Here is a 46,105-nt window from a genome sequence, read left to right as displayed (position 1 = left end):
GAATGCGGCGAAGGTGCGCGGCATCCCGGTCAAAGCCCTGGCCAGTCCCAGCAGTCGGGAGCCACGGTTCGGAGACTCCCGCCGCGCCAACGCGATCTGCGCTGCGACGCCGGCTCCCTGCTCCTCCACAGGCACCCCGGCCGCGGCCTGCTCCCGCCGCTGCGACAGATCGAAAGCCACGCTCGCCTCAGCCTGCCGGGCGGCGGCCAACGATTTCAGGTCCTCCAACCCCCGGATCTGATCGATCCTCCCGGCATCATCGCCGGCCATAGGAACACGAGCCAACAGCTCAACGACATCACCAACGGAAGGTACAGCGGCCGGCGGGAATGGAGCGCCATCAACCGCGGAGGGCCCGGCACACCGCACCGCCCCCAGCCCTGCAGCCCTCCCCAAAACCGCTTCCATAACCAAAGTCTTCCACCAGGCACCGACAACCCCAGCCACCCAAAACCCCTATGTGGAAAACGTGAAACGCCAACCACCGTCACCCCTTCCCTGTCCTGCCGCTGCAGCCCTCCGGCGAAACGGAAATCGGCTGGCACTTCCACCCCGCCGACCGGGGAAACGGCTACGCGACCGAGGCAGCCCAAACCGTCCTCGACTACGCATTTGAACGTCGCCTGCCCAGGGTGGTGGCGGTGACCACCCCGGCCAACACGGCCTCGCAGCGGGTCTGCAGCAGGATCGGACTGGCGCTCTTCGATGCGGCGGATCCTTCCACCTAGCCCGTCCCCTTCCACAACCGCTTCCACCAGGACCGCTCCGGCTCCGGTTCGGGTGGAGCCTCGTCAACCCGGGCGGCGCGTCGCATGCGCCAGCGTTCCACCTCGTCCTCCACATCGCGGGTCTTGGTGATCACCGGTGGACCACCCTGGAGCTGGCGGCGGGCGTCGATCACCCGCCGGTTGAAATCCTGCAGGATGTCCCGGACCTGCTGCTCGGTGTACTGGGTGTCCAGCCTGGCGTCGAGTTCGGCGTCCTCAGTGCGGAGCAGGATAGCCGCCGGGCCCAGGCCGCTGATGTTCTCCCGCTGGATCAGCCCCTTCACCCACCAGTCGGGATCGTACGATTCGCCCAGGCCCGGGATTGGCTTGCCCGCGTACTTCAGGTTGTCGAACTTGCCTTGCGCCATGGCGTCGCGGACCAGGTATTCCGCGCGGGCGGCATCGCTGACTTTCTTGCGCTTCTCCCGTTCCTGGGCATCGAGGGCGTCGAGCGCCGCTTCCTCCTCGGCGCTGATGCCGGCACCGCGGTATGAACGGACCTCGGCCGCCCGCTCCAGGCGTTTCCGGAAGTCCCCTGCCCCGCCGCTCACCACTGCCACCGCCTTCCCTTGGCATCGTCCACCTTCCAGTATTCAGCGGCGGCTCCGGAGGTTCAACGCCAGGAAAGCTGACGACGGCGGGACATCCCGCCGTCGACAGCCCACTCTGGCGAGGTAAAAGGTCGCTGGCGTCAGCGTCCAGTCAGGCGTTGGCGTGCTCGGCGAGGATGCCGTCGATCTGCCCGACTGCCTGCTTCAGGCCCTCCTCCATGCCCATGGCCATGACCTGCTCCATCTGCTCTTCCGAATCGAAAGTGGAAAGGATGGTCATGCGTGTCCGCTCCCCCGCGGGTTCCAGGGTGACGGTGGCGTGCGCCGTGCCCAGGTCACCCGTGGGGTTGCCGTCGCTGTCGGCAAACCCATCATCGAACTGCAGCCGGCGCGGGGGCTCGATTGCCGTGAACTCCCACCAGCCGTGGGCCTTCTCCCCGCCAGGGCCGGTCATGTAGTAACTCGCCCGTCCGCCCGGAACAAAGTCGACCTTGTGGAACGTTGCGGGCCAGCCGGGAGGGCCCCACCAGCGCTCCAGCTGCCGCGGGTCCTCCCACAGCTGCCAGACACGTTCGACGCCGGCGTTGAACTCGGCGACCAGGGTAAGGGTCAGTGCCTCCGGATTCTTGTCCGTACTGATGACTGCCATGGCGGTGCCTTCCTAACCTTCATCGAGGATTTCTGCCATCCTGGCGGCACGCTGCCGCCAGATGTGCTCATAGTCGTCGAGCAGCCGCCGGGCCTTTTGCAGTCCATCGTGATTGCCCCGCACGATCTGCTCCCTTCCGCGCCTTTCCTTGGTGACCAATGACGCGCGCTCCAACACCGCCACATGCTTTTGGACGGCGGCGAAGCTCATGGCGTAGAGGGCGGCCAGGCCTGAAACGGAGTACTCACCAACGGTTACCCGGCGGACGATGTCCCGCCTGGTGGTATCGGCGAACGCCTGGAAGAGGCGGTCCAATTCGGCCTCGCTCAGTTTTTCTACAACCATTTGGTTGTACGTTAGTCCTGCCGTGGGCAGGGGTCAAGGTATTTTTTGTCGTTCGCCCATACCCGGCTACGGGCCGGTATCTTGAAGCGCATGAGCATGTTCCTTGCCGGGTCAGGCCCGGATCCGGCAGCCTTCCCGCACGTCTTTGACCGGTTCGCCGAGGAAGTCCGTAAGCATTCTGGAGCGGACCGAATGGCCCGCATCGCCGTTGCCGTCCACCAGCGCGACGGCGACCCGCGGGACCTCGTTCCCGCGTACGCGGAACCGCTGCATGCCAGGATCGAGTGCGGCATTGTCGTTGTCCCGTTGCTCGACGGCAGGCCCGCGGACCCCGCCGCGTTCGACGGCGTGGATGCCGTGGTGGTGGGCGGCGGCCTTACGCCTGCCTACTGGGAAGGGCTCCGGCCGGCAGCGTCCGCGATTTCCGGGCTGGTTGGCGGTGGAGCGCCCTATCTGGGGTTCTCCGCGGGAGCCATGCTGGCCCCGCACAGCGCGCTGGTCGGCGGATACCGGATTGACGGTGTGGATGTGTGCGGCGAGGAGTGTTCCGAGGGCCTGGACAGCGTGGATGTCCGCGACGGGTTGGGATTGGTGCCGTTCGCGGTGGATGTGCACGCCGCCCAGGCAGGAACGCTCAGCCGGGCCGTGGGAGCCGTAACGGCAGGTTTGGTGGAGTGGGCCGTAGCCATCGACGAAGACACCGCGGTGGTGTTCGGTCAGCCCGGCGATAAGGACTACGGGGTGATCGGGACCGGCAACTGCTGGGACATCCGCCGTACCAGTGGCGGCGCCGTGTGTCGGTGCGGCCGCCGGACTGAAACAGCCCCGGCTGGCTAAGAGTCGAAATGGGTGCTGACCGGGCTGCCTGACAACTGCTCGATCAGTTCCCTGGCGACGTCCCGGAGTTTGCGGTTGCGGTTGCTGGAAACCCGGGTCAGGATCTCCATCGCTTCCTCCTGGGAGCACCGGTTCTGGGCCATGATCACGCCGCAGGCGAGGTTGATGGCTGTCCGGCTTTCAAGGGCGGCTTCGAGGTCTTCGGCACGGTTCTGGGCTGTGTCGATCCGCACGGACAGGTGCAGGGTGTTATGCGCGGCGGCAGCGAAACCCACCGCCTTGTCATAGACATCCGGGGTGAAGGCGCGGGGCTTGGTGGCAAAGAAGTTCAGGGCGGCGCTTGCCTCTGGGGCGATTTCCAGCGGCACGCCCAGGGTGCTGTGCACGTTGTGCTCGGCGAGCTTCTGGTTGTACGTCTTCCACCGCGGATCCGTTGAGACGTCGTCGATCACCACCGGGGTCATCTCGCGGAGGGCACGGATGCAGGGACCGTCACCCAGGGCCTGCTCCACCTGGTCGAGCGTGACCGCGCGGGCACTGCTGCCGGCCGCCGTGGCGGGACGCCGGCGCAGCTTCAGGGTGACGGCGCATTCGATGTCGTCACCGGCCGCCTCTGATACCGAGGCGGCTGCGAGGCCGGAAAGGCCGGACAGGAATTCCACCACGTTTTCGGCCCCTACGAGGATCTCCTGCAGGTGCTGAACGGACTCGTTATCGGCAGAGCTGGGCATGGGTTTATCTTACTGGCGGGGTGCAGCTCCTGGCGTGCCGTTGCCTTTGGCGCCTCCGCTCGCTGGCTCCCGGCGCAGTCATTGCCATTATTTCGGGAGAAACTACGATCTGCACGTACTTCGACGAATAGGACCGCCGGCAGGACGTGATGAGTCTCACGCGCAAATCGCTGCTATCCGGTTGAGCCTCCATCGCCGGTATGGGCACCATGGAAAGGATGAATGTGGAGCGCCGCGTGCGGTTGCTCACATTCCGCTGCAAAAGGTTGCCATTGAGCCGGCAGCCATGCACGATTGAAATATGGGAACGCGCTTTCCCACCCTTTTGCCCTCAGAGCCGAGGGCGCGGTCCGGCCGGGTCCGGACCGTTCAACGCAAGAAATGGAAGTTGAATAATGACGTTCGATGCCACCAATTCCGTCAGCTTGAAGATCTGGGACCGGGCCTCCCTCCACGAGACCCTTGATTCCGCCATCACCGATCTTTCCGCCCGCCACAACACCACCACCTGCCGTGTTGCCGTCACCTGCAGCGGACCCAACACCTTCACCCTGAGCGTGCGCGGGGAAGAGCCGGCACTGGCCCTCTAAGGAACCAGGCACCAAAGGCGCGTACGACGGCGGGTCCCACCCGCCGTCGTACGCGCCTTTTTGCTGCCCGGAAACAGGAGTGACGGCAATCACATTAATTCCTGCGTGAGGTTCTCCCCCGTATTTGCGTCTTTATCTGTGAGGGCGCACGAAGCGCCCCCCACCCTAAGCCCACAGAAAGAGGAGCGACGGAATGACCACGCAGACGCAAACCCCCGCAACGGTTCAGCAGAAGAAGGCCGCTGCCGCCCCCGCCCACGAACTCTCCGGCAGGGACGGCCAGGACGGCCGCGGGCGCACCACTGTCGCCGACGGAGTCGTGGCCAAGATCGCCGGCATCGCCATCCAGGAGATCGAAGGCGTCCACGCCCTGGGCGGCGGCGCAGCCCGTGCCCTGGGCACCCTCCGCGAAAAAGTAGGCCAGAAGGACCTCACCCAGGGCGTGAGCGTTGAGGTGGGGCAGACCCAGGTGGCCGTGGACGTAACCCTGGTGGTGGAGTACCCGCACCCGCTCCAGCAAGTGGCGGACAACGCCCGCGACGCCGTTTACACGGCCGTGGAGGACCTGGTGGGCATGGAGGTCACCGAGGTGAACATCACCATCACGGACATCCATGTCCCCTCCGACGGCGAGGACGCTGATGATGCCGCCCACGAACCGAGGGTTGCATGAGCCCCGTGACAGCGGGCACCGCCGCCGGGGCCGTCCTGGCGCTCGCAGCCCTGGGGTTCGGCTTTTGGGGCTTCCTGCTGACGGCGCTGTTCATGGGAACCGGCGCCGTCCTCGGCAGGGCAGCCGAAGGCCGCCTGGATCTGGCCGCGGTCCTGGACGCCCTGCGCGGCCGCCGCTCGTCAGCATGACCCGGTTAGGGCCGGCCAGGCAGGGCCACACCCGGATGGCACCCGCCGCCCTGCGGCACGCCGTGGAAGCGGTGGCCGCAGACGCGTTCGGCGTCCGCCGCAACGACGTGTCCGCCGCCCTCCAGGACGACGCGGGAAAGCTGGGGGTCAACCTCCTGGTGCGGTTGCCCGCTCCCCCGCTCCTGGTGCGGGCCGCAGTGCCCACGGACTCAGTGGACAGGGCCGCACCGGACATGGCCGCACCGGACAGGGAACGGCCCGCGCTGTTCGAGCCGGTGTTCGAGCGGGCACGCACAGCCCGCCGGCAGATCGCATTGCTGGGTGGCCGCATCACCGGAATGGAATGCGGCCGTATCAGCATCCGCCTCGCCGGGGCAGGGCATTCCCCCAGTGAACCCCGCGTCGACGGCGAACAGGACAGGAGGAAGGCGTGAACCAGGCAAGGATCAACAACCGGATCATCCGCCGGGAAACGCACTCATCCCGTGCGGGCCTGTCGGTCGTGACCGCGGTGACAGTGCTGGCCGCCTGCCTGTGGCTGGGCACCGAAAGTATCCTGCGGCTGCTGGGGCACGACGCCCTGCTGGCATCCCCCGGAACGCTGGCGGCACGCGCAGCAGGGGCGCCGGAGACAGTCATGCCGGCAGCCATGGCGGCCGGCGGGTGCGTCCTTGCCCTCGCAGGCGCCGGGCTGCTGCTCGCGGCGGTCACCGGCGGCCGGCGTAACCGCCGGCCCATGGTCAGCGACCGCAGCGCCCTGGTGGTCGACGACGAGGCCATAGCGGCCGCCGTTTCACGCCAGGTTCGCCTGGCCGCCGGCCTGGCCCCGGAGCAGGTGAGCACCACCATCACCCGGAGCCGCGCGCTGGTCCGCGTCCGGCCGACGTCGGGCATCACCCTGGACCGCGACGTCCTCAGCGGGGCGGCCGCGGGAGAAGTTGCCTCCCTCCGCCTCCGCAAAAACGTGGCAGTCCAGGTCCTGGTTGACGCGGAAGGGGCAGTGGGCCGACGAACAACACCAACAGGGCGATGAACCGCATCCTGCTGGCCCTCTCCGGGCTGGCACTGCTGGCCACCGGAACCCTTGCTGCGGCGGCCGGACTGGTGCCGGACATCCGCGCGGTATGGAGCAGCGCCGCCAATGCACTGCTGGAGAAGTGGCGGTCCCTGGCCGCAACGGCACCGGCCCCCGAACCCGTGGGCACCTGGTGGGCGCTGGCCGTGCCGGTGCTGATGCTTTTGGGGGCGGCAGCAAGCATCTTTTGGCTGGCACGCCAGGGCGGCGGCCGCACCGGCGTGGCCGCACAGGAGGACGACGGCGGGCAAGGCACCACGGCCGTGGACGTCTCGTTCCTGGCCGCGGCAGTCCAGGAAGCGGTGAAAGGCAACCGGGCCGTCGCCGGAAGTTCCCTGACCGCCTGGCGCCGATCGAAAGGATCCACCACCGGGGCGCTCCGGCTCACGCTGCAGGCCCGAAAAGGTGCCTCCCCGCGCGAGCTCGCAGACCTGGCAGAGGAACTGGTGGCCGGCATTGATGCGTTGCTGGGCCATCGCACCACCGTCCTGGTCCGAATAGCGGATGGAACCAGGACAAGGCTGGCCGGCGCACACCGCGCCGGTTAGGCACGAAACACCAACGGATGGAAAGGAAACATCATGGGACTCGACGACAAGCTCAACAACGCAGCCACCAACCACCTCGGTGCTGCTAAGGAGGGCGCCGGCAAGCTTACCGGCAACCGGGAACTGGAGCGCGAGGGCCAGCGGGACCAGGCCCAGGCAAAGCTGCAGGAAGCCGGCGGAAAGGTCCTGGACGCGGCCAAGGGCGTCGGCAGCAACCTCAAGGACGCGGCCGCAAAGGTCACAGAGGGATTCCGCAAGGAGTAGGCAGTTTCCCCAGCGGCAGGCCCGCACCGCCTCCCCGGCGGTCCGCGGGCCCGCCCGCCGTCCGCCAGGCGCTCGCGCCGATAGTGAAAGCAGAATCCGGTGACAGGTTCACCCTTGGTGCGGGACCAGTTGGACCTGGTCCCTGATGCCATCCTGGTTGGCAGGGCGTCCGACGGCGACACGGCCGCGTTCGAGGCCCTCGCCCGCCGCTACGGCCCGCACATGCGGGCAGCCGCCCGGCGCTTGACCGGCTCCTACGCGGACGCCGACGACGTGGTCCAGGAAGTGTTGGTCCAGGCATGGCAACAGCTGGACACCGTGCGCGAACCCGCGGCCGTCAAGGGCTGGCTGCTCAGGCTGACCGGCAGCCGCAGCATCGACCTGCTGCGCCGGCGCCGCAACCACACCAGCCTGGCCGGTCCGGACGATGGGGCGGCCGACAGGGTGTCGCCGGGCGCGGGACCGGAAACGGCAGTGGTGGCAGGCGCGGGCATTGAATCCCTGAAGAATGCACTGGCCGCGCTGCCCGAAGAGCAGCGGCGGTGCTGGATCCTGAAGGAGATCAATGGCCAAAGCTATGACGACATTGCCCAGACCCTCAACATCAGCCCGGCAAGTGTCCGGGGCCGGCTGGCCCGGGCCCGGATTACACTGGTCCGCGAAATGGAAGATTGGCGATGAGCATGCCCCACGACACGTTTGAGTGCGGCCACACGCTCGAGGAGCTGAGCCTCTACCTGGACACCGGCGAATTCGCCGATCCACCCCACCTTGAGTCCTGCCCGGAGTGCCGTGCCGGCCTCGATTCGCTCCGGCGGCTCACGGCTGCCGGCAACGAGCTGTATGCCAGTGACGTGGCAGAGGCCGGCAGCGGCCCGGACGACTGGATGAAGGACATCCTGGCGAGCCTGGCGCTGGAGCTGCGGCCCGGACGGACCATCCCGCTGCAGTCGGACCATCCAGCAGACACGCTCACCGAAACAGAAGGCTCGGTCGTCGCCCTGGTCCGCTCCGTAACGGACAGCCTGCCCGGCACCGTGGCCGGCAAAGTGCGGCTGGAGGGAGATGTCACCGTCCCGGCTGCCCCGGTGGCTGTCCGTCTGGACCTGGCGGTCCTGTTCGGCCATCCCCTGATGGCCGGCGCGGCTGCCCTGCGGCAGGAGCTGGCCGAGGCACTGGCCCGCCATACCGAGTTGAACATCACCACGATCGACATCACCATTACCGATGTCATCGACGCTCCCCGGGAGGACCAGTGACCGAAGACCTGAAGAACGCCATCCTGGCAGTCGACGGCGTCACGGATGTCTTCCCTGCCCGGCACCTGCTGCAGCGCCTGCCCGGGAAGGCGGCGGCCCTGCTGCACGGCAACAGTGCCGGAACGGTGGACGAACCGGGGGTCGACCTCCGGACGGACGGCGGCCGCCTCGAAGCCGTGGTCCGCATCGGCGTCAGCTCCGATGCCCGGACCCCGGACGTTGTGCGGGCGGTGGCAGCCGCGGTGCGAAACCACCTGGGCAGGGCGGATATGGCGGTCAAGGTCACCGCAGTCCGCATCGCCCCCGCGTCCTGACCTGGTCCCGGTCCTGACCTGCTCCCGGTCCTGACCTGGTCGCGCGCCCGCATGCCTCCGCGGCCAGCCCGCCGCCGACCGGCGTAGCATTCGTCAGGTAGGTGCAGGTGCGGACCACCGGGAAGGGCACATGGGAACCGAACGTCAAACAACCCGTTTTCACTTGGACGACCTAAAAATACCGGTCATCCAGGCCCCGATGGCCGGCGGGCCCTCCACCCCGGAGCTCGCGGCCGCGGTCTGCGCCGCCGGGGGCCTGGGGTTCCTCGCCGCCGGCTACAAGACGGCGACGGCGATGCGGACCGACATGCAGAAGCTCACGTCGCTCACGGACCAGCCCTTCGGCGTCAACCTCTTCGTTCCCCAGCCCTCTGTTCTCAAGCCCGACGCCCTGCAGCGGTATGCCGGGTCGCTGGCCGCCGACGCGGAGCGGTTCGGCGTCAGCCTGGGCGAGCCGCGGCATGACGATGACGACTGGGATACCAAGCTCGAGGTCCTGCTGGAACTGGCGCCGGCGGTGGTGTCGTTCACTTTCGATTTCCCCCCGTCGAGCGTGGTGGAGGCCTTGCAGCACCGCGGGGTATACGTCATTGCCACGGTGACGTCGCGTGACGAAGCACTGCGGGCCCTTGCCGCAGGTGCCGACGCCCTGTGTGTCCAGGGCCCGGAAGCCGGGGGCCACCGGGGAACGTTCGCCGCTGCTGCGCCGCCGCCCGAGGTTCCCCTGCATGGGATCCTTGAAAGCCTCTCAGACCTGGAGGTTCCGCTCATCGCAGCGGGCGGAATTGCCACAGCAGAGCACACCCGGGCGGCGCTGGCCGTCGGTGCCGCGGCCGTGCAGGCCGGAACGGCCTTCCTCCGCGCGGACGAGGCAGGGACCAAGCCTGCGCACCGGGCCGCCTTATCGTCGCCGGAACGTTTCCCCACCACCGGCGTGACCCGCGCCTTCTCGGGCCGCAACGCCCGCGGCCTCAACAACGAATTCATGCGCCGCCACGACGGGGAGGCACCTTACGGCTACCCGGAAATCCACCACCTCACCACTCCCCTGCGTGCCGCGGCAGCGGCGGCAGGGGACCCGGACTGGCTGAACCTGTGGGCCGGCATCAACTACCGGAACGCTGCGGAAGGCCCGGCCGCGGCAATTGTGGCAAGCCTCCGGCCGTAAGGCCCGGCCCGTCGGCGTCCGCTTCTGATAGGTCACCCTGCGTCTTAAAGCCCGACGGCGGCCCGGCCCCCTTGAGGGAGCCGGGCCGCCGTCGCGTGGGTGGTGCTTTAGAGGGTGGCGGTGTCGATCACGAAGCGGTACCGGACGTCCGATGCGAGGACGCGCTCGTAGGCCTCGTTGATCTTCTCTGCCGGGATGACCTCGATCTCGGCGCCCAGGTGGTGCTCGGCGCAGAAGTCCAGCATCTCCTGGGTTTCACGGATGCCGCCGATCATGGAACCGGCGAAGGAACGGCGTCCGCCGATCAGTGCGAAGGCGTTGACGGGAAGCGGCTCCGCGGGGGCACCAACGTTAACCAGGGCGCCGTCGAGCTTCAGCAGGCCAAGGTAGGAGCTGATGTCGATGGACGCGCTGACCGTGTTGATGATCAGGTCGAAGGTGCCTGCCAGTTCGGCGAAGGTGTTCTCGTCGCTCGTGGCGAAGTAGTGGTCGGCGCCCAGCTTCAGCCCGTCTTCCTGCTTCTTCAGCGACTGCGACAGGACCGTGACCTCGGCGCCCATGGCGTGCGCCAGCTTGACGGCCATGTGGCCCAGTCCGCCCAGGCCCACCACGGCAACCTTCTTGCCGGGGCCCGCGCCCCAGTGGCGCAGCGGGGAGTAGGTGGTGATGCCGGCGCACAGCAGCGGCGCGGCGACATCGAGCTCGATGCCTTCGGGAATGGTCACCACGAAGTCTTCGGTGACCACCACATGGGTGGAGTAGCCGCCCTGGGTGATGGTGCCATCGCGGTCAACGGCGCCGTAGGTTCCCACATTGCCCTTGAGGCAGTACTGCTCCTCGCCCTTCCGGCAGTTGTCGCACTCCTTGCAGGAGTTGACCATGCAGCCAACGCCGACGCGGTCGCCTACTTTGTGCTTGGTCACCCCGGCGCCAACCTCGGTGACGATGCCGGCGATTTCGTGGCCGGGGACCAGCGGGTACTGCTGGGGGCCCCAGTCGCCGCGGACCGTGTGGATGTCCGAGTGGCAGATGCCGGCGAACTTGATCTCGATCATGACATCGTGCGGACCCACCTCGCGGCGCTCAATGGTGGTTGACACCAGGTCCTCCGTGGCGGACGGGGATGCATAAGCCTTGACGGTAGTCATGGTTCTCCTCTGATCTGTTGGGGGATAACAAAAATGCTACCGGGGTTGTTCGGAGCAAACCCCGGAAAAGGCTGGTCCAGCGTGGCCCTGCTGTACCTGGTCTTGGCAGTCCTACCCTTGCCGCGCTGCTGTGGCCACGCCGGCGGCGGGCGTTACGGGCGGAGCAGCACCTTGATGGCGCGCCGCTCATCCATGGCCTTGTATGCCTCAGGGGCCTGCTCCAGGGGAAGCTCGAGGTCGAAGACCTTTCCGGGATTGATCTCTCCGCGCAGGATCAGGTCAATCAACTCGGGGAGGTACTGGCGGACCGGAGCGGGACCGCCATGCAGGTGGACGTGCGAGTAGAACAGGTCGCGGCCGGGCAGCGCCACATCGTGGGACACGCCCACAAATCCGACGTGGCCTCCGGCTCGGGTGGCGTGGATGGCCTGCAGCATGGATTCCTGCGTGCCGACGGCTTCGATGACGGAGTGTGCGCCGAGGCCGCCCGTGAGCTCCTTGATTTTCTTCACACCCGCGTCGCCGCGCTCTTCAACAATGTCGGTGGCACCGAATTCACGGGCCAGGGCCTGCCGGTCGGCGTGCCGGGACATGGCAATGATCCAATCGGCGCCCATCTGCTGTGCTGCCAGGACCCCCAACAGCCCCACGGCGCCGTCGCCCACCACCGCCACGGTCTTGCCCGGTCCCACCTCGGCCGCCTTGGCGGCGAACCATCCGGTGCCCAGGACGTCGGAGGCTGCCAGCAGCGACGGAACCATACCGTCGTCGGGCATCTCCGGGGTGGCAACCAGGGTGCCATCGGCCAGCGGGACGCGCATGTACTCGGCCTGGGCGCCGCCCACGCCCTGCCGGTGCACGCAGCCACTCTGGTAGCCCGAGCGGCAGATCTCGCAGGTGTTGTCCGAGGCGAAGAAGGACCCCACCACGAACTGGCCCGGTTGGACCGTCTTGACGTCGGCACCCACTTCTTCCACGATCCCCACGTACTCGTGGCCCATCGGCGAAGGCCTGGAGACTTTGTCCGCGCCGCGGTAGGGCCACAGGTCCGAACCGCAAACGCAGGCGGCAACGAGCTTGATGACCGCATCCGTGGACTGCCGGATGGCCGGCTTGTCACGGTCCTCGACGCGGACGTCTCCGGGGGCGTGCAGGATGGTGGCGCGCATGATGGGTCCTCCCTGGGGTGAAATGCGGAAAGCGGACATCCCTATCAAACCCGTCCCTGCCGTCCTTAGCGAGGGCCCTGGCGTAACTGGTTCCGGCAGAACCTCCTTAGGGCAAGGCCAATGGCCGTAACGTGTTCCGTATGGATAACCGAGCCGAGGTCCGGCAGTTCCTGTCCTCACGCCGTGGGCGCATCACCCCGGAGCAGGCAGGCATCGAACCGTACGGTGGGCGGCGCCGCGTGCCCGGCCTCCGGCGCGAGGAAGTTGCCCGCCTGGCCGGCGTCAGCGTGGACTACTACACCAGGCTGGAACGGGGAAACCTCAGTGGCGTCTCGGACAGTGTCCTGGACGCGATCGCGGGGGCGCTGGACCTGGACCGCGCCGAGCACGACCACCTCTACGACCTGGCCCGTGCCGCCAACACCTCGGGCCGCAAGCGGGCTGCCGCCGCGGCCGCCCCCGCGGGCGTGCGGCCGGAGCTGCAGTACCTCCTGGACGCCATCACCGAAGCGCCGGCATTCATCGGCAACAACCGGATGGACATCGTGGCCGCCAATACCCTGGGCTACGCCCTGTACTCGGACCTGTACCGCAACCCGTCGCGGCCGGCCAACCACTCCCGGTTCATCTTCCTTGACCCGCGTGCCCACAACTTCTACACGGACTGGGACCGGGCCGCCAACACCAACGTCGCCATCCTCCGCCGCGAAGCGGGCCGGAACCCGCACGACAAGGGCATCGCCGAACTCATCGGTGAACTGTCCATGCGCAGCGACGAATTCCGAACCCTGTGGGCCGCACACAACGTCCGCCGCCACTACGCCGGGACCAAGTTCTTCCAGCACCCCGTGGTGGGCCTGCTCGAACTGAACTACCAGGTCCTGGGCCTGGAGGAGGACCCCGGGCACACCCTCACCGTCTACCCCGCCACACCCGGGAGCCCCTCGGAGGAGGGCCTTAAGCTGCTGGCCTCCTGGGCGGCCACCGAAAAGATCGCGGACATGGCGCAGGGCCAGGTCCGCGCCTAGGATCCCGCCGGCAGGACGGGCGTCCCGTCACATTAACGCCCGTTGCGGTCCCCTGAACCCAGGTTGCGGTTCATGGCGCCGGGTTGCCTGTTTTGACCCGTCCGTGGCGCCAGATGTAGCGCCGTTTCCCCGCGTTGAGCGTGCATTGCGCGGTGCTGGCCAACGCCCCTGAAGGCGTGTTTAGGTGTTTCCACGGCACCGGCCAGGCCGTACGCACCAGCCGAAACAGCTCCGCATCCCGCCGCCCATGGCGGACCCAACCATCTTCCCCAACGCCACCCGGCGCACTCCCCCGGGTGCCGTCGTCGTCCCCGGATTCTTCCTGAAAGGAACACCATGTCCTTCCCGGCACCACCGCCCACCCCCAGCCGCGGGCTCCCCGCGTTCACCCGCCGCCGCGCGCTGGCCGCCCTCCTCGCACTCCCGGCCGCCGGTTTACTCTCGGCCTGCGGCGGCACCGCCACGGCAGGCGGCGGACGCATCAGCCAGGGCGCCCTTGAACCCCTCGCCACCGCCGTCCCCGCCGGAACCACCATCACCGTGGGGGATCCGAGCATCAAGGTGGCCTTAGAACTGTCCGGCCTGGCCAGGGAACTGGAGGGCTTCACCGTGGAGTTCGCCAATATCTCCGGCGGCCCGCAAACCACCGAGGCCTTCCGCGCCAACGCCCTTGACGTCGGGTCCGTGGCAGACATTCCGCCCATCCACGCCACGTGGACCGGACTCGACGTCCGCATCATTGCCGCCGGCTACCGGCAGGACGCGGTGAACCACCCCATCTACGAGCTCGGCATCGCCCCCGGAACGGGCATCAACACGCTCGGTGGCCTGCGCGGCCGGAAGGTGGCCTACAGCCCGGGCCAGGCGCAGGGCGCACTGGTTCTGCGGATCCTGGAAAAGGCCGGGCTCACGCAGGACGACGTTAAGCTCGTGGAACTGCCCAGCACCGGGGACGCCTACGCCACGGCACTGGCCGGCAAGCAGGTGGACGCGGCTCCGCTGGGTGGCGTCCAGATCAAGCGCTACCTGGCCAAGTACAAAGCCGACGGCGCCACCACCCTCCGCCACGGGCTGCGCGATGACCCCAGCCTCCTCTACTCGCCCGCCAAAGTCCTGGCCGATCCCGCGAAGGCCTCCGCCCTGGCCGCCTACGCCAAAATCTGGGGCAGGGCGCAGCGCTGGATCGAGGACCACCCCGCCGAATGGCTGGAGGGCTACTACGTCAAGGACCAGGGCCTGTCCCGTGAGGACGGCCAATACCTGATCGACGCCACCGGGAAACGCGACCTCCCCATCTCCTGGACAGAGGCCATCGCCCGGCACCAGGAAACCATCGACCTGCTGGCCCGTGAACAAAAGAAGCCGCAGCTGAAGGCCGCGGACCTGTACGACACCAGGTTCGAGGCCATCGCCGGCACCGCGTTCGCTTCCGCAGGACAGGCAGGTGCAGCATGAGCGCCGTACTGGACCGGACAGCACCGGCCCCGCACCAGGACCAGGCAGCCCCTCCGCGGCGGGACGTGCGGCAGGACGTGCGCCCCACAGCGAAAAGGCTGGGGCCCGGACGACGGCGGCGGCTCGCCTGGGTGGGCCCGTCGGCCCTGCTGCTGCTCTGGTCAGCCTCTTCCGCAACAGGGCTCCTGGACCCGCGGATCCTGTCCGAGCCGTGGACCGTAGTGGCCACCGCCGGTGAGCTGGTCGCGGACGGCCGGCTCCAGGAGAACCTGGCCATCTCCGCCCAGCGGGCCGGCCTGGGCCTGTTCTTCGGAACGCTGGTGGGCGCCGTGCTGGCCCTCCTGTCCGGGCTGAGCCGGGTGGGCGAGGCACTGATCGACGGACCCGTGCAGATCAAGCGGGCCATCCCCGGACTGGCCCTGATCCCGCTGCTGATCCTCTGGTTCGGCATCGATGAAACCATAAAGGTCCTCACCATCACCCTGGGCGTCTTTGTCCCCGTCTACCTGCAAACCCACGCGGGCCTGCGCGGCATCGACCTGCGCTTCGTGGAACTGGCCCAGACCGTGGGACTGGGCCGGGCGGCCTTTATCCGCAAGGTGGTGCTCCCCGGAGCGCTGCCCGGGTTCTTCCTGGGCCTGCGCTTCGCGGTTACCGGCGCCTGGGTGTCCCTGGTGGTGGTGGAGCAGATCAACGCCACCAGCGGCATCGGCTACATGATGGAGCTCGCCCGCACCTACGGCCAGACCAACATCATCGTCCTGGGCCTCGCCGTCTACGGCATCCTCGGCCTGCTCTCCGACGCAATCGTCCGCTTCATCGAACGAAAGGCCCTCTCATGGCAGCGCACCCTGGCGGGCTGACCGCCGTCGAACCCGCACCAACCGCCCCTTCCGCCGTGTCCGTCCGGCAGCTGGTGCGCAGCTTCGGCACCAAGACCGTCCTGGACGGCGTGGACCTGGACATGGCTGCCGGCGAGTTCGTGGCGCTGCTGGGCCCCAGCGGCTGCGGCAAAAGCACGCTGCTGCGCGCCCTCGCCGGGCTGGACCACGAGGTCCGCGGCAGCGGTGTGGTCAGTGTCCCGGAGCGCGTGTCCGTGGTGTTCCAGGACTCGCGGCTGCTGCCGTGGGACACCGTGCTGGGCAACGTCACCCTGGGCCTGAGGGAGCACGACGCCGCAAGCAAGGCACGCAGCGCACTCGCCGAGGTGGGCCTCGCCGGGCGTGAAAAGGCGTGGCCGCACCAGCTCTCCGGCGGCGAACAGCAGCGCGTGGCCCTGGCCCGTTCCCTGGTCCGCGAACCGCAGCTGCTGCTGGCCGACGAGCCCTTCGGAGCCCTGGACGCGCTGACCCGGATTAGGATGCACGGGCTGCTCCAGGACCTGGTGGCCGCCCACCGGCCAGCCGTCCTGCTTGTCACGCACGACGTGGACGAGGCCATCGCCCTGGCGGACCGGATCGTGGTCCTGGACCGCGGCCGTATCGCCACCATCCGCCGGGTGGCACCGGAGATTCGCACGTCCACCGATGCCGCCGGCCACGAATCCCTGCGCCGTGACCTCCTCGCTGCGCTGGGCGTCGAGGCCGCCCACACTACCGAACCGGCCGCCGTCGGCCTTTAACCCAACCTGCAAGGAGCACGTCATGACATCGAAGCACCCGTCCCGCCGCCAACTCCACCTCAACGCCTTCCTCATGAGCACAGGCCACCATGAAGCGTCCTGGCGGCTGCCGGAAAGCGACCCGCACGCCGGCAGCAAGGTGGAGCACTACCAGCAGCTGGCCCGCACCGCCGAACGCGGCAAGCTGGACTCGATCTTCTTCGCCGACTCACCCGTCCTGTTCGGCGAAGTGGGCCGCCGGCCCGCCGGCAAGCTGGAGCCCACCGTGCTGCTCACGGCCATCGCAGGTGCCACCGAACGCATCGGCCTGATCGCCACCGCCTCCACCACCTACAACGAACCCTTCAACCTGGCCCGCCGCTTCGCGTCCGTGGACTGGGCCAGCGGCGGGCGTGCGGGCTGGAACGTGGTGACCACGGCCGGCCCGGATGCTGCCCGCAACTTCGGGGTGGACGACCAGCCCGCCCACGCCGTCCGGTACGAGCGTGCCGCCGAGTTCATCGAGGTGGCGCAGAAGCTGTGGGACAGCTGGCAGGACGACGCCGTACTGGCGGACAAGGCAGCGGGCGTGTGGGGCGATGAGGACAGGATCCGCACCATCGACCACGAGGGCAGGCACTTCAAGGTACGCGGGCCGCTCAATGTGCCCCGGTCCCCGCAGGGCCACCCGCTGATCGTCCAGGCGGGTTCATCCGAGGACGGCAAGGAGCTGGCGGCGCGCTACGCCGACGCCGTCTTCACCGCCCACCAGACCCTGGCCGATGCGCAGGACTTCTACCGCGACCTCAAGGCGCGCACCGCTGCGGCCGGACGGGACCCCGAGGCCATCAAGATCCTGCCGGGCATCGTTCCGGTCATCGGCTCCACAGAGGATGAGGCGCTGGAGCTGGAGCGCGAACTGGACCGGCTCATCAAGCCCGAGTACGCGCGGATCCAGCTGGCCAAAACCCTTCGGGTGGACCCCGATGACCTGCCGCTGGACCGGCAGCTGCCGGAGAACCTGCCGAGCGAGGACGAGATTGAGGGCGCCAAGAGCCGTTACACGCTGATCGTGCAACTGGCCCGCCGGGAGCAGCTGACAGTGCGGCAGCTCATCGGGCGGCTGGGCGGCGGGCGCGGGCACCGGACCTTCACCGGCACACCGGTGCAGGTGGCGGACGCCATCCAGGAATGGTTCGACGGCGGCGCCGCGGACGGCTTCAACATCATGCCGCCGGTGCTCCCCTCCGGGCTGGAGGCGTTCGTGGACCAGGTGGTGCCCATCCTGCAGTCACGCGGCCTGTTCCGCACTGAGTACACGGGCCGGACGCTGCGGGAGCACTACGGGCTGGCGCGGCCGGCCAACCGGTACGCGGCGGAGGCAGGACGGGTTCCGGCGGCAGCTGTGTGATACCGGGGCTCCGGGCGGGTACTCCCTAGACTGGCAGATGGACATTGTTGCCAGGACGACATGAAGGAGCGACAGGATGAGTGGAGTAGTAGTTGTAGGTGTGGACGCCAGCCCGTCGGCACGGAAGGCTGCGGAAGTTGCCTTGGGCCTGGCGGAGTCGCTGGGAGCCTCGCTCCATGTGGTGACCGCTTTCGAAACCGAAACGGCTGAAACCTTCGGCGTGGGTTCGGACAAGGTCAGGATCTCCAATGCGGACAGCTCTGAGATCGTGGCGAAGGACCTGGCCAGGTCCCGGCCGGGCGTGCAGGTCACGCATTTCGCTGCCCGCGGCAAGCCCGCCGACTCCCTGATCAAGGAAGCCATCCGCCTGGATGCCCGGCTGATCGTGGTGGGCAACCGCAGGATGCGCGGGATCGGCCGGCTGTTGGGAAGCGTCGCCAACAGCGTGGCGCACAACGCGCCGTGCGATGTCTACATCGCGAACACCTACGACGACTGACCTGGCTGCCCGCAAAAGCAAGGAGCGGACGGCGGCGGGACTCCCGCCGTCGTCCGCTCTTCCTGTTCGGGCCAGGTCAGGCCCGGTACTCTTCGTCGGTGACGTGATCCAGCCAGGTGACCACCTGGCCGTCCGCGTCGGCCTCCTGCATGGCCACGTGCGCCATGAAGCGGTCCGGGGTGGCACCGTGCCAGTGCTCCTCACCGGGCTCAATGTAGACAACGTCGCCGGGGCGGATCTCCTGGACCGCCCCGCCGCGCCGGGCCACCAGCCCGATTCCGTCGGTGACGTAGAGGGTCTGGCCCTTGGGATGGTGGTGCCAGGCGGTGCGGGCGCCGGGGGCGAACCGGACGTGCGCGCAGCCGATGGCTGACTGCCCGTCCGGGTTGCGGATGCCGTCAATCTGCACCGCTCCGGTGAACCATTCCTGCGGTCCGGCTGCTGTCTGGCCGCCGCTCTCGGTGTACTTCATCATGTCCTCCTGGTGTGGGTTGGTGTAGGGGTCTGGGTGGTGCGGATCCAAGTGGCGGGGCTAAGGGGCCGGGCTCTAGGTGCCGGCGCGGGGCGTTGCCCGGGAGGTCAGGACTGACAGGACAGCGGCGATGCAGAGGATGCCTGCGGCGGCCAGGAACGTGGCCTGGTAGCCCGAAGAGTCGAACAGAACCCCACCGAGCGTTGACCCGAGGGCGATGGACGTCTGGACCACCGCCACCATCAGCCCGCCGCCGGCTTCGGCGTCGTGGGGCATTGCCTCCGCCAGCCAGCTCCACCAGCCAACGGGTGCGGCCGTGGACATCAGGCCCCACAGGCCGAGCAAAACCACGACGGCGGCAAGCCAGCCGCCGGCGGGAACGAGGGCCGCGGCGATGACCGCCATCAGCACCGGAATCGCGGCCAGCGTCCGGTAAAGGCCCTTTCCGAGGAACCGGCCAATCAGCAGCGTTCCCATAAATCCCGCCGCGCCGATCACCAGCAGGACAAGGGAGACCGTGGCGACGTCCACGCGGGTCACCGTCTCCAGGAACGGGCGGATGTAGGTGAACAGGACAAACTGGCCCATGAAGAAGGAGCCGCAGGCGGCCATGCCCAACGCGACCGGCCGGCTCCTGAGCCAGACGAAAATCCCGAGGACGTTGGCGGACGTGCGCTTCTCCACCGTCATCGACGGGAGGTTGATCCACTGCCAGGCCAAGGCAAGCACCGCGATGGGCACCAGGCAAAAGAATGCGCCCCGCCAGCCGATGACGGAGCCAAGGTAGCTTCCCAGCGGTGCAGCCAGGACTGTGGCGAGGGCATTGCCGCCGTTGAAGACCGCCAGGGCGCGCGGCACCTGGTGCGCGGGCACCAGCCGCATGGCGGTGGCTGCCGACATGGACCAGAACCCGCCGATGACCACGCCGATTAGGGCACGGCCCACCATGAACAGCAGGTATCCGGGGGCGGTTGCCACCAATGCCCCCGAGACCGCCATCAGTGCCGTCAGGCCCAACAGGAGTGTCCTGCGGTTCATGCTGCCGGCCAGGGTGGAGACGGACAGGCTGGTCAGCACGGCGAAGACGCCGGAGACCGCGATGCCCTGCCCGATCATTCCCCCGGAGACCTGGAGTTCGGTGGCCATCGGCGTGAGCAGGCTGACCGGCATGAACTCCGAGGCAATCAGCGCGAAGACACACAGGGACATCGCGAATACGCCGCCCCAGTGGGCCGGATGCCGTTCGGGGGAGGCTGTATGTTGCCGGCTGGTTTTGATGACGGGGGTTTCGGGGGCCATGGCTTCCATTCAACCGGCCGCCCCCAACCCTAGCGAGGGCCCTGATGTAACGGGTTTTGCCAGACCCCCCTTTATGCCGTCCCCTGCTTTAGAGCTGCGGGCGGCTGGTCCTGGCGAAGGTGCCGGACCTCGGTCCCGCCTGCTTCCGGCGGCTGTGGCTTGTAGACCCACGCCACCAGCACCACGGAAATGATCATGAGCAGGAACCACGCCACCAGTTTCTCCAGGCCCACCGGGTGCCAGCCGGCCATCTGGCTGGGGTAGAGCCAGGCACCGGACCAGGTGGCAATGTTCTCGGCGAGCCAGATGAACAGCGCCACCAGCAGGAAAGAGGCCACCAGCGGCATCCGGAAGCGGCGGCGGAACACGCGGAAGTGCATCACACAGCGGCCGTAGACAATCACGACGGCGGCCAGCAGCACCCAGCGCAGGTCCCAGATGTAGTGGTGGGTAAAGAAGTTGGCGTAGATCGCCGCGGCAAGGACAGCGGTGATCCAGCGGCGCGGGTAGGCGGCGAACTTCAGGTCGAACAGCCGGTAGACCCGCACCATGTACGAGCCCACTGCGGCGTACATGAACCCGCTGAAGAGCGGCACGGCACCGATCCGCAGCACGCCTTCCGCTTCGTAGGACCAGGAGCCCATGTCCGTCTTGAACAGCTCCATCACGGTTCCCACCGCGTGGAACAGGACAATGACGCGCAGTTCCCGCAGGGTTTCCAGCTTGAACGCCACCATCAGGATTTGGATGGCAACGGCGGCAACCGTCAGGAAGTCGTTGCGCGCCAGGCCGGAGTTGTCCGGGTACCACAGCCTCGCCGCCATCAGCACGGCCAGCAGGGCTGCCCCGAAAATGCAGGCCCATCCCTGCTTGAGGCCGAACACGACGAACTCGGTGAGCCTTGCCTTGGCCCCGTTGACAGGCGCCGTGGCCAGGAAGCGGTGGGCGCGTTCATCGATCCGTTGCTCCACTGGTGTCGAATTACGCACTGATCCCCTGACGCTTGCTTGGCTGGCCGTTCCGCTTCAGGTCCCTGTCGAGTTCCCGCAGGCAGTAATCCTTGAACCAGTACCTGATGCCCTGCGGCAGCCTGGGATAGGTGGCGGCAAGGATGCGGAACGTGCGGTTGAAGCGGCGCTCGTGCCGGTCGCTCCACGGGAGGCCGAAGTCCTGGCGCAAGGGCTCCGGAAGCAGCCCGGCCGTCAGGAACCTCGCCGGCGGGATGATGGCGCGGTACCACAGCGCCGTGTGCTTGGGAAACAGCAGGCCCCGGGCCACGCGAACTCCGGCATACTCCGCGCGGAGCCCCTGGAGGTGCTCTGCCCAGTAGCCTTCAAAAGCCGCCCGGTCCTTCGGCCACATGCCCGCGGGAAGCTGCAGTGAGGTGCCGATCCGCGCGTAGTCCTGGTACATGGCGTCCGCAGCGGCGTCGTCAAGCGGGCCGTAGATTTTTTCGATGATCGTAAGCGCGGTGTCGTAAAGGGTGGCCACCACCCAGAGCTGCAGTGCCGGGTCGAAGGCGCTGTAACCGGCAGAGGCCTTGTCTGCCGCGCGGTGCACCGGCACGTGCGCCCGGTTGACCCTGCGGCGGACCTCATTGACCTGAGCCTCGTTTCCGTAGACGACCGCGTAGACATAGGTCAGGGTGCCCTTGAGCCTGTTGACGGGCCGCTCAGTGAATGTGCTGTGGTCGGCAACGCCCCGGCCAATGGCGGGATTGGCAAGCTGCAGCAAAATGGCACGCCCTGCCCCCGCAAGCAGGATGCCTTCCGCCCGGTAATCGGAAATGTCCTGCACCATGGAAACAGGGTACCGTCACCACCGGACCGAGGGGACCGGACCTTTGGCCCGTTGACATGGGGCTGGCCCGTTGATGTGGGGCTGGTCCGTTGACGTGGGGCGCAACGGACCCGCTGCCCTGCTAGCGGTTTGCCGGCCGCAGCGAGGTGATCATCCTTCGGATGTCCGCATACTCCGCCGTGTCCCGGTACTTCTTCGCCAGGTCAAGGTAGGGCAGCGAGGGGTCGCCGGGCGTCGCATTGTTTCCCGGATCGTAGGAGGCGCCGAACATCGCCGCGTTCGGCGGCCACCGGAAGAACTGGAAGATGGGGCAGGCATCGGGACCGCTTGCGGCGGGGCCGGACGTGATCCCGTACCCGGCCGCCGGGGTGCGGTAGGTGCCCGGCGCAGCGGCGTTTTTGCGGGTTTCGAAGACGAACTGCGGCACCACGCCGTCCTGGACCAGCACCGGAATGTCCGCGGCGTCCAGGATGTCGTATGGGTACCTCTCGGTGCACGTGGAGCCGGTGGCCATGTTGGTCCGCAGCGTGGCCATCACCTTCCCGGCCTGGTTCCTGACCTCTGCGAATGCCCCGCCGCCTTCGGCCAGTTCCCCCGCCGGGTCTTTGACGCGCCAGGCGGACGGAAGATCGAACGCCATGGTGCCGTCCGCCGTCGTAAAGGTTGTCCATGCCGCCGCGGGATTGCCGGCTTCCGTCGCCGGCGCCGGCGACGGCGACGGAACCTGCGACGGCGGCGGGGTGGGTGTGGGGGTCATTGGTGCCGTGGCGGTCCCGGAGGACGACGGCGCCGGCTGCCCGGTTCCCTGCTGCGGTGTGCACCCGGCCAGGAAGGCCGCGGACAGCAGCACTACTGCAACAGACCATGCAGGACGTGCCTTGAAGAAGCTGCGCACCACACACTCCCCGGGTCCGACGATGACCCTTCAAGTGTGGCCCGCCCGGCCCGGGCGGAGGAGGGCCAATGGACCTGTTCCCTCCCCCGCCGGGACTGCAGGGTCAGCGCTCCAGGAGGGACACGTCCCGGACGGCACCCTTGTCCGCGGACGTGGCCATGGCGGCGTAGGCACGCAGCGCGGCGGACACCTGGCGGTCCCGGTCCTTCGGCTTGTACCCGCCGTTGACCAGCAGCTTCTCCCGGCGTTCGGCCAGGATCTCGTCGGAAACCTCCAACTGCATGGAGCGCTGGCTGATGTTGATGCTGATGACGTCGCCGTCCTCCACCAGGGCGATGGCACCGCCGGAGGCAGCCTCCGGGGAGATGTGCCCGATGGACAGGCCGGAGGTGCCGCCGGAGAAGCGGCCGTCAGTGATGAGGGCGCACTTCTTGCCCAGGCCGCGGCCCTTGAGGAACGACGTCGGGTAGAGCATCTCCTGCATGCCCGGACCGCCCTTGGGGCCCTCGTAGCGGATGACCACCACGTCGCCCTCCTTGACCTGCTTGTTCAGGATCTTTTCCACGGCTTCGTCCTGGGACTCGCACACCACGGCGGGGCCCGAGAAGGTCCAGATGGACTCGTCCACGCCCGCGGTCTTCACCACGGCGCCGTCGACGGCAATGTTGCCGCGGAGCACGGCCAGGCCGCCGTCCTTGGAGTAGGCATGCTCCACGGACCGGATGCACCCTTCCGCGGCATCGGTGTCCAGGGAGGTCCACTCGTTCGACTGGGAGAACGCGGTGGAGGAGCGGACGCCGCCGGGGGCAGCGTGCCACAGGGCCTGTGCTTCCTCAGTGGCCTTGCCGCCGCGGATGTCCCAGTCGTCCAGCCAGCCGTCAAGGTCGGCGGAGTGCACCGAGTGGACATCCTTGTGCAGGAGGCCGCCGCGGTTCAGCTCGCCCAGCAAGGCGGGGATGCCGCCGGCACGGTGCACATCCTCCATGTAGTAGGTCTTGTCCTTGGCCACGTTCGGGGCCACTTTGGCCAGGCAGGGCACCTGGCGGGACTTGGCGTCCATCTCGGCCAGGCCATAGTCCACGCCGGCCTCCTGGGCTGCGGCCAGCAGGTGCAGGATGGTGTTGGTGGAGCCGCCCATGGAGATGTCCAGCGCCATGGCATTGTCGAAAGCCTTCGCCGTGGCGATGGAGCGCGGCAGCACCGACTCGTCGTCGCCGTCGTAATAGCGCTTCACCAGCTCGACGACGGTGGCGCCGGCCTTTTCGTACAGCGCCTTGCGGGCGGTGTGGGTGGCGAGCACGGAGCCGTTGCCCGGCAGGGACAGGCCGATGGCCTCGGTGAGGCAGTTCATGGAGTTGGCGGTGAACATGCCGGAGCAGGAACCGCAGGTGGGGCAGGCGTTCTCTTCGATGAGGTTGATGTCCGCATCGGAGATGGACTCGTCCACGGCGTCGGCGATCGCGTTGACCAGGTCCAGGGAGCGGACGGAGCCGTCGGTCAGGGTCACGCGGCCGGCTTCCATGGGGCCGCCGGAGACGAAGACTACGGGGATGTTCAGGCGCAGGGCTGCCATGAGCATGCCGGGGGTGATCTTGTCGCAGTTGGAGATGCAGACCAGGGCGTCGGCGCAGTGGGCGTTGACCATGTACTCAACGGAGTCGGCGATCAGGTCGCGGGACGGCAGCGAGTAGAGCATGCCGCTGTGGCCCATGGCGATGCCGTCATCCACGGCGATGGTGTTGAACTCGCGCGGCACCGCGCCCGCGGCAAGGATCGCGTCGGAGACAATGCGGCCCACCGGGGCAAGGTGGGTGTGGCCCGGGACGAATTCGGTGAAGGAGTTGGCGACGGCGATGATCGGCTTGCCGATGTCCGAGTTGGCGACGCCGGAAGCGCGCAGCAGTGCGCGGGCGCCGGCCATGTTGCGGCCATGGGTGACTGTTTTAGAGCGGAGTGCAGGCATGCTTACCATCCTCTTGCCTGGGCGACGCGGACGGAAGACAGCGCTGCTACTAGTAGTGGGAGTACCAGAGTAATAGTATTTTCCGGTGAGTGATCCCGGGCGGCGCAAAGAACTTGGCCTCTTCCTAAGGGCCCGGCGCGACCAGGCGCTGCGGGCCGACTACGGCCTGCCGCCCGTCGGCCGCAGCCGTGAGCGTGGGCTCCGCCGCGAGGAGGTGGCATTCCTTTCCGGCGTCAGCGTCACTTGGTACACCTGGCTGGAGCAGGGCCGGGACATCAGCCCGTCCCGGCAGGTCCTGGAGGCCATCAGCCGTGCGTTGCATTTGTCGAGCACCGGCCTGGGCTATGTCCTGTCGCTGGGCGGCTATGCCTCCGCCGCTCCCGCCGGGCCGGCAGCCGATACCGCCCCGCCCCACATCCAGCGCCTGCTGGATGCCCTGGACCCCAACCCGTCCTTCGCCCTGTTTCCGGACTGGGGCGTGGCCGGGTGGAACAGGGCCTACGCTGCGTTGTACCCCAACATCGCCACGGTGCCGGCGGCGGACCGGAACCTGCTGTGGCTCGTGTTCACCGACCCCTACGTCCGGAACCTGCTGCCGGACTGGGAGACCACCAGCAAGCGGTTCCTTGCAGAGTTCCGGGCCGAGACCGGGCAGCGGCTGGGCGATCCGGACATCCAGTACCAGGTGGAACGGCTCAAGGAAGCAAGCCCGGAGTTCCGGCAGGGCTGGGACCTGTACGACATCCTGGGTTTCGAGTCCCGCGAGCGCCTCTTCCACCACCCGGCCGTGGGGGTGCTCCAGCTGGAACACCACCAGGTGTCCCCGTCGGACCGGCCTGACCTGCACATCGTGGTGTACACCCCGGCCCCGGGCAGCGACGCCGCGGCGCAGATGGAGTCCCTGCTGTCCGTGGCCGGCTAGGCTTCGTCCACACCGAGGTAGGCAAGCGCGGCGGCTGCCTGGGCCCGGGTGGCCACGCGGAGGGTGGGGTCGACGGCGGGCAGGAACGACGGCGAGTGGTTGGCAGGGATGTCGGCGTCCACGGTGCCGTTCGCCACGGCCCGCCGGTAGGTTTCCGGGGGCACGGAGCCAACCACCCAGTACACGTACGGGATGCCGAACGCGTCAGGGATGCGGCTGAAGTCCTCTGACGCCGTCTGCGGGGCGGTGCGGTAGACAGCGTCCGCGCCGAAGGTCCTGGTAAAGGCTGCAGTGACCCGGGCGTTGGCCTCCGCATCGTTGCTGGTCAGCGGGTACTGGTCGTAATACTCGAACTCCGGTTCATGCGGCGAGCCGGCTGCTGCGCACTCGCCCCGCACGATCCGCTCGATGGCGGCCACCATGGCCGCCCGTACGGCGAGGTCGTACGTGCGGAGGTTGAGCAGCAGCTCCGCCCGGTCCGGGATGATGTTGGCCGTGGCTCCGGCGCTCACCGAGCCAACAGTCAGCACTGCGAACTCCCCTGGAACCGTTTCGCGGGACACCACAGTCTGCAGGCGGAGGACGATGGATGCGGCGAGCACCACCGGATCCACGGACTTGTGCGGCATGGAGCCGTGGGCGCCGCGGCCGTGGACGGTAATCCGTACAGAGTCGCCGGCCGAGAGCACCGGGCCCGGCGTGGTGCCGACGGTTCCCGCCTCGGTGGGCATGACGTGCTGGGCCAGTGCGACGTCCGGTCGCGGGATTCCGCCGGCCAGGCCGTCGTCGAGCATTGCCTGCGAGCCTGCCGCGGTCTCCTCTGCCGGCTGGAACAGGGCGGTGTAGGTTCCTAGCCAGGCATCCCGGTGGTCTGCCAGGTACTTTGCCGCGCCGAGCAGGGCCACCACGTGCATGTCGTGGGCACACGCGTGCATCACCCCGGGGACGGCGGAGGAGTAACTTGCCCCGGTTGCCTCGGTGACAGGGAGGGCGTCCATGTCGGCCCGGGCCAGGACACCCGGGCCGGGTCCGTTGGCCAGGACGCCCACCACGCCGGTGCCGCCAAAGTGCCGGACGTCGAAACCCCAGGCCGCCAGCTTCGCCGCAACAGCCGCGGAGGTCTGGTGTTCGGCCAGGCCCAGCTCCGGATTCCGGTGGAGCTGTTCGTAGAGCGGGACCTGCCAGGCCAGCTCCTGCTCGATCCCGTCCGCAGCGCTGTTCGCAAAATCCATCGAAGGCTCCTCCCGGCCAGTGGCGCCGGCCCTTGGGGTCACTTTAGGCCAGCACCCCCTGCCGCACCACGGCTGGCTTGAACCGGGCACCCGCGCCCGGGAATACCGGCACCTCGATCCGCGCGTGGGTGTGGACCTCGGTGACCGTGGCCTTGGTGCGCCGGGCAATCTGTTCCATGGTGGTGACCCACATGCCATCCATCGCCTTCACCCGCTCGATGAGCTGTTCCAGCGCCACGGCCTTGGATGGCCGGCCGGAGATGAAGGGGTGGTTGGTCAGCACGAAGCAGCTGCCCTGGGAGTGGTGGGCCTGGGCCTCCAGCGTCCACATCTCGAGGACCTTGGCCGGGCTTTCGATCACGCCGCTGCCGGTCACACCGGGGTAGAACGCGTACTGCTCCCAGTCGTCAAGGGTCCAGTCCACGGGAATCTCCACGATGTCCCGGGGATCATCCGCGGCGACGGCGAAGCGGTAGGGGGCATCGCCGTCGAGCAGGCTGGAATCGTAGAGGAAGCCGCGGTCCGCCAGCAGGGCCGGCGAGTGCCAGTTCAGCTCCCACCAGGGCGCCCGGTACCCCACCGGCCGGACGCCGGCCACCGTGGCCAGGGCCTCCAGTCCGCGGTCGATGTAGCTGGCCTCGGTGGCGGCGTCGATGCCCTGCATGGGTTCGTGGAGGTAGCCGTGGTGTGCCACCTCGTGGCCGCCGTCAACGATCTGCCGCACGACGTCCGGGTAGGACTCGGCGGTGAAGCCGGGGATGAAGAAGGTGGCCTGGATGTCCTGGCGGGCCAGGATCCCGAGGAGCCTTGGGACGGCGATTTTGGGGCCGTAGGACTGGTGGGTCATCAGCGACATGCGCCGGGTGCTGGTGGGATCATGGGCGATGGTGCAGGACTCGGCGTCCACGTCGAAGGTGAAGGAGGCGGCTGCTTTGGCGCCGTCGGGCCAGGCGATGGGGTGCAGCGGGTCCGCGATGGCGGGCTGGTTCACGGGAAGTCCTTTCGGCGGGCGCAGTGCGCCCGCCTGGTCTCGGGAAGAGGGGTTGCGCCGCTTAGCGGGCGGGAAGGGCCGGCGTGCTGTCCGTTGTGGCCCCGTCACCGGGAGCGGTGCCCGCCTGGAGCCCGGCAGCGGGCTTCTGCGCGAGGTAGCGGATGTGCTGCCGCGGGCCAAGGATGGCGTAGACGGCGGCGCTGGTGAGGCCTCCGGCCAGCCAGGACAGGTCCCAGCCGCCCAGGGCCACGGCGATGGGGCCCTGCATGATCGGGATCAGCCCGTACATGAACAGCCAGGTGGCGAAGATGCCGGCCACGAGGGAGATGACGCCGGCCCAGTTGACGCCTGGCAGCCGCTTGGTGCCTACGGCGTCGAACAGGCGCCCTGGCTCTCCCGGCCAGCGCTTGTCCAGCCAGAAGTAGTGCACCAGCATGATTCCGCCCCAGGCAGCCACCCAGGCCACCAGGCCGATCAGCCAGGCGTCGAGGACCGCGGCGAAGTCCTCCTGGAAGATGAAGAAGACGACGGCGGCCAGCGAGAAGACGCCGACGAACAGGTTGAGCTTGCGGCGGCTGATGGAGATGTCCAGTGCCTGGGTGGCCACGGAGAAGGTGTAGATGTTCAGGATGTTGGTGGCGATGGGGCCGTGGAGCACCATGAGCAGCACCGGCAGGGCCATGGCGCCGAAGTTGAGGACGATCAGCTTGCCGGGATCGATCTCGCCGGAGTTGGTGGCCAGGCTGGCACCGAGGACACCGAGCCACACTACGGGGATGAACTGGCCCAGCACGGAGGCAAGGTAGACCTTCTTCTTGGGAACGCTGGTGCTGACAAAGCGGGAGTAGTCCGCGGCATACGTGAACCAGGTGATGCCCCAGCCGATGCCGATGGCGGTCATCACGGCGCTCATGGCGGCGATCCGCTCCGAGCCCTCCAGGATGGCGCCGGCGGGTCCGGCGTAGCCCCAGTCGATGTCCATGCCGAACCAGGCGACGGCGGACATGACGGCCAGGATGAGGATGGTGGGCGGTACCGTCCATTTCTCGAAGGCCGCGATGGCCTTGTAGCCGAACCAGGCGATGGCAACCTGGAGGGCCATGATGAAGGTGGCGACGCCGATCTTCCAGGCGTAGTTGGGGGCTTCCGGGTCCACCCAGCCAAGGGTTCCGAAGAGTGCCATGACCAGGTCCAGGATGATCCACGTGTTTACCGCGCACCAGCCGATGACCAGGAGGGCCTGGATGGCGGCCGGCAGGTAGTTGCCGCGGCGGCCGAACGCTGCCCGGGCCAGCACCATGCCGGTGGCACCGGTCTTTTGGCCCAAGAGGACAAAGCAGCCAAAGAGCAGCATGCCGATCAGGTTGCCCAGCACCAGGACGGTGATGGTGTCCGCCAGTCCGAGTCCCAACTGGATACCGAGTGCGCCCAGCACCCAGTTGATGGGCGCCAGGTTGGCGCCCGCCCAGATCCAGAACTGGCCGGATACCTTGCGTGTTCGTGCTGATTCGGGAATGGGCTGCAGCCAGGCTTCATGGTCCACAACGCTGTGGTCCTGCGCGGCCTGGCCGGGTTGGCCGTGCGTGGCTGTTGAAAGCTTTTCTTGCATGGGGGCCTCCGTGAGGTGAATAAGTACCAAAAGGCTATGTGGCCCCCATCACAAGCAACAAGATACAATCTGTCGAACAGATTCCCCTACAACGTTACGGAACGTCGTGTCAGTGTTTCTCGGCGAAATACTCGCCCATCCCGCCCTCGCAGCCGCCGACCCCCTGGCCCACCCACAAGGTGTGGTGGCGGATGCACAGCCGGTCCGCTGGGTGCACTCCAGCGAGGTCCTGGACATCGCCCCCCTGCTTCGCGGCGGCGAACTGCTGCTCTGCGGCGGCATCACCCTTGCCACTGCCACGCCCGCCCGACGGGAAGACTACGTCCGCGAACTCGCCCAAAAGGGCATTGCCGCGCTGGCCGTTGAAACCGGCGGGGCCCTGCCAGCGATCCCTGAAGACATGCTTCGCACCGCTGGGGAATTCGGTCTTCCAATCGTGGAACTGCGCAAGGTGGTTCCATTTGTGGGCGTCATGCAGGCCATCAACTCCATGCTGGTCAGCGAGTCCGTGGGCCACCTGCAGCAGGCGGACGCGGCCACCCGCGCCATGGCAGCGGAGCTGGCCCACGGGGCCTCGCTGGACAAGATCCTGGGAGTGCTGGCCGGCATCACCAGGTCCGCCGTAAAGCTCACCTCCCCGTGGGGCGTGACCATGGGCAGCGCGGCGCCGGAGGGCTGGAGCAACGGGATGGACGCGGAGGCCGGAGACGGAACAGCGGACGACGACGACACCGGGCCAGGTGGGCACGGCGGCTTTTACCCCGTGCCAGGCGGAACGGTGCTCACCGTGGACATCCCGGTACGCGGGGTCCTCATGGGCCGGCTCGAGGTGCGGGTGCCGCAGGCGGCGGACGTCGCGCTGGCACAGGTGGCAGGAGAACGCGCTGAGGACATCCTGGGCCTGGCGCTGCTGCAGCACACCCCGCCCGGCCTGCATGCCCTGGCCGGCGCGGAACTGATGCGCGCGGTGCTGAACTCGTCCCCGGAGTGGCGCCTTGAGCAACTGGCACCGGGGGCCGGCTTTCCCACTGATTCCCCCGCAGTGGTGGCGGCAATCCATGCAGCTTCCCCGCAGGAGCTGCGGGGCGCCGTCGAAACCTTCCTGGGCACACGGCGCATACCCTGCGCGGCGTACCTGGACGATGCCGAGCTGGTGGTCATGATCGGACTGTCCTGCAACGACACCCTGGGCGAACGGCGCCAGCTGGTGGAATCGCTCCGGAGCCTGGAAGGTGACCACGATGCCGTGATCGCCGTGGGCCCCCTTGCCGGCGGTGTGGCCGAGGCTGCCTGGTCGCTGGCGGAGGCACGGCGTGCACTGGAGGTGCGCCAGATCCGGCGCCGGAACGCGTCGGCGCGAAGGAGGTTCCCGGCGCGCGGCCTGGTGGTGGTGGATGCGGAGGACGCGGCCGTCGAAAGCCTCTCCCTGACCTGCCTTGATGCCACGGCGCGTGAGGCGTTCGTCAACCGGCAGCTCAGGGCAGTCCTGGAGCATGATGCCCAGCGACAGTCCCAGCTGCTGGAGACCCTTCAGGTGTGGCTGGACTCCGGTTGCAACACAGCGCAGTCGGCCCGGGAACTGCACTTGGAGCGGCAGTCCATGCACCACCGGCTGCAGCGGATTTTCGAGCTCTGCGGGGGTGATCCGCGCGGCACGGGACGGCTGGCGGCACTGCACCTTGCGGCCCGGATGGCCGGCCTGCCCTGACCTGTGGCCGGCTGCGCCACACGGCCGTGCCGGCATTCGGTGAATTCGCGTGGATTTATGCCGAGGCATAGGGGCAACAATTAGGGGCAGCCCGGGATTGTTTTAGATGCCTCGAGCAACAACACTGATCGAACTGGGATTTAGCGGTGGCATTTAACTTCCGGGAGCCAAATTGATCAATATTCCGTTTTTCCACCGGCGCAGGCGTACTAATAGCGCCGGATTTTCCCTGCCTTTACCCTCACAGCGCACCGAAGGCCTGCCCGGCACCCGTCCGCGCCCATGGCCTGACCTGCGGATTCCCGGAATCCTGACGGCACTGCTGGTTGTCCTGGCTGCACTCGTGGCGCCTATTCCGGCATCGGCTGCCACCGGCGATGTTGGCGTTGCAGGTCCTTTCCATACGGGCACGGAGACTCCCACAGGTACCAAGCGGGCCACAAGTTCCCTGTGGTTTAACGACGGGTCCTGGTGGGGAAATCTGTGGAATTCCGCAACATCCAATTTCCATATTTTTAAATTCAATGCGGGAACGAGTTCCTGGGCGGACACGGGGGTCACAACAGATCCGCGTCCCAACACCCATCATGATGTTTTGTGGGACGGGAAGACGCTGTATGTCGCAAGCTACAAGTTCGTTGACGACGGACTGCCTGCCGAGCCCGGCTTCCCCACCACAATGCGCCGCTACAGCTATGACTCCAGTGCGAAGAAGTACACGCTGCTGGGTTCCAGCCAAATCAATAACTCCAAGATCGAAGTCCTGACCATCGACAAGGACTCCACGGGCAGGGTCTGGTCCAGCTGGCAGCAGGACAACAGGATCTACGTGAACGTGACCGCCACCGACGGCAAGACCTGGGGCACCCCGTTCCAGCTTTCGGGATCGATGACCAATGTGTCCGTGGACGATACGTCGGCCGTGATTGCCTTCGACGGCAAGATCGGTGTGATGTGGAGCCGGCAGGTGGGTGACTCCACCGACGGCATGTACTGGAGCTACCACGTCGATGGTGCATCTGCCGCCACGTGGAGCACCCCCGTGGCGGCAGTGTCCGGACAGCGAAGCAGCGATGACCACATGAACCTGAAGTGGCTGGATTCCTCGGGCGGCCGGGTGTTTGCAGCCATCAAGACCTCATACACCTCCTCATCCCAGCCGCTGATCCAGCTGCTGGCCCTGAGCGGCACCAGCTGGTCCGCGCACACGATAGCGACTGTTGCCGAGTGCCCCAACCGCGTGATCGTCATGATTGACGAGAGCACCCAAAGGCTGCGGACCTTCGCTACGTATCCGAAGCCATCCGGCACGACGGACGCCGGTGTCTGCACCACCTCCGGCGGCGCAATCTACGAGAAGTCCACGCCGCTGGACAACATCAACTTCACCACCACCAAGACGGCGCGCATCGTGGATGCCGACCAGTTTGTGCACAATGTGACCTCCACGAAGCAGAACGTCAACAGTTCCGCGGGCGGCACGGCGAACAGCGGCCTGCTGGTGCTTGCGGACGTCAACGCCACCAAGCAGTACTGGCACTATTTCGATCCCACCGGCGGCGGTGGAGGCTCTGACACCACTGCCCCGACGGTGACCGCCACCTCGCCGGCTTCGGGTGCCACCGGAGTTGCCGTGACGGCCAATGTGACGGGAACCTTCTCGGAGGCCATGGACCCCTCCACGATCACGTCGGGCACGTTTACGCTCACCGGCGGACCGGCGGCCGTGACGGGGACTGTGACGTATGGCGCCACGGGCAAGGTTGCAACTCTGGACCCTGCTGCAGACCTGGTGGCGGGGACGAAGTACACGGCGACCCTCAAGGGCGGCAGCAGCGGCGTGAAGGATGTTGCCGGTAACGCCCTGGCCGCGGACAAGACCTGGACCTTCACCACTGCCGGTACCGCGCCCGCGCAGACTCCGATTGCCGTGAAGGCGGCGTCGCTGAACGGCGCGCTGGGAGCGGCAACCACTCCGGAGGTCTACGGCCTCAGGGACAACGGCGGGTACCAGTGTTTTGAACGCGGATGCATCCTCTACTCGCCGGCTTCCGGCGCGCACGTGTCAATGGGCGCGATCCGGAGCCTGTGGGCGGCCACCGGTTTCGAAAACGGCGGCCTCGGCTACCCGGTCACCGACGAAGTGGGCGGCCTCAAGGACGGGGGCGTCTACCAGAACTACCAGGGCGGCGCCATCATCTGGTCACCGGCCACAGGGGCCCACATTTCCGTAGGCGCAATCCGGGGAGCTTGGGCAGCCACGGGATTCGAGAACGGTAAGCTCGGCTACCCGGTCACCAACGAAGTGGGCGGCCTCAAGGACGGGGGCGTCTACCAGAACTACCAGGGCGGCGCCATCATCTGGTCACCAGCCACAGGGGCCCACGTTTCCCTGGGCGCGATCCGATCCATCTGGGCCTCCACGGGCTATGAATCGGGCCGCCTCGGCTACCCCACCAGTGACGAGTACGCAACGGGCGGTGATGGGGGCGTGGCCCAGAACTACCAGGGCGGCGTGATCCATGTGAGCCGCACCGGCTCCTACATCACCTGGTTCTAGGGTCCCCTGCGCCGGGGACGGCGTTCCGCGGCGGAAAAGGGCGGCCGGTACGGCAACATCAGGTTGCAGGCCGGCCGCCCAGCCGCGTGGTGACCTTGGCGGCTGCTGCCACACAGGCATCCCCGAGGCTTTCGAACTGCTCCTTCGACACCCTGAAGCGGGGCGCCGGGATCAGGACGGCCGCCACCACGTCTCCGCGGTGGTCACGGACAGGCGCCGCAACACCCACCTCGTCCATGGATGATTCCCCGTAGTTTCCGGCCCATCCCCGCTGCGCAACGTCGTGGAGCCTGGCCTCGTAAGCCGCCAGCCCGGCGTCGTCCAATCCCGGAAAACTGATGGTTCCGCTCCGGAGCAGTTCCCGCACCCGCTCAGCGGGCAGCGTAGACAGGAACACCTGGACGGAGGCGCTCATGGCGTCGCGGTAGCGGGCGCCCAGCGGCGTGGTGTGCTTGATCTGGTGGTGGCTGGCGATTTGCTCGACGCAAATGGCCTCATCCCCATTCCACAGCATGAGGGCGCTGGTTTCGCCGGTCTGCTCGGTCAACTGGCGCAGGACCGGATAGGCCACGCGCCGTTCCTCCATCTCCGCCAGGAGCGGCCCGGCGACGGCGATCAGGCCCAGGCCCAGCCGGAACCGCTTGGTTTCCGGGTCCCGCTCCACCAGGTTTTCCTGCTCGAAGGTGGCCAGGATCCGGGAAACGCTGCTTTTGTGCATGCCGACACGGTTGGCGATTTCCGTAACCCCCAACAGCGGTTCGTCCGCGGTGAAGGTGCGCAGGACGGCGATGGCATTGACGACGACGGACGCGCCCTTGGCGTCCGTCCCGCCGCTGGCGCCGGTTCCATTGCCGTTGGTGTCGGAGGTTTGTGCAGGAGTCATGGTGGACACTATCTTTCCCTATCGCTGGCAGGGGACGCCGAAAGCGGCGCCGTGCTGCACGGCGCCGCTTCCAGGGGCGGGGCTTATGCCCCGACGATGTTGTGTTCCGGACCGAACGGGAACTTGGTGATGTTTTCCACCGAGTTGTCCTCACCGATGACCAGGATGTCGTGCTCGCGGTAGCCGCCGGCGCCCGGCAGGCCGTCCGCCACCGTGATCATGGGCTCCATGGAGACCACCATGCCGGGCTCGAGGACGGTGTCGATGTCCTCGCGCAGCTCCAGTCCGGCTTCGCGGCCGTAGTAGTGGCTGAGGACGCCGAAGGAGTGGCCGTAGCCGAAGGTGCGGTTGGCCAGCAGGCCGTGGCTGATGTAGATCTCGTTAAGTTCGGCGGCGATGTCCTTGCAGACGGCACCGGGCTTGATGAGTTCCAGTCCGCGGCGGTGCACCTCCACGTTGATGTTCCACAGTTCCAGCGAACGCTCGTCCGGCTGGCCCAGGAAGAGGGTGCGCTCCAGGGCCGTGTAGTAGCCGGAGGTCATGGGGAAGCAGTTCAGCGAGAGGATGTCGCCCTGCTGCAGCTTGCGGGTGGTGGCCCAGTTGTGGGCGCCGTCGGTGTTGATGCCGGACTGGAACCAGACCCAGGTGTCGCGGACTTCGCGGTGGGGGAAAGTCTTGGCGATCTCATGCACCATCGCTTCGGTGCCGATCAGGGCGACCTCGTACTCGCTGATGCCTTCGCGGATGGCGGCGCGGATGGCCTCGCCGCCCAGGTCGCCGATGCGGGCGCCGTGCTTGATGACCTCGATTTCCTCGGCGGACTTGATCATGCGCTGGCGCATGGCGTCCTGGGAAACGTCCAGCAGCTGGGCGCCGGGGAAGGCTGCGGCGATCTTTTCGCGGGTCAGGCCGGGGAGGAAGTCGTCCTCGACGCCGATCCGGTTGGCCTTCACGCCGCGCTGGCGCAGGGCCTCCTGCAGGCCGAAGTAGAAGTTGTCGCGGCGCCAGTCGGTGTAGACGATGTTCTCGCCGTAAGAGGTGCGCCACGGCATGCCGGCGTCGATGTTGGCGGTGACGGTGACCGAGTCGTCCGCGGTGACGACGAGGGCGTAGTTGCGGCCGAATGTGGTGTACAGGAAGTCGGAGTAGTACTTGATGCCGTGGTAGCTGGTGAGGATGACGGCGTCCAGGTCCTTGGCGGCCATGATCCGGCGCAGGCCGCCCAGGCGGCGTTCGAACTCTGCGTCCGAGAACGTGAGCTTGCCCTTGGAACCGTTGTGCAGGACCTTGAGGCGCTCGAGTTCGGCGATGGAGGACGCGTTGTCAGCGGTGATAGTCACGAAGATGTGCCTTTCTAATGGGTGCCGGCCGCTGATGTGCAGCCGGTGTTGGTTTGCGTAATGAGGATGGTTTATGGAGACCTCTTGGTCAGAGGTGCTTGAGGGGCTTCCGCGACGTCTCGGCGGCGAACAGCACCGCCGTGAGGGACACCGCAGCGGCGGCCACGAGGTACCAGCCGGGCGCCAGCTTGCTCTGCGTCATGCCGATCAGCAGGGTGGCCATGAACGGGGCGGTGCCGCCGAACAGGGCGTTGGAGAGGTTGAAGCTGACGGCGAAGCCGCTGTACCGGACCTTGGTGGGGAACAGTTCCGCCAGGAAACTGGGCAGCGTTCCGTCGTTCAGGGTGAGCATGCCGCCCAGCAGGATCTGGACCAGCACGATCACCAGGAAGTTGCCGGTATCCAGCAGCATGAAGGCGGGAACGGTCAGCAGCATGAACAGCACCGAGGCGGTGATCAGCATGCGCTTGCGGCCGAAGCGGTCCGACGCGATGCCGGTCAGGAAGATGAAGCCGATGTAGCTGGCCAGGGCGATGATGGTGGCAAGGAAGGACTCGGTGGGCCCAAAGCCCAGTTCCTCGGACAGGTACGTGGGCATGTAGCTGAGGATGACGTAGAAGCCGACGGCGTTGAGCAGCACCGCACCGCAGGCGATGACAAGCTGCTTCCGGTACGTCCGGAACATGTCCAGCGCCGGCGCTTTGGGAGTGGATTCCTCCTGGTCGGCCAGGGCACGGAAGGCCGGGGTGTCCTCCAGCTTGGTGCGGATATAGCGGCCGATCAGGCCCATCGGGGCAGCCAGCAGGAACGGCAGCCGCCAGCCCCAGTCATGCAGCTGGTCGGTGCTCAGCACCGAGCTGAGGAGTGCCGCGATCAGTGAGCCCAGGAGCAGGCCGGCCGCGGTGCTGGCAGGGACGACGGCGGCGTAGAGGCCGCGCCGGTTCGCCGGAGCGTACTCCACCAGGAAGGCTGATGCCCCGGCATATTCACCGGCTGCCGAAAAGCCCTGGACAACGCGGACCACGAGGAGCAGGACCGGGGCCAGCATGCCGATGGTTCCGTAGCCCGGGATGAGGGCGATGCAGAACGTGGAGACGGACATAATGACGATGGACAGGGACAGGGCTTTGCGCCGGCCGAGCTTGTCGCCGATGTGGCCCCAGAAGAAGCCGCCCAGGGGACGGACGAAGAACGAGATGGCAAAGACGGCGAAGGTGGCCAGCAGCGCGGTCTGCCGGTCGGCTTCGGGGAAGAACACTGAGGAAATAACTGCGGCCAGATAGCCGTACACCGCGTAATCGAACCATTCGACGAAGTTGCCGATGAAGCTGGCGGTGACCACCCGGCGTCGTACGTCCTTGCCGGCCACAGCACTGCCCGCGCCCTGGCCTGCCGGGACAGGGCCGTTGGCGACGGCGGCAACGGCTCCTGCCTGGGGGGAATTTGATTTGGTACTCATCGAACCACCAATAAGAGTTTGTGTTGCACTGATTGCAACGTGGTTGTTTCAACATAGGTGGTGATGCGCACCACAGTCAATAGGTTTCGGAAGCATTAATTTCCGTTTAGGCGTCCAGGCACCTCCAGCTCAACGCCCCCTATGCAGCATCGCGACAAAAGCAAGCGTCGCATTCAAAGCAACGACGTTGCGTAGAATGATTATTGGGATCGCACCCGAGGGCCCCCTAGCCCACGGCATCCCTGCCGGTCAGGTCGTTACAGCAGAGAGGCCGAAAGGCACAGGCGCGGTTCCCCCTCCTGCCCGCATAATGGCGCCATGGACGAATCCGCCGCCACCGAGCGGACCGAGCGAAGACCTGACCGGATCCTGCTCGCGCTGGTGGGCGTGGTGGTGGTGCTGGTGGTGGTTGCCCTGGCAGTGGTCTTCAGCCGGGGCGAGCCTGCCCCCTTGGATGAGGCGAGCCCCGCGGGAGTGGTCCAGCGGTACAGCAGGGCAGTGATCGACGACGACGTCCCCGCCGCGGAATCCTTCCTCACCGAGGGTGCCAGGAGCCGGTGCAGCGGCTCCTACTACGGCGAGCCCCGGCCGGCCCGCGTGGTCCTGGTTTCGACGACGGAACGCACCGATTCAGCCACCGTGCGGGTTTCGATCGTGCACGCGGCCCAGGGTGGCGGCCCTTTCGGCCCGTCCGAGTATGAGACCGAGGACGCCTTCATGCTCCTCAAAGTGAACGGGCGATGGATGATTGACCAGCCGCCGTATCCCCTGCTGGCCTGTACCCAGGCTCCGGTGAAGCAATGACGGCGCCGGCGGCTGCCGCAGCCCCCGCTCCGGCCGGTGGCCTGGCAACCCTGCGCCGCCTGATCCTGTACGTCCTGTTGTTTGCCCTGGTGGTGATCACAGCCTCCGGACTCAGCGGCCTGCTGGAACGCCTCTTCCGCACGGCATCGGTGCTGGTGAGCGGTGACGTCGCCGGACTGGCCCTCTCGCTGGCGTTCACCCTGATCGGCGGCCCGCTGACGCTTCTGCTGTGGTGGTTCGTCTGGCGGCGGCTGGACGACGAATCCGAACGCAGGGCACCCGGCTGGGGCCTTTACCTGACCGGAATGTATACGGTCCCGCTGATCATCACCACCACATCGCTGCTGGAGCTGGCCGCGTCCTTCATTGGCGCCCACGGGAACCAGTGGCCGTCCCCGCTGGCCAACGGCCTCGTCTGGGCCGCGATCTGGTGGTGGCACCGCTGGATGTGGAAGCACCCCCGCAAACCGTCGTCGCACCTTGAGGACGTTAGGGCCGTCATCGGGTCCGTCTTTGGCCTGCTGCTGGGTGCCGGCGCCGCGATCGCGGCTTTGGGCGTTCTCCTGGATGCAGCAATCCGGGGTTTCACGGCAACGGCCGGCTTTGAACCCTGGTGGTTCGACGTCGTCAGGCCCCTCGTCTGGGCAGCCGGTGGCGCGTTGGTGTGGTGGTGGCACTGGTTCCGGGAGGGTGGCCGCCGGTTCCAGACCGGGCTCGTGGACGTCACCATCATCACGGTGGGGATCTTCGCGGCAGGCCTCACCGCCCTCGGCGGACTGGGCGTCATCCTGTTTATCCTCCTGCGGCTTTCGTTTGACCGCAGCGACCCGTTGAACGACCTGCTCGAGCCACTGGCCCCGGCCATCGCCGCGGCGGTCATCGGGGCCATCGTGTGGCGCTACCACCGCACCGTCTCCGCCCACCGCTCGCCGCAGACCCGGCGCGCCAGCCTCCTGGTCACGTCGGCGGTGGCCCTCGCCGCGTCCGCGTCCGGAGTCGGCGTCGTGGTCAACGCGTTGCTTGCGGCAGCGGTATCGCCGCTGGCGGGCAGTTCCACGCGCACGCTGCTCCTGGGCGGTCTCAGCTCACTGGTGGTGGGAAGCCCGGTCTGGTGGCTGGCGTGGAAGCCGGGGCACCAGCCTGCGACGGCAGCCGCAATTCCACCGGGCAGGCGCGTCTACCTGGTCGCATTTTTCGGGGTGAGCGCCGTGGTGGCCCTGGTGACGCTGCTGGTGATCGGCTACCGGCTCTTTGAATTCCTGCTCGGTGATGTGTCCGGCGGAAGCCTGCTGGACCGTATCCGCGCGCCTTTCGGCCTGCTGGTGGCTGCAGGCCTGGTCGCTGGCTACCACTTCGCCCTGTGGCGCCACGACCGCGCATTGCTCGCTGCGGCGGGGCCGTTGCGCCGGCGGGTGCTTGAGAGCGTTACCTTGGTCAGCGGCTATCCAGTGGATGCCGTCGACCCCGCGGCTTTGGCCCGCGGCATCGCTGATGCCGCCGGAGGCGCCAAGGTGACCACGTGGTTAAGGGCGGACGACGGCGGCACCGGGCTTTCGCCGTCGTCCGGTCCTTTGCCGTCTGTCACGCCCGGGGTGGAGGATGCCATCCGGCAGGTGTCGGCGGCCCTGGACGGTATTGCCGCGCAGCATGTGCTGGTGCTGGCGGGCCCTGGCGCGCGGATGGAGGTCATCGCCCTCGCGGCGGCTGGCGGCGCGCCCGTTTCCGGCGCAGCGTTACCAAGCCGGGTCCTACGCCCCTAGCTGGGCCGGGGAGCACTGCCTAGCGTTGGTGCTGGCAAAGGAGGCCGGCGATGGCTGTTCGTGGAGTTGCGGGGCGTCGCGGCGGTTCATCGGGAAAGTGCGGCAGGCTCTGGGCCGGCTGCATGGCGGCAGTCCTCCTGACGCTGGCCGGGTGCTCATCCGGAAGCGGCAACACCCAAGGCAGCCCGTCGGGCAGCTCAGCGGCTCCGCCGCAGCCGTCGTCGGCCGCCACGTCGGTGTCGACTACGGCGCCGTCCGCTGTATTCACCGACGCGGAGCTCGCAGCCATCATTAACGGGGTGGGCCAGAGCCGCCAGCTGCCGTTTCCCCCGGCCCACGACTCCACTTCCCTCCGCAGCGCCACAGTAAACGGCTCCCTTCCGTCCACCAGCATGGAGACCACGCCCGCCGATTGCCTCGCCCTCCTCCCCCAAAATCCTTTTGCCCGCTGGGCGGACAAGGGCATCCAGTTTGCAGAAGGAGCGATGCCGCCCGCGGGCGGGCAGTCTGGCCCCACCAGCACCGTGATGATCGTGTTGAGGAGTGCGGAGAAAAGGGCCATCGCCGCAGCGGATTTTGGCTATACGGATGACCTCGTGACGCGGTGCGGCCACTTCGATATGGCTTCGACTGAGGCCGGCCGCACCTCCACATACGCCATTCAGCTGCTTGCCGCTCCCCCTGTGGCCGACAGGCAGCACGCTTTCATGCAGGTGACCAAGCCGAAGGGACCCGAAGACTTCGGATCTGTTGGATTGCGGGTCCTGGCGGGGACGCTCTCCATCACGCTGAACCTTGCCGTTGCCAACCTCAACTCCGAGGCGGACGCCAAACCCGCGCTGGAGGAGATGGCGGGATTGGCGAGGGAGCTTATTGAACAGTCGGTGAAGGCCCCGCCATCCGTAGCGCCGCCGGTCCCGAACGCGCTGACGCCCGAGCAGCTTGTGGGCATGTTCAAAGGCATGACGGGCCCCGGTGGGGAGGCCGTGACCCTGCCGCAAGCCACGATCATCGCGGCGTCCCCGAACTTCACCCCGGCCGTCCCGCCCCAGACGTCCGATTCTCCCTGCACCTTCAATGACGAGTCGTACGTTGGCTCCCTCATTGGTTCCGTTTCCGGACAGGGACAGATCGAGGGGACCAGCAAGATCGACTACACGGACTTCACCGTTGTCAGCATGCCTTCCACTATGGCCACGCCGTTCCCGTTCGACTCCCGCGCAGACCGTCTCAGGGGCTGCACCAGTATCCAGGAAAGCCTATTCGGCGGCGGCGGCCGGACCTGGTCTGCTGTTTCCAACCTGGCAGTCACCATTCCCGCCGACGCAAGCTACGCCGTGGCTTATCAGCTGTCCGACGGCACAGGCGAATGGCACGTCAGGAGCGGCGCCCGGCGGGGGACACTTTCGGTCGAAGCGAGCGCGAGGACCGCCTCCCAGCCCGAAGCGCAGGCCAAGGCGGACGCCCTGTCAGCTTTCTTTGATTCGGTCTTTTCGCGGGCCGGAAAGTGACTTCCCGGTGCAGGATGAACGGGTTCCTCAAGATTTGCGAAGTTTATCCCGCTGGTGGATTAACCCTCTTCCCTTGCTTTTGCAGGATCCCTATGGTTGGCACACGGGTCTTGCCAAGGGGGACATGTGAAAAGCTCAGCTGAAGGTTTTCAGGACGCCAGGAACCAGGATGCGCAGCCGGCCGCAGCGCCTGATTCCCTGGACGGACAGCAGAAAACGGCGGAGTGGACATCCGATTGCCTGCTCACGTTGAAGAGTCCCATCCGGTTCACCCGGGCCGACTGGCCCTGACCGCGGAACCCGCTACTCAACAGGCTCGATCAGTTCCGGGCCGTTGTTCCGCACGCTGTTGACCATGGTGCTGACCACGCGCGGCGTCAGGGTGGGTTCGGGCAAGGAGTCCAGCAGGTTCTGGATGTCGTCCTTCTCCGTCAGGTCCGGGTCCAGCCACTCTGCGAAGCGCTCCCGCGGGATGATCACCGGCGACCTGTCGTGGACGTGCCCCAGGGCGTCCTGGGCAGTGGTGGTCAGCACGGTGCAGCTCAGGAGCCAGCGGCCCGGGTCATCCTCGGGGACGGACGGATCGGCCCACCACTCGTACAGGCCGGCGAAGCCCAGCATCGGTTCCTTCTCCGAGTACAGATAGTTGGGGATCTTTTTACCGTCCTCCGTCTTTTGCCACTCGTAGTAGCCGTCCGCGGGAAGAATGGCACGTCTTTTCACTGCGGCCTTGCGGAAGGCGGGCTTCTCCAGGATGCTCTCGCTGCGGGCATTTATCAGCTTGTTGCCGATCTTGACGTCCTTGGCCCAGGACGGAACCAGGCCCCAGTGCGCCACCAACAGGTGCCGTTCGATGCTGCCTTCGTCCAGCCGCTCGGCGACGATCGGCACCGGCTCGGTGGGGGCAACATTCCAGCTTGGTGGCGGAGGCGTGCCTTCCACCTCTTTGGCGTCAAAGTAGCTCAGCAGGTCACCGGTGGCCTTGGACATTACGTATCTGCCGCACATAGGCCCATTCTGCCGGAGACGGCGCCGGCAATGGCCTCCCGGCGTGGAACTGTTTGCGCGCGGCGGCGGAAACCCCCGTGCGGGACGGGCCACCTGGACCACCGGTATGAACCCCTGGGGGCCATGCGCCCAACACGGCCAGCGCACTGGTCCAGGTCGTTACCCGCCGTTTCAGGCCCGCCCGGTCTATGAAGCTTCTGGGCCGAGGTCAGCTGGAAGCATCCCGCTCGATCTCCTCGGCGAGGTCATCCACGTCCTCGGGACGGGCGTTGATGCCCGCTTCCTCGAAGCGCTCCTCGAGGACATGGGCAACGTCGTCCTGCACGTGGCCCAGCTGGATCTCGTGGCGGACATCCTCGGCGATGCTTTCAGGGGTCTCTTCGTGGCCGGCCGCGGCCACCATCTCGTCGTTGCCGTCAAAGGGGTCGGTGGCCCCGCCATCTCCGGAATCAGTCATATTCCATGGTTACCCCGCTCCTTCCGCCGGTAAACGGGCAGAAGGCGCCTCAGGTGGGCGTACGACGGCGGGCGCGTCCCGCCGTCGTGCGCCCGCCAGGGAGGTCAGGAGACTTCGGCGAGGAGCCCGTCGATGCGGGCCAACAGGCCCGGCCAGCCGTTGCCCATGCCTTCGATGGCGTGGCGCCCCATCGGGGTGTCGAGGCGGAAGCCGGCGTGCTCAAAGTGGAGGATGGTGCCGCCGTCGACCGGCTCCAGGCGCCACGTGATGGTCGTGTCCAGCTGGCCCTCCGAGAAGAGGAAGCTGATGGAGCTGCCCGGGTCCACGGCCAGGACCTCGCATTGCTGCTGGCCCCAGGCGTCCATGTCCATGGTGAAGCGATGGCCCACGACGGGTGCGATGTCGCCGGCGGCCCACCACCTGGCCAGCAGTTCCGGTGTGGTCAGGGCTGCCCAGACCGCCGCCGGGGGGTGCGGAAAGCGGCGCTGGAGCCTGATGGCATTGTCGGTCATGACGGTTTCTCCTCGTCCAGAAGGTCTGCCAGCGCGTCCAGCCGCTGGTTCCAGTAGTGCTCGAAGTTCTTCACCCAGCCGCCGATCTCGGCAAGTGCGGCCGGCTGGAGGTGGTACACCCGGTTGCGGCCCTGCCGCTCCTCACGGACCAGGCCTGCCCCACGGAGGACGGCCAGGTGTTCGGATGCTGCGGGCCGGCTGAGGTCCACCAGGCTGGTGAGCTCGCCGGCTGTCCTCGAACCGTTGCGGAGTTCGTCCAGCATGACGCGCCGCGCAGGATTGGAAACTGCGGCAAAGACATCGGGAAGCACCCCTGGAGTATATGTCGGAAATCTCCGACGTATCAACCGCCCGTGGTGACGCCGGCCCCAGCCGCGTCCTACTCTTGAGTAACAATCGAGAGGACTCCCACTTTGGCATGCAACGGCTGCACTGCATCTTCACGGCTTGATGTCGACTTCAGCATGGCGTTTCAGCCGATATATGACGCTGCCGCTGGACGCGTATGGGGGTACGAGGCCCTGGTCAGGGGGCTCGCGGGCGAGGGTGCGTACGAGGTCCTGTCGAAGGTTTCCCCCGAACAGAGGTACCGCTTTGACCAGGACTGCCGCGTAAAGGCGATCGAACTGGCGGCCCGTTTGTTTCCGGCCGGCGGAGACCTGATGCTGTCCATCAATTTCATGCCCAACGCGGTCTATGAACCCGCGGCCTGCCTTCGCGCCACGCTGCTCGCGGCCGCACGCTGCAGCTTTCCCCTGTCATCCATCATGTTCGAGTTCACCGAGAACGAAGAGGTCACGGACACTGCCCACCTGACCAACATCATCACCGAATACCGCAAGCACGGTTTCACCACAGCGATCGACGATTTTGGGGCCGGCCATGCAGGCTTGGGACTCCTCGTAGATTTCCAGCCGGACCTGATCAAGATCGACATGAAGCTGATCCGGGGTATTGAGGCCAGCCCTGCGCGGCGGGCGGTGGTTGCGGGCATTGTGTCCATCGCCGGGGATCTCAACATCTCGGTGCTCGCCGAAGGCGTCGAAACCGAAGCGGAGTTTCGGGTTCTGAAGGCCACCGGCGTGCGCCTTTTCCAGGGGTACTGGTTTGCGAAGCCGGCGTTCGAAAAGCTTCCCCCGGTGCATATCGTGGACACCGTCGGCATCGGCCAGCGCGTCCCGGATCCGCCAATTACCTGGATCCGGGACTGACCCGCCGCCCAACCCGGTAGCCTGCCCAGAATGCGAGCACCAGCAGCCCTGCGCCCATCAGGGCAAGTCCGGCCTGGGTGCCCTGGGTGATGAAGGCCGCCCCGTTGGCACTGAACGGTTGATTGCTCAGCGGTGCATACGCGAACCAGCCCACGAAGTCCCGGTTCAGGTAGGCAATCAGGCCGCCGGCCATCAGCGCGGCAAGCCCCAGGACAGGAACGACGGCGGCAGGCAGTTTGGTGCGTTTGGACGGCTGGCGTTCCCCAGGTGTGTTGTTTTCCCCCATGCACGCGAGTCTAGCCGGGCTGCATCTCCGCGGTTTAGGCTGGGCGGATGTTGACCATCGGAACCATTGTCCTCGGCGTCAACGACGTTGCCGCCGCCACCACGTTCTGGCGCGACGCCATCGGCTATGTCCCACGGGAGCCCGGTGACGACACCTGGGTGACCCTTGCTCCGGCGTCGGGCACCGGCGCGCACCTGTCGCTCATGCTCAGCGAAACCCCCGTCCAGGACCACCCGCGGATCCATCTCGATCTGTATGCGGATGACCAGGACGCGGAGGTGGAGCGGCTGGTTTCCCTGGGCGCCAAGCGCGTGGACTGGGACCTGTACCCGGACGACCCGGATTTTGTGGTCCTCGAGGATCCGGACGGGAACCGGTTCTGCGTCATCGACAAGAGCCAGGGCTAGGGCCGCCGCCAGGGAACACCGGCTTCCGGGAACAAGCGGGTGGCCCGCACCGTTGGAAGCTCTAGGAACCACTGCCTGCAGCATGCGGCAGCCACGGAAGGGAAACCCTATGGTCAGGGCTATTTGGAACGGAAAAGTCATCGCCGAATCCGCGGACACCGTGGTGGTGGAGGGCAACCACTATTTCCCGCGTGACGCCGTGAAGGCCGACTACCTGCGGGACAGCGACAAGAATACGTTTTGCCCCTGGAAGGGCCAGGCCAGCTACCACACGCTCGAGGTGGACGGTGCGCTGAATGAGGCCGCGGCCTGGTACTACCCGGAGCCCAAGCCTAGCGCCAAGCACATCGAGGACCGGGTGGCGTTCTGGCGCGGGGTCACCATCGAGGACTAGCAAGTAGACGCACGGAGGCGGATGACGCCGGGACATCCCCGGCGCCGTCCGCCTCCTTCGTGTGCTCTGCCTGGCTTCCCGCTGCTTTCGCTTCCCTACTTCCCAGGCAGTCAGCGCCAGAATTCCGCGAGCTTTCCCGCCAGGCCTTTCCCCTGGTTGTACCCCGCCTGGGCGGCGGCCGGACGCAGGGACAGGTCCATGGCGTTGGCGCCGAACATGTACTCGGCGTCTCCCGCCGGGAACACTGTTTCCACCATGCTCCCGCCCGCCCGCAACTCCACGACCTGCGCCGCAAGCTGCATGCCCCACTCCAGCGGCATCCGCGTCCTGCCGCCAAAGGGCGACAGCACCAG

The 46,105-nt window shown here is 67.2% G+C and carries 52 protein-coding genes and 1 pseudogene (1 of these 53 running past the window's edge); 28 read left to right on the top strand and 25 right to left on the bottom strand.

The features are described from left to right. A pseudogene (locus tag PUN71_RS16265) lies at positions 1-408 on the bottom strand (HNH endonuclease); the annotation flags it as partial. A gap of 95 nt (positions 409-503) precedes the next feature. Here PUN71_RS16265 and PUN71_RS16260 point away from each other — a divergent pair. After that, entirely contained in the window at positions 504-728 is a 225-nt protein-coding gene (locus PUN71_RS16260; protein ID WP_349361818.1) for a GNAT family N-acetyltransferase, read from the top strand. On the opposite strand, the gene PUN71_RS16255 is transcribed toward PUN71_RS16260, so the two are convergent. The 3 genes from PUN71_RS16255 to PUN71_RS16245 form a co-directional block, all read right to left on the bottom strand. Next, complete coding sequence (locus PUN71_RS16255; protein WP_277799261.1) at positions 725-1,318, bottom strand: DnaJ family domain-containing protein; 594 nt, start codon at positions 1,316-1,318, stop codon at positions 725-727. The two genes, PUN71_RS16260 and PUN71_RS16255, sit on opposite strands and share 4 nt — an antisense overlap. 151 nt (positions 1,319-1,469) lie before the next feature. Next, positions 1,470-1,967 (bottom strand): SRPBCC family protein, encoded by a 498-nt coding sequence (locus PUN71_RS16250; RefSeq protein WP_277799257.1) that lies wholly within the window; start codon positions 1,965-1,967, stop codon positions 1,470-1,472. A 12-nt stretch (positions 1,968-1,979) separates the two neighbouring features. Then, a complete protein-coding gene (locus PUN71_RS16245) occupies positions 1,980-2,312 on the bottom strand; it encodes an ArsR/SmtB family transcription factor (RefSeq protein WP_043455450.1) in 333 nt (110 codons plus the stop codon). A gap of 90 nt (positions 2,313-2,402) precedes the next feature. On the opposite strand from PUN71_RS16245, the gene PUN71_RS16240 reads away from it, so the two are divergent. After that, positions 2,403-3,149, top strand: a complete 747-nt coding sequence (locus PUN71_RS16240) for a type 1 glutamine amidotransferase family protein (RefSeq protein ID WP_277799256.1) — start codon at positions 2,403-2,405, stop codon at positions 3,147-3,149. On the opposite strand, the gene PUN71_RS16235 is transcribed toward PUN71_RS16240, so the two are convergent. Next, positions 3,146-3,880 (bottom strand): GAF and ANTAR domain-containing protein, encoded by a 735-nt coding sequence (locus tag PUN71_RS16235; protein WP_277799255.1) that lies wholly within the window; start codon positions 3,878-3,880, stop codon positions 3,146-3,148. The two genes, PUN71_RS16240 and PUN71_RS16235, sit on opposite strands and share 4 nt — an antisense overlap. A 395-nt stretch (positions 3,881-4,275) precedes the next feature. Here PUN71_RS16235 and PUN71_RS16230 point away from each other — a divergent pair, with 395 nt between their 5' ends. The 11 genes from PUN71_RS16230 (at position 4,276) to PUN71_RS16180 (ending at position 9,959) form a co-directional block, all read left to right on the top strand. After that, positions 4,276-4,470, top strand: coding sequence for a hypothetical protein (locus PUN71_RS16230; RefSeq protein WP_043455457.1), 195 nt, complete (start codon positions 4,276-4,278; stop codon positions 4,468-4,470). 193 nt (positions 4,471-4,663) lie between these two features. Continuing rightward, on the top strand, positions 4,664-5,143 hold the full coding sequence (locus PUN71_RS16225) for an Asp23/Gls24 family envelope stress response protein (protein WP_277799254.1): 480 nt from the start codon (positions 4,664-4,666) through the stop codon (positions 5,141-5,143). Beyond that, positions 5,140-5,331 (top strand): hypothetical protein, encoded by a 192-nt coding sequence (locus PUN71_RS16220; RefSeq protein WP_277799253.1) that lies wholly within the window; start codon positions 5,140-5,142, stop codon positions 5,329-5,331. Before PUN71_RS16225 ends, PUN71_RS16220 begins: the two co-directional genes overlap by 4 nt. After that, a complete protein-coding gene (locus PUN71_RS16215) occupies positions 5,328-5,765 on the top strand; it encodes a hypothetical protein (RefSeq protein WP_277799252.1) in 438 nt (145 codons plus the stop codon). Before PUN71_RS16220 ends, PUN71_RS16215 begins: the two co-directional genes overlap by 4 nt. Beyond that, positions 5,762-6,364 carry a hypothetical protein gene (locus PUN71_RS16210; protein WP_277799251.1) on the top strand — a complete coding sequence of 201 codons (603 nt, stop codon included), beginning with the start codon at positions 5,762-5,764 and terminating at the stop codon, positions 6,362-6,364. Before PUN71_RS16215 ends, PUN71_RS16210 begins: the two co-directional genes overlap by 4 nt. After that, a complete protein-coding gene (locus tag PUN71_RS16205; protein ID WP_277799250.1) occupies positions 6,361-6,954 on the top strand; it encodes a hypothetical protein in 594 nt (197 codons plus the stop codon). Before PUN71_RS16210 ends, PUN71_RS16205 begins: the two co-directional genes overlap by 4 nt. Positions 6,955-6,987: 33 nt before the next feature. Continuing rightward, positions 6,988-7,218: a CsbD family protein gene (locus PUN71_RS16200; RefSeq protein WP_277799249.1), complete on the top strand. Its 231-nt coding sequence runs from the start codon at positions 6,988-6,990 to the stop codon at positions 7,216-7,218. A gap of 99 nt (positions 7,219-7,317) precedes the next feature. After that, on the top strand, positions 7,318-7,899 hold the full coding sequence (locus PUN71_RS16195) for an RNA polymerase sigma factor (RefSeq protein ID WP_277799248.1): 582 nt from the start codon (positions 7,318-7,320) through the stop codon (positions 7,897-7,899). Next, positions 7,896-8,477, top strand: a complete 582-nt coding sequence (locus PUN71_RS16190; protein WP_277799247.1) for an anti-sigma factor — start codon at positions 7,896-7,898, stop codon at positions 8,475-8,477. Before PUN71_RS16195 ends, PUN71_RS16190 begins: the two co-directional genes overlap by 4 nt. Next, positions 8,474-8,791 (top strand): hypothetical protein, encoded by a 318-nt coding sequence (locus PUN71_RS16185; RefSeq protein ID WP_277799246.1) that lies wholly within the window; start codon positions 8,474-8,476, stop codon positions 8,789-8,791. Before PUN71_RS16190 ends, PUN71_RS16185 begins: the two co-directional genes overlap by 4 nt. Before the next feature lie 130 nt (positions 8,792-8,921). Further along, the gene (locus PUN71_RS16180; RefSeq protein ID WP_277799245.1) at positions 8,922-9,959 is read left to right on the top strand and encodes a nitronate monooxygenase; all 1,038 of its coding nucleotides are present in this window, start codon (positions 8,922-8,924) and stop codon (positions 9,957-9,959) included. 107 nt (positions 9,960-10,066) lie between these two features. Here PUN71_RS16180 and PUN71_RS16175 read toward each other — a convergent pair whose 3' ends face one another. Together PUN71_RS16175 and PUN71_RS16170 are read right to left on the bottom strand one after the other, a co-directional pair. Further along, on the bottom strand, positions 10,067-11,107 hold the full coding sequence (locus PUN71_RS16175) for an NAD(P)-dependent alcohol dehydrogenase (RefSeq protein WP_043455486.1): 1,041 nt from the start codon (positions 11,105-11,107) through the stop codon (positions 10,067-10,069). A 152-nt stretch (positions 11,108-11,259) separates the two neighbouring features. Next, positions 11,260-12,276 (bottom strand): zinc-dependent alcohol dehydrogenase family protein, encoded by a 1,017-nt coding sequence (locus PUN71_RS16170; RefSeq protein ID WP_277799244.1) that lies wholly within the window; start codon positions 12,274-12,276, stop codon positions 11,260-11,262. 140 nt (positions 12,277-12,416) lie between these two features. Between PUN71_RS16170 and PUN71_RS16165 the strand changes: the two genes are divergently transcribed. The 6 genes from PUN71_RS16165 (at position 12,417) to PUN71_RS16140 (ending at position 18,269) form a co-directional block, all read left to right on the top strand. After that, positions 12,417-13,304 carry a helix-turn-helix transcriptional regulator gene (locus PUN71_RS16165; RefSeq protein WP_277799243.1) on the top strand — a complete coding sequence of 296 codons (888 nt, stop codon included), beginning with the start codon at positions 12,417-12,419 and terminating at the stop codon, positions 13,302-13,304. Between the two features lie 336 nt (positions 13,305-13,640). Further along, the gene (locus PUN71_RS16160; RefSeq protein ID WP_277799242.1) at positions 13,641-14,759 is read left to right on the top strand and encodes an ABC transporter substrate-binding protein; all 1,119 of its coding nucleotides are present in this window, start codon (positions 13,641-13,643) and stop codon (positions 14,757-14,759) included. Then, entirely contained in the window at positions 14,756-15,622 is an 867-nt protein-coding gene (locus PUN71_RS16155; protein ID WP_277799241.1) for an ABC transporter permease, read from the top strand. Before PUN71_RS16160 ends, PUN71_RS16155 begins: the two co-directional genes overlap by 4 nt. Further along, positions 15,598-16,380, top strand: a complete 783-nt coding sequence (locus PUN71_RS16150) for an ABC transporter ATP-binding protein (protein ID WP_277799240.1) — start codon at positions 15,598-15,600, stop codon at positions 16,378-16,380. The genes PUN71_RS16155 and PUN71_RS16150 overlap by 25 nt, the downstream gene beginning before the upstream one ends. A gap of 22 nt (positions 16,381-16,402) precedes the next feature. Next, entirely contained in the window at positions 16,403-17,770 is a 1,368-nt protein-coding gene (locus tag PUN71_RS16145) for an LLM class flavin-dependent oxidoreductase (protein ID WP_277799239.1), read from the top strand. A 76-nt stretch (positions 17,771-17,846) separates the two neighbouring features. Then, positions 17,847-18,269, top strand: coding sequence for a universal stress protein (locus tag PUN71_RS16140; RefSeq protein WP_043455499.1), 423 nt, complete (start codon positions 17,847-17,849; stop codon positions 18,267-18,269). A 76-nt stretch (positions 18,270-18,345) separates the two neighbouring features. Here PUN71_RS16140 and PUN71_RS16135 read toward each other — a convergent pair whose 3' ends face one another. The 6 genes from PUN71_RS16135 to ilvD form a co-directional block, all read right to left on the bottom strand. Further along, on the bottom strand, positions 18,346-18,741 hold the full coding sequence (locus tag PUN71_RS16135) for a (R)-mandelonitrile lyase (protein ID WP_043455501.1): 396 nt from the start codon (positions 18,739-18,741) through the stop codon (positions 18,346-18,348). A gap of 75 nt (positions 18,742-18,816) precedes the next feature. Then, a complete protein-coding gene (locus PUN71_RS16130) occupies positions 18,817-20,040 on the bottom strand; it encodes an MFS transporter (RefSeq protein ID WP_277799238.1) in 1,224 nt (407 codons plus the stop codon). A 71-nt stretch (positions 20,041-20,111) separates the two neighbouring features. Beyond that, complete coding sequence (locus tag PUN71_RS16125; protein WP_277799237.1) at positions 20,112-21,029, bottom strand: DUF817 domain-containing protein; 918 nt, start codon at positions 21,027-21,029, stop codon at positions 20,112-20,114. Next, positions 21,022-21,840: an oxygenase MpaB family protein gene (locus PUN71_RS16120; RefSeq protein ID WP_043455504.1), complete on the bottom strand. Its 819-nt coding sequence runs from the start codon at positions 21,838-21,840 to the stop codon at positions 21,022-21,024. Before PUN71_RS16120 ends, PUN71_RS16125 begins: the two co-directional genes overlap by 8 nt. A 121-nt stretch (positions 21,841-21,961) precedes the next feature. Next, positions 21,962-22,735: a hypothetical protein gene (locus PUN71_RS16115; RefSeq protein WP_277799236.1), complete on the bottom strand. Its 774-nt coding sequence runs from the start codon at positions 22,733-22,735 to the stop codon at positions 21,962-21,964. A 103-nt stretch (positions 22,736-22,838) separates the two neighbouring features. After that, the gene (gene ilvD, locus PUN71_RS16110) at positions 22,839-24,698 is read right to left on the bottom strand and encodes a dihydroxy-acid dehydratase (protein WP_043455506.1); all 1,860 of its coding nucleotides are present in this window, start codon (positions 24,696-24,698) and stop codon (positions 22,839-22,841) included. An 85-nt stretch (positions 24,699-24,783) separates the two neighbouring features. Here ilvD and PUN71_RS16105 point away from each other — a divergent pair, with 85 nt between their 5' ends. After that, positions 24,784-25,620, top strand: coding sequence for a helix-turn-helix transcriptional regulator (locus PUN71_RS16105; protein ID WP_277799235.1), 837 nt, complete (start codon positions 24,784-24,786; stop codon positions 25,618-25,620). Here the strand turns inward: PUN71_RS16105 and PUN71_RS16100 are convergent. The 3 genes from PUN71_RS16100 to PUN71_RS16090 all read right to left on the bottom strand — a co-directional run bounded on the left by PUN71_RS16100 (position 25,617) and on the right by PUN71_RS16090 (position 29,452). Further along, positions 25,617-26,852: an amidohydrolase gene (locus tag PUN71_RS16100; RefSeq protein WP_277799234.1), complete on the bottom strand. Its 1,236-nt coding sequence runs from the start codon at positions 26,850-26,852 to the stop codon at positions 25,617-25,619. The genes PUN71_RS16105 and PUN71_RS16100 overlap by 4 nt on opposite strands. A gap of 43 nt (positions 26,853-26,895) precedes the next feature. After that, the gene (locus tag PUN71_RS16095; RefSeq protein ID WP_277799233.1) at positions 26,896-27,843 is read right to left on the bottom strand and encodes a polysaccharide deacetylase family protein; all 948 of its coding nucleotides are present in this window, start codon (positions 27,841-27,843) and stop codon (positions 26,896-26,898) included. Between the two features lie 61 nt (positions 27,844-27,904). Continuing rightward, positions 27,905-29,452: a purine-cytosine permease family protein gene (locus PUN71_RS16090; RefSeq protein WP_277799232.1), complete on the bottom strand. Its 1,548-nt coding sequence runs from the start codon at positions 29,450-29,452 to the stop codon at positions 27,905-27,907. A 106-nt stretch (positions 29,453-29,558) separates the two neighbouring features. On the opposite strand from PUN71_RS16090, the gene PUN71_RS16085 reads away from it, so the two are divergent. Together PUN71_RS16085 and PUN71_RS16080 are read left to right on the top strand one after the other, a co-directional pair. After that, positions 29,559-31,160: a PucR family transcriptional regulator gene (locus PUN71_RS16085; RefSeq protein WP_277799231.1), complete on the top strand. Its 1,602-nt coding sequence runs from the start codon at positions 29,559-29,561 to the stop codon at positions 31,158-31,160. A gap of 595 nt (positions 31,161-31,755) precedes the next feature. Then, entirely contained in the window at positions 31,756-33,720 is a 1,965-nt protein-coding gene (locus tag PUN71_RS16080; protein WP_277799230.1) for an Ig-like domain-containing protein, read from the top strand. A 58-nt stretch (positions 33,721-33,778) separates the two neighbouring features. On the opposite strand, the gene PUN71_RS16075 is transcribed toward PUN71_RS16080, so the two are convergent. From PUN71_RS16075 to PUN71_RS16065, 3 genes are all read right to left on the bottom strand, one after another. Further along, entirely contained in the window at positions 33,779-34,603 is an 825-nt protein-coding gene (locus PUN71_RS16075; RefSeq protein WP_043452661.1) for an IclR family transcriptional regulator, read from the bottom strand. An 83-nt stretch (positions 34,604-34,686) separates the two neighbouring features. Further along, positions 34,687-35,943, bottom strand: coding sequence for an aminopeptidase P family protein (locus tag PUN71_RS16070; RefSeq protein WP_277799229.1), 1,257 nt, complete (start codon positions 35,941-35,943; stop codon positions 34,687-34,689). 88 nt (positions 35,944-36,031) lie between these two features. Then, on the bottom strand, positions 36,032-37,402 hold the full coding sequence (locus tag PUN71_RS16065; protein ID WP_277799228.1) for an MFS transporter: 1,371 nt from the start codon (positions 37,400-37,402) through the stop codon (positions 36,032-36,034). A gap of 318 nt (positions 37,403-37,720) precedes the next feature. Here PUN71_RS16065 and PUN71_RS16060 point away from each other — a divergent pair, with 318 nt between their 5' ends. The 3 genes from PUN71_RS16060 to PUN71_RS16050 are packed head-to-tail and all read left to right on the top strand — an operon-like array spanning position 37,721 to position 41,477. Then, positions 37,721-38,206 (top strand): LpqB family beta-propeller domain-containing protein, encoded by a 486-nt coding sequence (locus tag PUN71_RS16060; protein WP_277799227.1) that lies wholly within the window; start codon positions 37,721-37,723, stop codon positions 38,204-38,206. After that, positions 38,203-39,966, top strand: a complete 1,764-nt coding sequence (locus tag PUN71_RS16055; RefSeq protein ID WP_277799226.1) for a DUF5671 domain-containing protein — start codon at positions 38,203-38,205, stop codon at positions 39,964-39,966. Before PUN71_RS16060 ends, PUN71_RS16055 begins: the two co-directional genes overlap by 4 nt. Positions 39,967-40,016: 50 nt before the next feature. Continuing rightward, a complete protein-coding gene (locus PUN71_RS16050; RefSeq protein ID WP_277799225.1) occupies positions 40,017-41,477 on the top strand; it encodes a DUF3558 domain-containing protein in 1,461 nt (486 codons plus the stop codon). 303 nt (positions 41,478-41,780) lie between these two features. Here PUN71_RS16050 and PUN71_RS16045 read toward each other — a convergent pair whose 3' ends face one another. The 4 genes from PUN71_RS16045 to PUN71_RS16030 form a co-directional block, all read right to left on the bottom strand. Then, positions 41,781-42,485, bottom strand: a complete 705-nt coding sequence (locus tag PUN71_RS16045; protein WP_277799224.1) for an SOS response-associated peptidase — start codon at positions 42,483-42,485, stop codon at positions 41,781-41,783. A 208-nt stretch (positions 42,486-42,693) separates the two neighbouring features. Continuing rightward, positions 42,694-42,942, bottom strand: a complete 249-nt coding sequence (locus PUN71_RS16040) for a hypothetical protein (protein ID WP_277799223.1) — start codon at positions 42,940-42,942, stop codon at positions 42,694-42,696. Between the two features lie 104 nt (positions 42,943-43,046). Then, positions 43,047-43,454, bottom strand: a complete 408-nt coding sequence (locus PUN71_RS16035; RefSeq protein WP_277799222.1) for an SRPBCC family protein — start codon at positions 43,452-43,454, stop codon at positions 43,047-43,049. Continuing rightward, on the bottom strand, positions 43,451-43,765 hold the full coding sequence (locus PUN71_RS16030) for an ArsR/SmtB family transcription factor (protein ID WP_277799221.1): 315 nt from the start codon (positions 43,763-43,765) through the stop codon (positions 43,451-43,453). The genes PUN71_RS16035 and PUN71_RS16030 overlap by 4 nt, the downstream gene beginning before the upstream one ends. A gap of 153 nt (positions 43,766-43,918) precedes the next feature. On the opposite strand from PUN71_RS16030, the gene PUN71_RS16025 reads away from it, so the two are divergent. After that, positions 43,919-44,665 (top strand): EAL domain-containing protein, encoded by a 747-nt coding sequence (locus tag PUN71_RS16025; RefSeq protein WP_277799220.1) that lies wholly within the window; start codon positions 43,919-43,921, stop codon positions 44,663-44,665. Here PUN71_RS16025 and PUN71_RS16020 read toward each other — a convergent pair. Then, positions 44,646-44,951 (bottom strand): hypothetical protein, encoded by a 306-nt coding sequence (locus PUN71_RS16020; RefSeq protein WP_043452599.1) that lies wholly within the window; start codon positions 44,949-44,951, stop codon positions 44,646-44,648. The genes PUN71_RS16025 and PUN71_RS16020 overlap by 20 nt on opposite strands. A 47-nt stretch (positions 44,952-44,998) precedes the next feature. On the opposite strand from PUN71_RS16020, the gene PUN71_RS16015 reads away from it, so the two are divergent. Then, entirely contained in the window at positions 44,999-45,358 is a 360-nt protein-coding gene (locus tag PUN71_RS16015) for a VOC family protein (protein WP_277799219.1), read from the top strand. A gap of 109 nt (positions 45,359-45,467) precedes the next feature. Further along, positions 45,468-45,752 (top strand): DUF427 domain-containing protein, encoded by a 285-nt coding sequence (locus PUN71_RS16010; protein ID WP_277799218.1) that lies wholly within the window; start codon positions 45,468-45,470, stop codon positions 45,750-45,752. 110 nt (positions 45,753-45,862) lie between these two features. On the opposite strand, the gene PUN71_RS16005 is transcribed toward PUN71_RS16010, so the two are convergent. Continuing rightward, a protein-coding gene (locus tag PUN71_RS16005) for a patatin-like phospholipase family protein (RefSeq protein WP_277799217.1) crosses the window boundary here: on the bottom strand, positions 45,863-46,105 show its end. It continues 672 nt past the right edge of the window; the window shows 243 of its 915 coding nt (coding positions 673-915); the start codon falls outside the window, past its right edge; its stop codon occupies positions 45,863-45,865.

It is taken from the genome of Arthrobacter sp. NQ7, assembly GCF_029581595.2.
GTDB lineage: Bacteria > Actinomycetota > Actinomycetes > Actinomycetales > Micrococcaceae > Arthrobacter > Arthrobacter phenanthrenivorans_B.
The sequence above is the reverse complement of the archived record's forward strand: the minus strand, read 5'-3'. Positions and strand labels throughout refer to the sequence as shown.

Coding starts and splice junctions, on each gene's coding strand:
- PUN71_RS16250 (WP_277799257.1), bottom strand. CDS start 1,967: ATGGCAGTCATCAGTACGGACAAGAATCCGGAGGCACTGACCCTTACC.
- PUN71_RS16245 (WP_043455450.1), bottom strand. CDS start 2,312: ATGGTTGTAGAAAAACTGAGCGAGGCCGAATTGGACCGCCTCTTCCAG.
- PUN71_RS16240 (WP_277799256.1), top strand. CDS start 2,403: ATGAGCATGTTCCTTGCCGGGTCAGGCCCGGATCCGGCAGCCTTCCCG.
- PUN71_RS16235 (WP_277799255.1), bottom strand. CDS start 3,880: ATGCCCAGCTCTGCCGATAACGAGTCCGTTCAGCACCTGCAGGAGATC.
- PUN71_RS16230 (WP_043455457.1), top strand. CDS start 4,276: ATGACGTTCGATGCCACCAATTCCGTCAGCTTGAAGATCTGGGACCGG.
- PUN71_RS16225 (WP_277799254.1), top strand. CDS start 4,664: ATGACCACGCAGACGCAAACCCCCGCAACGGTTCAGCAGAAGAAGGCC.
- PUN71_RS16220 (WP_277799253.1), top strand. CDS start 5,140: ATGAGCCCCGTGACAGCGGGCACCGCCGCCGGGGCCGTCCTGGCGCTC.
- PUN71_RS16215 (WP_277799252.1), top strand. CDS start 5,328: ATGACCCGGTTAGGGCCGGCCAGGCAGGGCCACACCCGGATGGCACCC.
- PUN71_RS16205 (WP_277799250.1), top strand. CDS start 6,361: ATGAACCGCATCCTGCTGGCCCTCTCCGGGCTGGCACTGCTGGCCACC.
- PUN71_RS16200 (WP_277799249.1), top strand. CDS start 6,988: ATGGGACTCGACGACAAGCTCAACAACGCAGCCACCAACCACCTCGGT.
- PUN71_RS16190 (WP_277799247.1), top strand. CDS start 7,896: ATGAGCATGCCCCACGACACGTTTGAGTGCGGCCACACGCTCGAGGAG.
- PUN71_RS16180 (WP_277799245.1), top strand. CDS start 8,922: ATGGGAACCGAACGTCAAACAACCCGTTTTCACTTGGACGACCTAAAA.
- PUN71_RS16175 (WP_043455486.1), bottom strand. CDS start 11,107: ATGACTACCGTCAAGGCTTATGCATCCCCGTCCGCCACGGAGGACCTG.
- PUN71_RS16170 (WP_277799244.1), bottom strand. CDS start 12,276: ATGCGCGCCACCATCCTGCACGCCCCCGGAGACGTCCGCGTCGAGGAC.
- PUN71_RS16165 (WP_277799243.1), top strand. CDS start 12,417: ATGGATAACCGAGCCGAGGTCCGGCAGTTCCTGTCCTCACGCCGTGGG.
- PUN71_RS16160 (WP_277799242.1), top strand. CDS start 13,641: ATGTCCTTCCCGGCACCACCGCCCACCCCCAGCCGCGGGCTCCCCGCG.
- PUN71_RS16155 (WP_277799241.1), top strand. CDS start 14,756: ATGAGCGCCGTACTGGACCGGACAGCACCGGCCCCGCACCAGGACCAG.
- PUN71_RS16150 (WP_277799240.1), top strand. CDS start 15,598: ATGGCAGCGCACCCTGGCGGGCTGACCGCCGTCGAACCCGCACCAACC.
- PUN71_RS16145 (WP_277799239.1), top strand. CDS start 16,403: ATGACATCGAAGCACCCGTCCCGCCGCCAACTCCACCTCAACGCCTTC.
- PUN71_RS16140 (WP_043455499.1), top strand. CDS start 17,847: ATGAGTGGAGTAGTAGTTGTAGGTGTGGACGCCAGCCCGTCGGCACGG.
- PUN71_RS16135 (WP_043455501.1), bottom strand. CDS start 18,741: ATGAAGTACACCGAGAGCGGCGGCCAGACAGCAGCCGGACCGCAGGAA.
- PUN71_RS16130 (WP_277799238.1), bottom strand. CDS start 20,040: ATGGCCCCCGAAACCCCCGTCATCAAAACCAGCCGGCAACATACAGCC.
- PUN71_RS16120 (WP_043455504.1), bottom strand. CDS start 21,840: ATGGTGCAGGACATTTCCGATTACCGGGCGGAAGGCATCCTGCTTGCG.
- ilvD (WP_043455506.1), bottom strand. CDS start 24,698: ATGCCTGCACTCCGCTCTAAAACAGTCACCCATGGCCGCAACATGGCC.
- PUN71_RS16100 (WP_277799234.1), bottom strand. CDS start 26,852: ATGGATTTTGCGAACAGCGCTGCGGACGGGATCGAGCAGGAGCTGGCC.
- PUN71_RS16090 (WP_277799232.1), bottom strand. CDS start 29,452: ATGCAAGAAAAGCTTTCAACAGCCACGCACGGCCAACCCGGCCAGGCC.
- PUN71_RS16075 (WP_043452661.1), bottom strand. CDS start 34,603: ATGACTCCTGCACAAACCTCCGACACCAACGGCAATGGAACCGGCGCC.
- PUN71_RS16065 (WP_277799228.1), bottom strand. CDS start 37,402: ATGAGTACCAAATCAAATTCCCCCCAGGCAGGAGCCGTTGCCGCCGTC.
- PUN71_RS16060 (WP_277799227.1), top strand. CDS start 37,721: ATGGACGAATCCGCCGCCACCGAGCGGACCGAGCGAAGACCTGACCGG.
- PUN71_RS16055 (WP_277799226.1), top strand. CDS start 38,203: ATGACGGCGCCGGCGGCTGCCGCAGCCCCCGCTCCGGCCGGTGGCCTG.
- PUN71_RS16050 (WP_277799225.1), top strand. CDS start 40,017: ATGGCTGTTCGTGGAGTTGCGGGGCGTCGCGGCGGTTCATCGGGAAAG.
- PUN71_RS16045 (WP_277799224.1), bottom strand. CDS start 42,485: ATGTGCGGCAGATACGTAATGTCCAAGGCCACCGGTGACCTGCTGAGC.
- PUN71_RS16040 (WP_277799223.1), bottom strand. CDS start 42,942: ATGACTGATTCCGGAGATGGCGGGGCCACCGACCCCTTTGACGGCAAC.
- PUN71_RS16035 (WP_277799222.1), bottom strand. CDS start 43,454: ATGACCGACAATGCCATCAGGCTCCAGCGCCGCTTTCCGCACCCCCCG.
- PUN71_RS16025 (WP_277799220.1), top strand. CDS start 43,919: ATGGCGTTTCAGCCGATATATGACGCTGCCGCTGGACGCGTATGGGGG.
- PUN71_RS16020 (WP_043452599.1), bottom strand. CDS start 44,951: ATGGGGGAAAACAACACACCTGGGGAACGCCAGCCGTCCAAACGCACC.
- PUN71_RS16015 (WP_277799219.1), top strand. CDS start 44,999: ATGTTGACCATCGGAACCATTGTCCTCGGCGTCAACGACGTTGCCGCC.
- PUN71_RS16010 (WP_277799218.1), top strand. CDS start 45,468: ATGGTCAGGGCTATTTGGAACGGAAAAGTCATCGCCGAATCCGCGGAC.